This window comes from Neorhizobium galegae (genome assembly GCF_021391675.1).
GTDB classification, from domain to species: Bacteria; Pseudomonadota; Alphaproteobacteria; order Rhizobiales; family Rhizobiaceae; genus Neorhizobium; species Neorhizobium galegae_B.
The window spans coordinates 2,928,924-2,984,153 of the sequence record NZ_CP090095.1 but is presented as its reverse complement, the minus strand read 5'-3'; the positions used below and the strand labels follow the sequence as shown (position 1 = coordinate 2,984,153).

Below are 55,230 nucleotides of genomic sequence, written 5' to 3'. Positions count from 1 at the left end.
TTCGACCGGGAGAAGGTGAAGGCGCTGGAGCTCGAAGATCCCATGATCGGCATCGTGCTCTACGGCCATAAGGAAATCTGGCTCGGCGACCGGACGCATGTCTTCCCGCCTGGCTCCGTCTTCGTCCTTCCGGGCAAGGTGCCGATGGATGTCGTCAACATTCCCGACGAGACGACCGGGTTCTACGTCGCGTTGCGCCTCGACGTTCCCTCGCTGCCGGAGGGGATTGCTCCGCTTTCGGCAACGGAGCGATTGGAAGGCGGCGAGGCGGGTTCGTTCGGCATCCCGCTCGGCGAAGATCTCGTGGAAGCGCTCTGCCATGCGGCGGCGGCGGTAACCGACGGTGCCGTTAGCGAAACGATCAAGCGCCTGAGGCTGACCGAGGTCCTGGCGCTGCTCAGGCCTCTGCCGGAGGCGCGGGCGCTGTTTCGCCAGAGCCTTTCGGAAGAGGTCGCATGGCTGATCGCCACCGCACCCTCCGAGCCCTGGAGCGTCGCCGACATGGCGGGAGAGCTCGGTATCGGCGCCTCGACGCTGCGCCGTCATCTCACGGCTGAGGGCACGTCCTTTCGCGCCATTCTGCGCCGCGAGCGCCTGAAGGCGGCCCACAGTGCAATTGCCTCAGGCGCGTCCAGCATCGCGGCGGCGGAGGCGGCGGGTTACGCCTCGCGGTCGCATTTCTCCCGCCGTTTCCGCGAAACGTTCGGCACCAGCCCGACCGGCCGGCGCTGATCCATCAAAAAATTGCTGCGCCCTGTCGGGACCCGCGCTAATCCTTCGTCTTCATTAGGAGAAGGAGCTACGCATGCTTTACGCCATCCTTTGCTACGCCCATGAGGAAACCGTCTTCGCCTGGTCCAAGGAGGAAGAGGATGCCGTCATGGCACGGCTCATCGAGGTGCAGACGCCCTATGCGCAGGCCGGCAAGCTCGGCCCGGTCGGACGGCTGATGCCGACGACCGCTGCCACCACCGTGCGAAAAGGCAAGGAAGAACCGCTGGTGTTCGACGGGCCGTTTGCGGAAACCAAGGAAGTGCTGCTCGGTTTCTACACGCTCGACGTCGAGACGCTGGAAGAAGCGGTCGCCTTTTCAAAGGCGCTGTCGGCGGTCAATCCCGGCTCCAGTTCCTATGAAATCCGGCCCTTCCTCGTCTTCCATCCCGGCGAGATCAAACATGGCGAGACCAAGACATGACAGATATTGCCTGGATCGAGCTTGCCCTGACGGCCGCCCGGCCGCAGGCGCTCGGTGCGCTCCTTCGTTATTTCCGCGATCTCGATACCGCGGAAGAGGCCTTTCAGGAGGCGTGCCTGCGCGCCATCCGGACCTGGCCGGACAAGGGGCCGCCGCGCGATCCGGCCGCCTGGCTGATCTTCGTCGGCCGCAACAGCGGCATCGACGTGGTCCGCAAGCGCTCCAAGAACGATCCATTGCCGGAGGAGGAAGCCTTCTCCGATCTGTCCGATGCCGAAGGCGACATGGCAGACCGGCTCGACAATTCCCACTACCGCGACGACATCCTGCGGCTGATGTTCATCTGCTGCCATCCGGACCTGCCGGCGACCCAGCAGATCGCGCTGGCGCTCAGGATCGTCTCGGGCCTCAGCGTCGCCCAGATCGCCCGGGCCTTCCTGGTCGGCGACAGCGCCATGGAACAGCGCATCACCCGCGCCAAGGCGCGCGTCGCCAAGGCCGGCGTGCCCTTCGAGGCGCCGGGACCTTCGGAACGGGCAGAACGCCTCGGCATCGTCTCGTCGATGATCTATCTCGTCTTCAACGAGGGGTATTCCGCCGGCATCACCAATCCCGACAGCGCCGCCTTCTGCGACGAGGCGATCCGGCTCGCTCGCCTCCTGCTGCGGATCTTCCCGGCCGAGCCGGAGATCATGGGCCTTTTGGCGCTGATGCTGCTGCAGCATTCGCGTGCCAGGACCCGTATCGACAAGGACGGCCAGATCGTGTTGCTTGAGGATCAGGACCGCAGCCGCTGGGACAGCAAGCTGATCAACGAGGCCCTGGCGCTGCTGGACAAGGCGATCCGCCACCGCAAGCCCGGCCCCTATCAGGTGCAGGCGGCGATCTCGGCGCTGCATGCCCGCGCCCCGACACCGAAGGATACGGACTGGAAGGAGATCACCATGCTCTACGGTCTCCTGGAGCGCATCCAGCCGTCGCCGGTGGTGACGCTCAACAAGGCCGTCGCGGTCTCCAAGCTCGAAGGGCCGGAGGCGGCGCTCGACATGATCGCGCCGCTTGCCGACAAGCTCGACGGTTATTTCTATTTCCACGGGGTCAAGGGCGGGCTGATGATGCAGGCTGGCCGCAGAGCCGAAGCCCGCGAAGCCTTCGACCGGGCGATCGCGCTTGCCAACTCGCCGGCCGAATGCGCCCATATCCGCCAGCAGATCGACAAGCTCGGCGCGGTGACGCCGCCGGCGGTGTAGGGGCTAGGTTGCTCGCATATGGGGCTGCCCCTCATCCGGCTGCCGCCACCTTCTCCCCGCTTGCGGGGAGAAGGACGCAAGCCGCGCCGTCTCCATGCCCTCAACGGCCTCGCGAGGCACGTCCCCTCTCCCCGCAAGCGGGGAGAGGGTTAGGGTGAGGGGCAGCCTCGCACGCGAAGCCCCTGTTACCGCCGCGGGGGCCGAAGCGTCATCTCGACCGCGATCGTGTCGCCCGCCGTGATGCCGGTCTTTTTCCGCACTGCGTCCTTCAGCGGCAGCAGATAGGTCTCGTCCTTCGGGAAGAGCGAGGTGTAGAACGAAACGCCGCCGATCGTCGCGTCGACCGGGATCACGCCCCAGCCATAGGTGAGAAGCTTTGACAGCCGTCTGATTTCCTCGGCATGGCTCAAAGGGAGCGGCGCGAAGAAGAAGGGCGAGGGACCTCGCCAGTGGATGACTTCGGCCTCGAATCTGAACTGGGTCACGGTTCCCCTCCCGATGCCTGCCATCCCATTCCCGAGGATATTTGGCCCATGAGCCGAAAAAAATTCCATGGCACTTGTCGGATATCGTGCTCGCCACACGTCCTAGGTTCAACATCGGATGAGATGTTTTGTGAAACCTCGAGGGAGACCGACAATGACCGCCAATACCGCCAAGCACGCATTGCAGATCGTCCGCGAAATGAACGTGCCGGCCGAAAAGCTCTACAAGGCCTGGACCACGCCGGAACGGATGGGCGAATGGTTCTGCCCGCAGCCGTGGAAAGTGACGGAGGCCCGGATGGACCTGCGGGCCGGCGGGTCGAGCTTCATCCTGATGGAAGGACCGAACGGCGAGAAGATCCCCAATTACGGGATCTATCTGGAAGTCGTGCCGAACAAGAAGCTGGTCTTCACCGACGCCTATACGAGCGCCTGGGTGCCGTCGGAAAAGCCGTTCATGACCGCGGTCGTCGAATTCGAGGACCTCGGCAACAGCCGCACGAAATACATCGCGACGGCCTATCACTGGACCGAGGAAGACAAGCAGGCCCACGAACAGATGGGTTTCACGGTCGGCTGGGGCATCGTCGCCGACCAGCTGGAACAGGTCGCCAAGACCTTCTGAAGAATGGGCAGCCGCCCGGGCCAAGCTCGGGCGGCTCACCCGCCTCGATGCGCTTTCGGGATTGATTCAGAAGGCTGCCGGAAGTCTTTGAAAACGGATTCGAAACTTCGTTTGGCAAGTCACCGGGTGCCGGGGCGCCGGGTCACTCGGGTACGGGGTTCCTGCGGTTCCTGCGGCTGGGGGATCAGCGCTTCCGGTATCGTCAGGCTCGAATAGACGCGGTTGCGGCCGTTCTTTTTGGCCATGTAGAGAAGCTGATCGGCGGCGTTGAGCTGGTTGCCGAAGGTCTCGCGCTCCTCCATTTCCATGACGCCGATGGAGATGGTCACCGATATGTCCTTGTCCTGCAGCGGGATGCTGGTGGTCTGGACGCGGCTGCGTACCTGCTCGCAGAAGGAGTGGGCCTGGAAGGCATTGGTATCCTTCATGTAGATTGCGAACTCTTCGCCGCCGAGGCGGGCGGCGAGGTATCGCTTGTCGATGGTCATCTCCCTGAGGGTACTGGCAAGACGCTTCAGCACCTGGTCGCCGGCCTCGTGGCCGTAGGTGTCGTTGACCGACTTGAAATGGTCGATGTCGAGGATGGCAACCGCGTCGTTTGCCGGTGCAGGCTCCAGGGGCGGGTTCTTCTCGAAGAAGAAGCGGCGGTTTGCGAGGCCCGTCAGATGATCTCGTTCCGCCAGGTAACGCAGCCGCTTCAGCTGGGTCAGCGTTTCGACATTGTTGTCGATGCGGCATTGCAGCTCTTCCGGGACGAAGGGACGGTAGATGAAATCCGACGCGCCGGCCTTCAGGAAGCTTGCGGAAAGGCCGCGGTCGGACGAAGACGAAACCCCGATGATGCGCAGTTCGTCCGAAGGCCGGGTTGCGCGAATGCGCCTCGTCAGTTCGTGTCCGTTCATGTCGGGCATGTTGTAGTCGGTGATGACCAATTCGATTGATGGGTTCTCGGCAAGCATGTCCAGGGCCTCCTTGCCCGAAAGGGCTTCGAGGACACGGAAGTTCTGCCGCTGCATGATCTCGACCAGACCGGAGCGGGCCCATCTCGCGTCATCGACGACGAGAACGGAAAAGGCGCTGTTGGTCAGGATGCGGTTCACCGTCCTGACGACCGTATCCACCGTCGTGTTGTCGCTCTTGACGATGTAGTCGATGATCTTCCGCTCCGTGTAGCGGATCGTGGCGTCCGTCTCAGAGGTTGCCGTGAAGACGATTGTCGGAACCGCGTATTCGGCAAGCAGGGCAAGGATCTCGCCGTTGGGCGCGTCAGGCAGGTTGAGGCCGGTCAGGGCCAGGGTGAATTTCTGCCCTGCCAGCAGCGTGCGAGCCTGCTCCAGGCTCGCACAGCAAAAGGTCCTGCCGGCAGTCTCCCGCTCGAGCCGCTGTCGCAGCAAGGCCGAAAGAGCGGCGGAATCCTCGACAATAAGGATGTCGTTCGATGATTGCAGGTTCGGAAAGTCCGAGTCAGGCCGATTTCCGGTGCCGTCATTCATTCGATTGCCTAAAACGCTGTTCCTGTTGGCCGGGAAGAATACGCCCGATGGATTACCATTCTCTTAGAATCTAAACCTATGTTTGCGCCCAAAATCTCATAGTCTCGTGCCGGTTGCCAAGTCACGGGGCCGGCGGCGCCCGTCGCCCCCGCACCCATCCATTCCATCGAACGTTCCCTTCGAAAGAATAGCATTTGCGCCAAACGCGCCCGATAACTATCTGACGGGTATCAACGAATGGATTTTTGCAAGATGGAACTCGGGCTTCATACTTTTGGCGATGTCGATGCCGCGGCACTGGACAAGGGCGCAGAAGGCGCAAGGCGGATCAGGAATCTGCTGGAGGAGATCGCCCTTGCCGATCAGGTGGGGCTCGACGTGTTCGGGCTCGGCGAACACCACCGCCCCGACTATGTGGTCTCGTCGCCCTCCACCGTGCTTGCCGCGGCAGCCGCGATCACCAAAAACATCCGGCTGACCAGTGCCGTCTCGGTGCTCTCGTCCGACGATCCGGTGCGGGTTTTCCAGCAGTTTTCGACCGTCGATCTTATTTCGAATGGGAGAGCGGAGATCATGGCGGGCCGCGGTTCGTTCATCGAATCCTATCCGCTGTTCGGCTACGACCTCGGCGACTACGACGAGCTGTTCACCGAAAAGCTCGACCTGCTGCTCGCCATCCGCGACGAGGAAATCGTCACCTGGCAGGGTGAGAAGCGCGCGCCGATCAACGGCCGCGGCGTCTATCCGCGCCCGCTGCAGAGGCAACTGCCGATCTGGATCGCCGTCGGCGGCACGCCGCAATCGGTGGCGCGGGCAGGGGCCATGGGCCTGCCGCTCGCGGTTGCCATCATCGGCGGCGAATATCCGCGCTTCGCACCCTTCTTCAACCTCTACCGCGAGGCCGCCCGCCGCGCCGGCCAGGATCCGGCTGGGCTGAAGACCAGCATCAACGTGCACGGCTTCATCGCCGACAGCACGCAGGCCGCCGCCGACCAGTTCTACGGCCCCCAGGCGGAGGTGATGAACCGCATCGGTCGCGAACGCGGCTGGGGTCCGACCAACCGGGCGCATTTCGACGAGGCGCGCTCGGCGCTCGGCAATCTCTTCCTCGGCGAGCCGGAACTGGTGGCCGAAAAGATCATCGCCGCACACAAGGTGTTCGGCATGGACCGGTTCCTGCTGCAGATGGCGATCGGTCCAATGCCGCATGACCAGGTGATGCGCGGCATCGAGCTCTACGGCACGAAAGTGGCGCCGCTTGTCAGAAAAGAATTGACGGGCTCGGCCGATGGCGCGAAACCGGCCGCCTGATCGAGTTAGGACGCGTTAGGACGTAAAGCAGACCATGGTTATCTCCACCGAAGACGAACTGGCCAAGCTGAAGGATATCGGCAGGCTTTGCGCGCAGGCGATGGAAACGATGGCGAAGGCACTGGAGCCGGGCATCACCACCCGGGAGCTCGACGCGATTGGCCGCAAGTTTCTCGAAGACAACGGCGCGCAATCGGCGCCGGAGACCTGCTACCAGTTTCCGGGCGCCACCTGCATCAGCGTCAACGAGGAAGTCGCCCACGGCATTCCGGGCGATCGGGTGATCCAGGCGGGCGACCTCGTCAATATCGACGTGTCGGCGGTCAAGGACGGTTTCTTCGGCGATACGGGCTCCTCCTACGCAGTGCCGCCGGTGAAGCGCGAGATCGAAAAACTCTGCCGCGACGGCCGCCGCGCACTCTGGACCGGGCTGCAGCAGGTCAAGGCCGGCAAGCCTCTTTCCGGCATCGGCAATGCGATCGGGACCTTCGCCAAGAAGAACCGCTATACGCTGATCACCAATCTTTCGAGCCACGGCATCGGGCTGACGCTGCATGACGAGCCGAAGGAAATCCCGACCTGGCCGGACCGCCATGAGACGCGCTCGATGGAAGACGGACTGGTGTTCACCATCGAGCCGTTCCTGTCGCTCGGTGCCAACTGGGCCGAGGACGGCGGCAATGGCGATCCCTGGACGCTCTACAGCGATCCCAAGGCACCTACCGTGCAATACGAGCACACGATCGTCGCGACCCGCAACGGGCCGCTGATCCTGACGCTTGCGGATTGAGCGAAGACTTCTGCCGTTACGGAAAAATGCTGCCGTTACGGCAGATCGGTCAGTTGTGTTTGTTGCCGCCCGACACGGCATCGACACGACGATAGAAGGCTTCGGTGCGCTCGGTCTGAAGGTTTCCAAGCATCTGGCGCGTATGGACGCGTGCCGCGCTCTGCAGCAATTGTGCAAAAGCGGCGTAACCGACGGCGTCGGCCTGGCGAAGCTGGGTGATCAACGGATCGACGAGTACTTCGGATAGGGTCAGGTCATGTTCCATGCGCATGCCTCCGCGCCCCGATGGCGATGGGTGAGAGATTGGCTGGCTTTCATGTCAGCAGCAAGACGATTTCCGTCATGCACTGCACCAAATCGTCGCGGCACATGCACGATTGCTTGTGTACCGATCCATCATTCCGGTGCATCGCTGCAATGAAAATTCCTCATTTGCCGCGACCGGGCGCGGCTGCGATAACCGTGCCATGCTGCAGATCAATACGAGTTATTCGCACCGCCCCCTGCTGATCGGCTTTGCCGGCTCGATCGCCATGGCGGCGGCGATGGGGTTCGGGCGCTTCTTCTACACGCCGATCCTGCCCGGGATGATGACGGGCATCCCGCTTTCGGCGGCGGATGCGGGTTATATCGCCGCGGGCAATTTCGCCGGCTACCTCGTCGGCGCCATCCTGTCGGCCTACGGCTGGGCGGCCGGGCGCGAGCGCAAGGTGGCCCTCGGCGGGCTTCTGGCGACTGCGATACTGCTCGCTGCCATGGCCGCGACCGATTCCGTCGTCGCCTTCATCGTCATCCGGTTTCTGGCAGGGCTTGCGAGCGCGCTTGCGATGATCTTCACCTCGTCGATCGTGCTGCCCTATGCGGTCGGCCGCGACAATGTGAACGTCCTGCATTTCGGCGGTGTCGGGCTCGGCATCGCACTGTCTTCGGCGCTGGTCTTCGTCGTCAACGCGATGGCCGGCGATGGCGCCCATGGATGGCGCATGAACTGGCTTGCCGGTGCGGGGATCGTGCTCGTCGTGCTCGCCGCAGTCGCCTGGATCCTGCCGAAGCAGGCGATCGGCACCGGTTCGACGGTCGAGCCGCCGCTTGAATGGCGCAGGCCGCTCGTGCTGCTCACCGCCTCCTATGGCCTGTTCGGCTTCGGCTACGTGATCACCGCGACCTTCCTCGTGACCATCGCCCGGATCGGCAATGCCGGTCCGATCGTCGAATTCCTCGCCTGGTTCCTGACCGGTTCGGCCGCCGCCGTCTCGCTGATCCTGTGGCGGCCGGTGGTCAATCGCTTCGGGCTCGCCAAGGCCTATACCGCAGCGCTCGGGCTGCAGATGGTCGGGGTGCTCGGTTCGGTCATGCTGCCGCCGACCGCCGGGGCGCTTGTCGGAGGGCTGCTGCTCGGCGTCACCTTCATGGTGATCACCGCCTACGGGCTGCAGATCGGCCGGAAACTCTCGCCGGAAAGCCCGCGCCGCGCGCTCGCCTCTGCCACCGCCGCCTTCGGCACCGGCCAGATCATCGGCCCGCTTGTGGCCGGCTGGATCGCTGAAGCAAGCGGCGGCAGTTTTGTCGCCCCGACGCTGATCGCGGCGGCGGCGCTTGTCGTCTGCGTTCTCCTCGCACTCCCGGTTGCGCGCAGCGCTTCCTAATAATCCCGCGGTTACAATTGCGTAACAAAGTGACGGGCCCATTGCCGCCCCCTTGGAACTGCCTTAGTTTCCGGCTCAACAGTCGTTTCCGACATCCCGCCGACTCGAACTCAGGAAAGCCAAAGCTCCGTGTTCCACTCCTTCTTTCCCCGGCCAAAACTGTTTTTCCTGTCCGCAGCGGTATGGACCCTCGTTTGTATCTTCGTATGGTACACCGTTGGACCAGAGGTTGGGTCCGCTATCGGCCTGCCGCCGCTTGCCGAGGGTCAGAAGGCGCCTGTCGGGCTTGCTTTTTTCTTCACCCCCGACAACCTCTGGTTCTATCTTTACTTCACGATATTCGTGGTCATATTCGGCGTTGCCTGGAGAATTATCGAGAGGGATCACCCCTGGGCGAACTGGTCCATCTGGGGCTCAGCTTTTATCATCTTTATCGCCTATTTCAGTGTGCAGATTTCTGTTGCCGTGAACAATTGGCGCGGCCCGTTTTTCGATCTCCTTCAACGGGCATTGGCCCGCGAGCCGGGGATCACGGCATGGCAGTTCTATGATCTTCAGTTGCGGTTTTTCGAGATCGGCGCGGTTGGCGTTGTCCTTAGCGTGACAACGGCTTTCTTCACCAACCACTACGTATTCCGCTGGCGCACGGCGATGAATGACTTTTACATGTCTAAGTGGGAAAAGCTGCGCCATATTGAAGGTGCCTCCCAGCGCGTGCAGGAAGACACGATGCGTTTTGCCAATATCCTCGAAGGACTTGGGGTGGCGCTGATCAATTCGGTTATGACGCTTGTGGTGTTCCTGCCCCTGCTTTTCGCCATGTCGGAGCATGTCAACGACCTGCCGATTATCGGTGCAATTCCGCACGCGCTATTCTGGTTGGCCATCGTATGGTCGTTGTTCGGCACCGCGCTTCTGGCGCTTGCCGGCATCAAGTTGCCCGGGCTGAACTTCCGTAACCAGCGTGTAGAGGCTGCCTATCGCAAGGAACTTGTCTACGGCGAGGACCATGCTGATCGGGCGGATCCGGTTACCGTACGTGAGCTGTTCACCAATGTGCGGCGAAACTATTTCCGCATGTACTGGCACTATCTCTATTTCAACGTGGCGCGTTACTCCTTTGGCCAGCTGGATGCGCTTTTCCTGCTGTTCATCCTTGTGCCGACCTTCGTCGCCGGTCGCATCACGCTCGGCATCTGGCAGCAAATTTCCACCGCCTTCGGTCAGGTTAGCGACAGTTTCCAGTATCTGGTCAGCTATTGGTCGACGATCATCGAACTGCTCTCCATCCATAAGCGTCTGAAGGCATTCGAGGCGGCGATCAATGATGAGCCGCTTCCGGCCATCGACCAGCATTACCTGGAGCGTGAAGCCGAAGGCGGCGAACTTGCGGCCGATAAGCCGTATTGATTTGGATAACAGGTCTTAGGACAGCAGTTTTGGCCGCGCCGGACGGCTTGTCCGGCGCGGTTTTGGTTTGGGAATGGGGCAGGCGGTGTCGAGTATATGGGAGGTAGGTGGTTTTGCCTGCCCCGACCGGTTCCTGCAGCTTTTGGGGAGTTGTCAGTTCCCGTTCCACCACGTTCGACAGCCATCACCGGAAACCGGGGTCCGAAAACCCTTGGAGGAGAATGCCGGTTCGCGAACCCGGTTTCCCATCCGATGACGGGGTGATTATGGAGCGGGTTTCGGGAGGCGGGGATGGACGGGGACGTGAATGCGGGTAAGGGGTTGATGAGGCTGGACGAGTTTTTCGCGGGTGGGTGAAATCGTCCCCGGCAAAGACCCCTCCCGCCCTGCCGGGCACCCTCCCCACAAGGGGGAGGGAGATATGCCGCGCGCTCACCATTCTCTATCATGGGCATGGATGTTTCCGAAGACGACGAGGTCATATCTTCGATCGCGAGAGTGCCCAGAGGCCGATGTTCGAGGTTGATAGTTTGGCGCCGGCATAGCGGCTTGGTCTCCCTCCCCCTTGTGGGGAGGGTGGCCGGCAGGCCGGGAGGGGTCTTTTACGCCCAAACTCTCAGGCCAATCGAAACCCTACAGCCCCGACGCCACCCGTGGCTTTTCCCGTTCGCGGATCAGCCTGATCGCCTCCGAATAACTCACGCAGGCGACGTCCTCTCTCCCGCAGACCTCGGTCACCAGCCGTTCCATTGCCCGCCAATAGGCGCCGCCGTTCATTTCGACGAAATGCAGGCCGATCTGGAGGGGGATGCGGTCGCCGTCATACTCCTTGTCGAAGGCGGCCTTGAAGGCGGAGTAGGCGCGTTCCTCGAATTCGGCGGAACTGCTCGGATTGTCGATGCCGCCGGAATGGCGGATGAAGAGGTTGTAGTCCATGGCGATGATCGGCCGACCCGCCGGACCTTCCGGGATAAGCGGCAGTCCGAAGCGGATCAGGCCGCCTTTTTCCTCCGGCATCATCGGCCCCTTGCTGACGAGGCTGGCGTCATAGCGGATGCCGGCCCGTCTTTCGGCTTCGACCAGGCCGGGACTGATGGAAAAATAGGGAGCGCGGAAACCGGTGATCCCGGTCGCGACGAAATTCCTCCAGCCTGGAGGTTCCTCCGATCCGGCGCCTGATGTCTTCCAGGCATCGGTCAACACGTCGTGGAAGGTGCTGAACTCGGCGGTCCAATCGGCCGCCGTCCAGTCCTTGCCGTCGAAATGACCGCAGGTGTGGCTGGAAATATCGTGGCCTTCGAGATGCGCCTGCCAGACGTGGCCAAGTCTTTCGCGGGCCTCGGCAGCCGTCTGGGCAAAGCCGATATTCGATTTGCCGGGCTTCTCGTTCGGCCCCTGATAGCTTTTGGCATTGGCGCGCTCGATAACCAGCGTGCAGGAGAGGAAATAGGTGAAATGGGCATTGGTGCGCAGGGCGAGATCGCGGCTGCGCTGCCAGAGATTGTTGGCGCCGGCGCCGTCGAAGGAGACCATCACCAGCTGTTTCGGCTTGCCAGCGGTATTGTCGGCGGCATTGGCTGCGAAGGGCGCGGCGAGAAGACAGAGGACGAGGGGAAGGGCAAGCGAACGCATCGGGCACCTGAATCATGGCGGAGGGCAGCCGGCTTTGTGGCCGCTGAATAAGGCAAAGCTTTGAGCGGTTGGGTTTAAGTGCGGATTCCTGCCGAAACGCCGCCAACGGGCGCTCCCGGGCGGGTGTTTTTCGCTTTGCGCTTGCCGCCTTTGCAAAACCGGCGGCCACTTTTGCGCGACAGGCGTTAAGGGGGGCCTTACATCTCCGGGAAAATAGGCTAGAAGGCGCTTTTCCGCATGATGGGCCGGTTGGGCCGGAGACTTTGATGGCGCAGGACGACGACAGTTTTATTCGCGAAGTGAACGAGGAACTTCGCTCCGATCAGTTCAGGGGTGCATGGCAGCGTTACGGCAGGGTCGTGATCGGTGTGGCCGTGCTGATCGTCGTCGGAACGGCCGGCTATCGCGGTTACGAATACTGGGACACGCATAATTCCTCGCAGTCCGGCGACCGTTTTCTCGCAGCCCTGAAGCTTGCCTCGGAAAACAAGAGCGACGAGGCGCTCTCCGCCTTCGCAGCGCTCGAAAAGGACGGCACCGGCGCCTATCCCGTGCTCGCCAAGCTGCGCGCCGGTTCGGTGCAGCAGTCGAAGGGCGACACGGCCGGGGCGATCGCCACCTTCTCGGCAGTCGGCAAGGACAACGCAGCGCCGCAGTCGATGCGCGACCTTGCCAGGATGCGCGCCGCATGGCTGCTGATCGACAACGGCACCTATGAACAGGTGGCCGCCGAAGTGCAGCCGATGGCGGTGCCCGCCAACCCGCTTGCCAATTCCGCCCGCGAGGCGCTTGGTCTTGCCGCCTACAAGGCCGGCAACTTCGCGCAAGCCAAGGAATGGTTCCAGCAGATTGCCAATGATGCCTCCGCGCCGCGCAACGTTGCCAACCGCGCGCAGATCATGCTCGACAACATCGCCTCCTCCGGCAAGGCGCCCTGACGGTTTTCGCTCAGGGCTTTAAGGATAAGAGAATGAGCTTCACCGTCGCCATCGTCGGACGCCCGAATGTCGGCAAGTCCACGCTTTTCAATCGCCTGGTTGGAAAGAAGCTGGCGCTTGTCGACGACACGCCGGGCGTCACCCGCGACCGCCGTCCGGGCGACGCGAAGCTCATCGACCTGAAATTCACGATCATCGATACCGCCGGCCTCGAAGAGGCCGGGCCGGAGACGCTCGAAGGCCGCATGCGCGCCCAGACCGAGGCCGCGGTCGATGACGCCGACCTGACGCTGTTCGTGGTCGACGCCAAGTTCGGCCTGACGCCGCTCGACAAGACGTTCGGCGAGCTCTTGCGCCGCAGCGGCAAGCCGGTCGTGCTGGTCGCCAACAAGTCGGAAGCGCGCGGCTCCGATGCCGGTTTCTACGACGCCTATACGCTGGGCTTGGGCGAACCGGTGCCGATCTCGGCCGAGCACGGCCAGGGCATGATCGACCTGCGCGATGCGATCGTCGAGGCGCTCGGCGAGGAACGGGCGTTTCCGGAGGCCGACGACGAGGCGGAGACCAATATCGACGTCCGCGATTCCGATTTTGCCGGTGACGCCGACGAAGAGGTCGAACCGGAATACGACGAGACCAAGCCGCTGCGCGTCGCCATCATCGGCCGACCGAATGCCGGAAAGTCGACGCTGATCAACCGGTTTCTCGGCGAAGATCGGCTGCTGACCGGCCCGGAAGCGGGCATTACCCGCGACAGTATCTCTGTCGAATGGGAATGGCGCGGCCGCACCATCAAGATGTTCGACACCGCCGGCATGCGCAAGAAGGCGCGCGTCCAGGAGAAGCTCGAAAAGCTCTCGGTCGCGGATGCGCTGCGCTCGATCCGGTTCGCCGAGACGGTGGTGATCGTCTTCGACGCGACCATTCCGTTCGAGAAGCAGGACCTGCAGCTCGTCGACCTGGTGCTGCGTGAAGGCCGGGCCGCGGTGCTCGCCTTCAACAAGTGGGATCTCGTCGAGGACACGCAGGCGGTGCTCGCGGACCTGCGCGAAAAGACCGAGCGGCTGCTGCCGCAGGCGCGGGGCTTGCGCGCCGTGCCGATTTCCGGCCAGACGGGCTACGGGCTCGACAAGCTGATGCAGAGCATCATCGACACCGACAAGGTGTGGAACAAGCGCATCTCGACCGCCAGGCTCAACCGCTGGCTCGACGGCGTGCAGACCCAGCATCCGCCACCGGCCGTCTCCGGACGCCGCCTGAAGCTCAAGTACATGACCCAGGTGAAGGCCCGCCCGCCGGCCTTCATGGTGTCCTGCACCAGGCCCGACGCGCTGCCGGAAAGTTATGTGCGCTACCTGATCAATGGTTTGCGCGCCGATTTCGATATTCCGGGCGTGCCGATCCGCATGCATTTCAAGGCGGGTGAAAATCCGTTCGAGGGGCGCAAGAAGAAGCGGTAGGGTTTCTGGGGACTGGGTTTCATTTAGCTCCCGTCTCGGGTCTGCCCCTCATCCGGCTGCCGCCACCTTCTCCCCGTTTTGACGGGGAGAAGGACGCAAGCCGCAAGCGCTCACTTCAAATCGCTCCATCGGAGTGCGGCCACCTTTTGCAGCGATGAGGTTGGCGGAAACGGTGCGGCATCGTTTCCTTCTCCCCGTCATAACGGGGAGAAGGTGCCCGGCAGGGCGGATGAGGGGTTGATATCATACCGTCGAAGGCCGAATTCCACCCCGTGGCGCGGCCAGCTTCGGCCGCCCTTGCGCGATCATCACATTGTTCAAAAACTGCTTCGACGCGGCTTCCCACGTGAAGTTACGGGCAAGCGTCCGGGCATCTTCGCGCGAGCAGTTCAGCGCGGCAAGGCAGGCCACGCGAAGATCCTCGTTGAGTGCGCCGGCGCCGGAACCCTCCTCGATGATGTCGATCGGACCGGTGACGGGGTAGGCGGCGACCGGGACGCCGCTTGCCAGCGCCTCGAGGATCGTGTTGCCGAACGTGTCGGTCTTCGACGGGAAAACGAAGACGTCGGCCTGGGCATAGGCGCGGGCAAGATCCTCGCCGGTCTTCATGCCGGTGAAGAGCACGTTCGGATACCGCTTCTGCAGGTCGGCGCGCGCCGGGCCGTCGCCGACCACGACCTTGGAGCCGGGCAGGTCGAGATCGAGGAAGGCGGGCAGGTTCTTTTCCACCGCGACGCGGCCGACGGTCATGAAGATCGGGCGCGGCAGATCGAAGGGCCGCTCGTCGAGATCCATCGGGTGGAACATGGTCTGGTCGATGCCGCGGCTCCAGCGCAGCAGGTTTTTGAGGCCGAGCTTGGACAGTTCGCGCTCGAGACTGGCGGTCGCGACCATGCAGCCGTTGCCGGCATTGTGGAACCAGCGCACGAAGCCATGCAGCCAGCGGACCGGGATGGGGAAGCGCGCCGACACATATTCCGGAAAACGGGTGTGATAGCTGGTCGAGAAGGGGATGTTGTTCTTGAGGCACCAGCGGCGGGCAAGCAGCCCAAGCGGACCTTCGGTTGCGATATGCACGGCGGTCGGCATCGACGCCTGGATGGCGCTGGCGATCTGCCAGTAGGTGGCGACCGAGAGACGGATTTCCGGATAGGTGGGGCAGGGAACGCTGGTGAAATCCTGCGGCGTCACCATCGTCACGTCGACGCCCATCTGGGCAAGTTCCCGATTGGTATTCTCGATCGAACGGACGACGCCGTTCACCTGAGGGTACCAGGCATCCGTCACGATGGTTATTCTTGTCATGGAAGGTCGAACCCGGTTGCCGATCCGTCCACGACTCGCGCGTGACGGAGCGTTGTCGGCCCTCTATCGGAAAAGTTTGTTACAGGCTGATGAAGGGGGCGTGTCGAGGGCTTCAGGGTTGAATTGCCGCGAGCTCCGGAAAGTGATATCTAATTCCCGCAAGGGAGATATCTCAAATGCCGCTTTTCGTTCGTGACGAGGAAATCGCCGATATGACCGTCGAGCTGCAGGGGCTTTTGAAAGTCCCCACCAAGACCGAAGCGTTGCGCCAGGCCTTGCGCCACGAGCTGGAGCGGGTCAGGGCGACGGTGCCGGTCAAGGAGCGGCTGGCGAAGGCGCGGGCCATGGCCGATGCGCTGGGACCGCCCAATCCGGGCTTCGACCAGAAGGCATTCGCTGACGATCTCTGGGACGATCTTTGATGTTTATCGACGCCTCGGTCATCGTTGCCATTCTGAAACCGGAAGAGGATGCCGACGAGCAGATGCGGCGCCTCGATGATGCGGGAGGGCCGTTTTACGTGTCTCCGCTCGTCAGGATGGAAGCCAGCCTGTCGTTGGCTCGGGCCAAGGCAGAGGCTTTGGGCAAGGATAGAAGGCCGACGACGGAGATGGTCAAGGGCGCCGGCGATGCTGTCGATGAGTTCATAAGCGCGCTTGCGGCAGAAGACATCGCGATCTCATCCGAGATCGGCATCGCGTCGCGCGACGTTGCCGTCCGTTACGGGAAGATCGTCGGCCACAAGGCCAAGCTCAATCTCGGCGACTGTTTCACTTATGCCTGCGCTTCGAGCATAGGGCAGAAAATCGCCTACAAGGGCGAGGATTTCATTCACACCGACATGGCGTGAAAGCGGAGGACTGCCCATGATTTCGTCGACCGTCGAGCTTCGCAACGTGGCCGGTACCGAGGCGGCGCTGGGCTGGGCCGGCAGCCATACGATCGTCGTCGACCGGCCGGAGGGCAAGGCCGGCGGGCGCAATCTCGGGTTCAATGGCGGGCAGCTGCTGGCGCTGGCGATCGGCGGGTGTTTCTGCAACGATCTGAGATACGCGGCGCACGAAATGAACATCGATATCGAGGATATCGCGGTCAGCGTCACCCTTCAGCTCGATGGCACGCCGCTGGTTGCCGTGGGTGCGGAGCTCGACATCATCTGCACCTCGGGCGATGGTGCCGACACGAGGGACCTGATCGAACGTGCCAAAAGCGTCTGCACGGTCGCCAATTCGGTAATGCGCGGGTTTCCGGTATCGTTCCGGGTCGCCGGCTGACGCTCGAGCGAGGGCAACCGGCGCCGGGGCCGCTATTCCGCGGCGATGGTGAACTCCTGATCGAAGGTCGAGGTCTGGTCGCCGCTCATGTCGTGGATCGTATAGGTCAGGGTATATTTGCCAGCCGGCGCACCCGTCAGCGTCAGGGTGAAATCCATGGAGAATTCCATGTTGGCGTTGTGGCTCTGCAGAACATTGGTGGAGAAGGCCTTCTTGTCGAGCATGACGTCGCCGTTCGCCGCCTTGATCTTCAGGTCCGATACGAAGTTGAGTTCGTACATGTCGTGGGGAAGCTCTTTCCACCCAAATCCGATCGGTTCGACATAGGTGATGACCTTTTCACCCGGCTTGAAAATGCTGGACTGCTTCTCCTGATAGATGCCGTAGCCGGTGGATGGCGCGGTGACGAAGGTTACCAGACGCTCCGTCAGGCCGAGCTTTCCCCATGCCTCATAGGTCTTTGTTTCGGCCTTGGTCAGGGCATCGATCGGAGCGGAGTGTGCGGCCGGGGAGAGGGCCAGGACGGTCAGGAAGGCAAGCGCGATACGCATTTTCTGTTCCTCGTTGGGTGCAATCATCAATCGCGCCCACTCTTTCAGATAATGACTGAGAATTGATTTATGACGCGCCGCTGAAACAAACGGACAACGGGCATCGATCCGGCGCCCTTATCCGTTGTGTCCAGATACGTTCGGTGGCGTTTTACCCCGGCAGCAGCGCCGGGCTGATCAGCGCACCGTGGTGGCCGATGACGACCGAGGCGACCGAGGCACCATAGGCCGCTGCCTGCGCCGGCGGGGTGCCGCGGACGAGGCGTGAGAGGAAGGCCCCGTTAAAGCTGTCGCCGGCGCTGGTGGTGTCGACGAGCTGGTCTGCCCTGACGGAGGGGACGTGGACGGTGGCGGTGCCGGCGAAGCTCAGCGTCGCGCCATCCGCGCCGTTCTTGACCACGACGTTTTCGACGCCGAGCGCGTGGTAGCGGGCGATGGTGTCGGCCACCGTCGCATCGCCGAAATGGGTGGTTTCGTCGTCGAAGCTCGGCAGGACGAGGGAGGCAGCGCGGGCGCCGGCCTCGATCGTTTTGAGCATATAATCCCTGTTCGGCCAGAGGCGGGGGCGGATGTTCGGGTCGAAGGCGACCGTCTTGCCGGAAGCCTTGGCGCGGCGCAGTTCCGACAGCAGCGTTTCGACCGCTTCGGGTGCCAGGATGCCGAGAGTGATGCCGGAGAAATAGAGGATGTCGGCGGCTTCGATTGCCGCGCGCAGATGGTCGGCATCGTCGGCGAGTTTTTTGGCGGCGGCGGTGTCGCGCCAGTAGCTGAAAGTGCGTTCGCCGTTCTTCAGCGTGATCAGGTAGAGGCCCGGCGTCCTGCCTTCGATGCGGCGGATGAAGCTCGTGCCGATGCCGGCATCCCGCATCATCGACAGCATTTCGCTCGACAGGGGATCGTCGCCGACGGCGGTGAAATAATCCACCGACCATTCGGCCGGCAGGCAGGCGCGCGCATACCAGGCGGTGTTGAACGTATCGCCGGCAAAGCCCTTGCGCAGCAGGCCTTCGCCCGCCTGCGACAGCTCCACCATGCACTCGCCGATCGAAAGAAGCCGTCCGCCCAATTGCATCCCTCCCGTATTTTGAAACTCGCATAGGCCGAAGTTTCAGCCGTGGCAAGAGAGTGGTTCGGGAACTTCGCAGAGCCCTGCTTATGCGTTGTCTTTTGAACGGGGGGCACTAGGTTGGGCTGGAACATTTGAGGAAGGAGAGTCGGACGATGGCGACACAGGCGGTGAAGGCAGTCGATGCGAACTGGTGGCGCGGCGCGGTGATCTACCAGATCTATCCGCGCTCCTTTCAGGACACGAACGGCGACGGGATCGGAGACATCAAGGGCATTACCGCACGCCTGCCGCATGTCGCCTCGCTCGGTGTCGATGCGATCTGGCTCTCGCCTTTCTTCACCTCGCCGATGGCCGACATGGGCTACGACGTCTCCGACTACTGCAATGTCGACCCGATGTTCGGCACGCTCACCGACTTCGACGAGATGATGGCCGAGGCCGAGCGCCTGGGGCTGAAGGTGATCATCGACCAGGTGATTTCCCACACGTCCGACCGGCATCCGTGGTTCGTCGAAAGCCGATCCAGCCGCACCAATCCCAAGGCCGACTGGTATGTCTGGGCCGACCCGAAACCGGACGGCACGGCGCCCACCAACTGGCTGTCGATCTTCGGCGGGCCGGGCTGGGAGTGGGACGGGGTGCGCAAGCAATATTACATGCATAACTTCCTGATCGCCCAGCCGGACCTCAACTTCCACAATCCCGAGGTCCAGAACGCCATGCTGGACACGGTGCGCTTCTGGCTCGACCGCGGCGTGCACGGGTTCCGGCTCGATACGGTCAACTACTATTTCCACGACAAGCAACTGCGCAACAATCCGCCGATGGTCTACGACACCGACGGCGCGGGCATGGAGACGGATACCAATCCCTATTCCATGCAGAACCACCTTTATGACAAGACGCAGCCTGAAAATATCGACTTCCTGAAGCGGCTGAGAGCGCTGCTCGACAGCTACGAGGGGCGCGCGACGGTGGGCGAGGTGGGAGACGGGCCGCGTTCACTTTCGACGCTGGCGCTCTACACGACCGGCAACGACAAGCTGCACATGTGCTACACCTTCGATTTCCTAGGCCCTGCCTTCGATGCGGCCTATATCCGCACGGTGATGACGACGGTTGCCGATACCGTCAGCAATGGCTGGGTTTGCTGGGCCTTTTCCAACCATGACGTGGTGCGCCATGTGACCCGCTTCACCAAGTCTGCGGAGGAACAGGATAGGGTCGCAAAACTGTCGGCCATCCTGATTTCCACGCTGCGCGGCTCGATCTGCCTTTATCAGGGCGAGGAACTGGGACTGACCGAGGCGGAGCTTTCCTACGAAGATTTGCGCGACCCCTACGGCATCCGCTTCTGGCCGGCCTTCAAGGGGCGCGACGGATGCCGCACGCCGATGGTGTGGGAGGCAAGCGAACCACATGCGGGCTTCACCACGGGTTCGAAGACCTGGCTGCCGGTTCCGGGCGAACATGCGCGCCGTGCCGTCGATGCGCAGGAGGCGCTCCCGGATTCTGTGCTGCACCATTACCGGGCGGCACTCGCCTTCCGCAAGGCGCATCCGCCGCTCATCGACGGCGACATGACCTTCCTCGACACCAACCAGGACCTGCTCGCCTTCGTGCGCGAGAAGGGCGGGGAGACGCTGCTGTTCGTCTTCAACCTGACCCGCGAGCCGCAGAACTTCACCTTGCCGAAACGGTTCGGCGAAAGCCTGCCGGTTAACCTGCCCGGCTTCGTGTCGCGGCTCGAAAAGGGCGTGGTGAAGCTCGATGCTCTCGACGTGTTCTGCGCCCGGGTGTGAAGGTTCTTCAAGCCGGTGGCATATTCTCGAATTTCGGCAGGGCCGGATCGAGATGGTCCCAGGCGTGGCCGGCGGCGTGCCAGGTCACGAATTGCGGCTTGTACAGGCTTGGATCGTCAAGGCTACCGGCGCGGATGACGAAGTAATCCGGCATAGCTGGGAACGTCATGTAGACCGGCGAACCGCAGGTGGGGCAGAAGGCCCGCCTTTTGACGGTCCCGCCGTCGCCGGTCGCCTCCCAATGGGTCGCATTGCCCTCGACCTTGACGGCAGCGCTTGGGAAGGTGAGGTGGGAGGCGTGGCCGGTGCCGCTTTCGCGCTGGCACTGGCGGCACTGGCAATCGACCATGACCGCCGGTTCGGCGGAGATTTCATAACGAAGTGCGCCGCAGGCGCATCCGCCCGTAAAAAGGGTGCTCATATCGCATCTCCATAGGTACGGCCCCGTCGCGGACCTTTGGTTGAAGCCTCCGCCCCGGCTCTCCGGAGCGTCTCTGGACCATGGGGCGGAGGCGACAACGGTGCTTCAGGCCGGGATGCGGCGGTCGTATTCTTCCTTGAGGCGGCTCCAGCCTTCCCAGAACGGTTCAGGCTTGGCGCCCGTCGCCCGGGCGACCAGGATGTCGAGGTGCATGTGCCAGCCGGCGCCGACCATGACCATATTGCGGCGATCGGAAATCCGCCGATGCGTGACGGTGAGCAGGATTTCGCTGCCGGCCGGCTGGAGCTCAAAGCTCACCTCGCCGCGCGGCGGCCAGGAGAAGACGAGGCGATGTGGAGGCTCGAACGCGATCACCTCGCTCTGAATGCTGTGTTCGGCGGGAAAGCCTTCCGGCCTGCCTTCGGCCGAGCCGGCCAGTTCGTCGTTTCGCCAGGTGAGTTCGAAGGAACTGCCCGCCTGTGCCGGTATGATGCCCGATGCAAGCCACTGGCGGCGAAGATCGCTGTCGGTGAGGTAGGCCCAGATTCTCTCGATGGGACCTGGCAGCCGGCGCTGGATGGTGAAGGCGAAAGGTTCGGCTACAGCGCCGTATTTATTCAACGATGTCATGTCGTTCATTGGTCTTCTCCCGTTTCAGGTTCAGTTTCAGATTTCCGTGGGGCAGGGGATTTCAACGGATTATTCCGGGTCTCGTCCCGGGCGCTCTTTTGAGCGTCCTCCTCCCTGAGAAGGCGTTCCAGGATATCGAGCCTGTTGGTCCAGAAGCGCTCATAGAAGGTGAGCCACTCATGGGCGGTCGCGAGCGGGCCGGGTTCGAGGCGGCAGAAATGGGTGCGGCCGTGAATTTCGCGGCGGATCAACCCGGCACCTTCCAGCACCTTGATGTGTTTCGAGGCCGCCGCGAGCGACATCTCGTGCGGCTCGGCCAATTGGCTGACGGTGCGCTCGCCCTGCGCCAGTTCGCGGAGCATGCGGCGGCGCGTGCCGTCACTGAGGGCGTGGAAAACCGTATCGATCGGATGTGCTTGTAATTCAACCATGTGGTTGAATATGCGCGCATGCCATTTTATTGTCAACCGATCGGTTGAATATTTTCTGGAAGAGGGAATTGGGCGGTTCAGGCCTCGGCGTAACGGGAGGGTTCGCTTCTGAGCCGGGTGATGTCCTGGATCGGCGGGGCGCCGAACAGGCGGCGATATTCGCGGCTGAACTGCGAGGGGCTGTCATAGCCGACCTGATGGGCGGCGGTGGCGGCATCCATGGCATTGCCGAGGATGAGGCGTCGGGCTTCCTGCAGGCGCAACTGCTTCTGGTATTGCAGCGGGCTCATCGCCGTCACTTCGCGAAAATGCTGGTGGAGCGAGGACGTGCTCATGCGCGCTTCGACCGCGACCTGCTCGATCGAGAAGGGCGAGGAGAAATTCTGGCGGATCCAGGAAATCGCCCGATTGACCTGCTGCAGCCGGTTTTCAGGGGCGAGGATCTGGCGGATCATCTCGGCCTGATCGCCGCGCAGCAGCCGGAACATCAGTTCGCGCTCGATCAGCGGTGCGAGATAGGCGATCTCGTCGGGCTTGTCGAGAAGTTGGGCGAGGCGGAGTGCGGCGTCCAGGAATTCCGGCGTGGTGTGACTGAGGCCGATGCATTTCTTGCGCATGGTCGGGACAGCTGGCGCAGCCGGCATGTCCACCAGCATCTCGCTCAGCAGCTTCAGGTCGAGATCGAGGCGCAGGCAGAGATAGGGCTCTTCCTGCGTCGCCTCGATGACCTGTCCGGTGACGGGCATGTCGACCGAGACGACCAGATACTGACCGGGGCTGTAGCGAAAGATCTCGTCGGCCAGCATGACCTGTTTCGCCCCTTGCGCGATGATGCACACCGCCGGCTGGTGGATGGCGTGCAGCGGTTCGGTCGGCTTCGACATGCGGATCACCGACAGGCGCGGGATCGCGGTTTCGAATACGCCATCGTCATCGGTGCTTTGTGCAATCAGCCGGGCGAGTTGGTCGAGTTTTTCCATCCTGGATCCCGTTCGAAGGTGTGAATGCCTTGAAGTGCGGCATTCCTGCGGTTTGGTGTGAACATCATATGGTGGCGTTGCCGGTCATTTCAAATGACCTTCGGAGGATTGTGCAATCATGCTGGAGGACTGGTCTACCGCCCGCCCGCTGTTTTCCACCATATTCGGCTCGTCCGATCGAACCAGCCCGGACGAAAATGGAGACGGTGATGAGCAACTTCCAGCGCTTACTTGAAAGCCCCTTCCATTGGGCCGCCGATTTTGCCGGCGACTTCCTCAAACGTTCCCGTGGCACGGAAAGACGCCGCCGCGAACGGATGCTCAGGAGGGAATATCTCAATGGCTGAACGACTTTTTCGCACCCCTTCGGGTTTCCGAGCCCCGCTCGCGTTTGCCGCCTTTGCCGTGGCTTTCGCCTTCATCGCGACGTTTACGGCGCTTGCACACGACATCAAGGAAGAGGAGAAAACCATGGCTGAACATCCCTATGCGGGCATGTGGGTAACCGAAGACAATCACATCCGCCACGAGCTTTTGTCGAACGGCCGCTACGTGGAAGCGCGCGGCACGCGCGAAAAGGCCTATGAGGGCCGCTACTGGGTGACCGGCGATCATGTCGACTACAAGGACGACACCGGGTTCACCGCGGACGGGGATTTCCGCGACGGGGTGCTCTATCATGCGGGGATGGTGTTGAGGAGGCGGTGAGGGGAGGCCATCGGTCTGATCTTGAAACATCCCATGGGATGTATTAGTGTCGTGATATGAAGCGTGTCGTGCTCGATACCAATGTCTTGGCTGCAGGCTACCGAAGCCATAACGGTGCATCTTTCGCCATTTTACAGGCAATAGGTTTTCTCCAGATCAGGCCGCTTGTCACTGTGGCTTTGTTTCTCGAATACGAAGCGGTTCTCAAAAGAACGGAACACATGGACGCCCATGGGATGGCGTTGACAGACATCGATAGAGCCCTTGCGGGTTTCCTGACCCTCGCAGAGCCCGTCGACGTCCACTATCAGTGGCGACCGCAGCTTTCGGACGCAAAAGATGAGATGGTGCTCGAAGCGGCAGTCAATGGCCATGCTGACGCATTGATCACGCACAACGTTCGAGATTTCGTCCAAGCGAAGAAGCCATTTGGGCTTCGAATATTAAAGCCTGGCGAATTGTTGAAGGAACTAAGGACATGAGCACCAACACATATCCGTTGAAACTTCCTGCTTCGATCAAGGCGGCTGCTGCACGGCTGGCCAAAGAGGATGGCGTATCCCTGAACCAGTGGATCGCGTCAGCAGTCGCTCAGAAAATCGGAGCGGTTGAGACAGCTGCGGAGTTTCTAAAGAAACGCGCTGGCAATGCGACGCGAGAGGATTTTCTTAAGTCGCTCGAAAATGTCCCAGACAATCCACCCATGGAAGGTGATGAACTTCCCGAAGGCTGGATGAAGGCCAAGGGTTACCAGAAATAGGCGTGCTTCACCCGATCAGCGCAAACTTGTCGACATCCACCATGCCCTTGTCCGAGATCTTCAGGTGGGGGATGACGGGCAACGGCAGGAAGGCGACCTGGAGGAAGGGTTCCTGGAGCGTCGTGCCGAGCGCGTAGGCGGCCTGGCGGAGGTGGTGGAGGGTGTCGCGCACCACTTCGTAGGGTTCGAGGCTCATCAGGCCGGCGACGGGCAGGGCGATTTCGCCGGTGACTTTTCCGTCTTCCACGACGACGAAGCCGCCGTGGATTTCGCCGAGGCGGTTGGCGGCGAGCGCCATGTCGTCCTCGCTGACGCCGACGACGCAGATATTGTGGCTGTCATGGCCGACGGTCGAGGCGATCGCGCCCTTCTTCAATCCGAACCCCTGAACGAAACCATTGGCATGGTTGCCGTTCTTGCCGTGGCGCTCGATGACGGCGACCTTGATGATGTCGCGTGACAGATCGAGGGCGGTCTGGTTGCCGATTGCGGGCAGGCGGTAGCGGCGGTGTTCGGTGATGATCTTTCCGGGCATCACGCCGATCACCGGTGTCTCGCCCTCGCTCACCGGCACGCCGAAATGCATCGCCTGAACGGGGCGCGCCTTGACGCTGTCGAGGCCGACCGGGGCGACGGGTTTGCGGGTGGCGAAGAGTTCATCCGTGACCTTGCGGCCGGCGGAGAAGACCATCTCGGCCTTGCAGTTTTCGAGGCTGTCGACGACGACGAGATCGGCGCGCCAGCCGGGGGCGACGAGGCCCCGGTCGCGCAGGGCGAAGGCTTTGGCGGCGGAGATCGAGGCGGCGCGGTAGACGGCGATCGGTTCGACGCCGTGAGCGATGGCGGTGCGGATCATGTAGTCGAGATGGCCCTGTTCGGCGATGTCGAGCGGGTTGCGGTCGTCGGTGCAGAGCGCGAGATAGGGCGACAGCCGCTCGGTGAGGAGGGGCATCAGGGCGTGCAGGTCCTTGGAGACCGAACCTTCGCGCACCAGGATGTGCATGCCCTTGCGGATCTTTTCGAGCGCCTCCTCGGCGGTGGTGCATTCGTGCTCGGTGCGGATGCCGGCGGAGAGGTAACCGTTCAGGTCGAGCCCACGCAGCAGCGGCGCGTGGCCGTCGATATGGTCGCCGTAGAAGGCGTCGAGCTTGGCGAGGCAGATCGGGTCCTTGTGGATGACGCCCGGGAAGTTCATGAATTCGGCAAGGCCGATGACCTTCGGGTGGTCGCGGAAGGGCAGCAGCTTTTCGATCGGCAGATCGGCGCCGGAGGTCTCCAGATGGGTGGCGGGCACGCAGGAGGAGAGCTGGACGCGGATATCCATGATCGTTTCGAGCGAGGAATCCAGGAAGAACTGGATGCCCTCGCTGCCGAGCACGTTGGCGATCTCGTGCGGATCGCAGATCGCGGTCGTGACGCCGTAGGGCAGGACGCAGCGGTCGAACTCGTGCGGGGTGACCAGCGACGATTCGATGTGGAGATGGGTGTCGATGAAGCCGGGGACGACGATTTTTCCGGAAATATCGATCTCGGTCTTGCCCACGTAAGCGCCGCAGGTGCCGACGATCCTGTCTCCGCAGATGGCGATGTCGGAGGCGACGAGCTCGCCGGTGACGAGATCGAAGAAGCGCCCGCCCTTCAGCGCGATATCGGCGGGCTCGCGGCCGGTGCCCTGGTCGATGAGGGTTTCGAGGCGGGTGGTCATGGCGGCTCCTCGCGCTGAATCGGTTGCCCAACCTAACCGTTCCATGAGGAAACGGGGAGAGGCGATCGATGCAGGCGAGACGTCATGTAATATCCGTGCGGACATTGCCGCCGCAGAGGATGGTGGCGACGGTTCGGCCTTTGAGGTTCGTGCCGTTTTCCATAAGACCTGCAATGCCGGCGGCGCCGGCTTCCTCGACAACGAGGCCGTAATGGATGCGGCAGAAATCCCGCGCCTGGCGGATTGCCGCCTCGCTGGCTTCCCAGACGTCGTCAGCGGTCGTCCTCATGCAGTCCAGTGCGTAAGGAATACATTCTCGAACCGCGATGCCATCGGCTGCGGTTGCTGCGGTTTGCGTGGAGGTGAGCCGGCCGGTTTCCCAGGATTGCTTCATGGCGGGCGCGTTGGCGGCGACCACACCGATGATCTTGCAGTTCGGTGCCCTGGCGCGGATCCAGGCGCCGATCCCGGTCAGAAGCGCACCATTGCCGAGCGGCACCAGGATGGCATCGAGTTCGATGGTTTGGCGGGAGAGCTGCTCGGTGATTTCCAGCGCGATCGTGCCAGCGCCTTCGGCAATGGTCCGCAATGCGCCGTCTTCAACAAAGGGGCAGCCGTTCGCTTCGGCGTAAGCACGCGCCGCGGCTTTGGCGGCGTCGAAATCACTGCCTTCCAGCCGCACTTCGGCGCCGAGCCGGTGCATGGCTTCGATCTTGCCGGGATTGGCCGTGGTGGCGGAAAAGATCACCACCTTGCGTCCGCGCGCCCGGCCGGCATAGGCGAGCCCTTGGCCGAAATTGCCGGCGGAGGCGGAGACGACGGGATGGTCGCCGACCGGTTCGTTCTGCATCCACCAGTCGGTGCCGCGTCCCTTGAAGGAGCGGATCGGATTGAGCGTCTCCACCTTCGCAAGGAGGCGAAGGCCGAGAGCCGCATTGGCCGTCTGCTGCTCGATCAGCGGGCTGTTGCTGAAGACGGGATCGATGCTTTTCGAAGCAGCAAGAATACCGTCGGCGGAAGGGTGTGGCTGGTTCTGTGTCATGGCGTTAAGATGCCAACGAAAAGCCGGTAGGATTCCTGAAGTTGTGCTGATGGTCAGGAATATTTCCCGGAATTTATTTTAAGGTCGGGAAATTCTCTCATGGCATTGACGAAAGCCGATCGTGAAATCCTCAAGCTCATGCAGCAGGATGCGACCATCACCCTGAACGAGCTTGCCGAACGTGTGGGCCTGTCGCCGTCCTCGGCACAGCGGCGGCTGCAGAAGCTTCGGGAGGACAGGGTGATCCTGCGGGACGTTTCGATCGTCGATCCGAAAAAGGTCGGCACGGCCGTTTCCATGCTGGTCGAAGTGGAGCTGGAGCGCGACCGGCCGGAGCTCATGCCGCCTCTCCTGCGCTGGCTGGCGGATACGCCGGAGGTGCAGGAGGCCTGGGGCACGTCCGGCCGGGGCGATTTCACGCTGGTGATCCTCGTCCAGTCCGTCGAGCATTTCGATGTGCTGGCGGACCGGATGATGGAGATGAACCCGAATATCCGCAAATTCACCACAAGCGTCGTGCTGAAGACGTTGAAGCGGACGCTGGCGGTGCATGTCGAGTGAGCCGGCCGGTCTCGCGCCTGGCGGCTCAAAACAAACGGGCGCCCGAAGGCGCCCGCTGATCATGCGATTTGAAAGACTTCACTCGGCGGCGACGATCTTGCCGTCTTCCCACTTGAAGAGCGAAAAACTCTGCGAGGTGAGGTCGCCGGTTTCGCCATAGGTGAGCTTGCCGATGGCGGTGGCGATCGGTTCGCCGGACTTGAGGGCGGCTGCGACCGCTTCGGTATCCTCGGTGCTCTTTGCCCTTTCGATGCCGGCCTTGATGACTTCGACGGCGGCATAGGCGTTCAGCGTGAAGGCTTCGGCGGGGATGTTGCGGGCGGCGAGCGCGTCGGCGGCGGCCTTGGAATCCGGGCTCTTGGTGGCGTCGGAGGCATTGGTGAAGACCGTGCCGGCCGCAGCCTTGGTGCCGATGTTCCAGAATTCGCTGTTCGACAGGCCATCGCCGCCGACGATCGTCGCCTTGACGCCGAGATCGGCGAGCTGGCGGGCGAGCAGGCCGCCTTCCGGATGGTAACCGCCGAAATAGATCACATCGACATTCTGCGACTTCAGGCGGGTCGTTAGAGCGCTGAAATCCTTGTCGCCCGGGGTGACGGCGTCATCGAGCACTTCCTTGACGCCGCCGGCATTCAGCGCCGCCTTGAAGGCGTCGGCGAGGCCTTTGCCATAGGCGCCCTTGTCGTTGATGATCGCGACTTTCTTGTCCTTGAAGGCCTTCAGGACGTAATTGGCGGCGACCACCGCCTGCTGGTCGTCGCGGCCGCAGGTGCGGAACACGTTGGTGAGGCCGCGCGTGGTGAGAGCCGGGGTGGTAGCGGTCGGGGTGACCATCAGCACGCCGTTTTCGGCAAGCGCGTCAGAGGCCGGCATGGCGACGCCTGACGTCACGGGGCCGACCACGAAGCGGATGCCTTCGCCGACCAGCTGGTTGGCGGCCGAAACGCCCTGCTTGGGTTCCGCGGCGTCGTCGGCGGTCTTGAGGATCACCTTTTCGCCGAGAATGCCGCCCTTCTTGTTGATTTCGGCGATGGCGGTCTCGGCGCCGTTCTTCACCTGGTCGCCATAGGCCGCGACGGGGCCGGTGAGCGGGGCGATCAGGCCGATGACGATATCGGCATGGGCGAGCGGTGCGAAAACGAGCGAGGCGAGGGCAGTTGCCCCCAGAAGCGTCTTGAGGTTCATCTTGGTCTCCTTGGGTGGGGGCTTCAGCCCCGCGGTGAACGCCGCATCCCCTGTCTTTCGTCTTCGATGTCGCGCCGGGCGCGGTCGTGCCAAGGACGGAGAGGCGATGCGGTCGATACCGTGCCGAGCCATGTTTGGCTTTCGGCGACCGGCCGCCAATTCTGTATGAATTCCGCCGAGATTGCGCAAGAAGATAACAAAACGGGATGGTTTTTTGTGATTTTCACCAAGGAATGCGCCAAAATGCCGGAGTTTGCCCAGATTCAGCGATGTTTGCGAAACTAGGCCTTGCGCTCCAGAGCGCCGAGGAAGGTGCGGACCTGACGATTGAAAGCCTGGAATTCCTTCTGGCGGCATGCCGGATCGTTCGATCAGCGTTTCGCCGAGGCATGTGCTCTTCGCGATCAGGGCGCGGCCGGCGTCGGTCAACCAGACATGTACCTGGCGCTCGTCGGTCTTGCTGCGGCGGCGCTCCAGCAGTCCCGCCTGTTCGAGCCGCTTTACGGGTGGGGTGATGGTGCTCGATTCCAGGCCCAGCCTTTCAGCGATCGTGCCGATCGTCGAGCCGTCCTGTTCGCCGAGCACGCTCAGGACGAGGTATTGCGGATACGTGATGCCCATGTCGTCGAGCATCGGCTTATAGACGCGATTGATGGCGATATGGGCCGTATAGAGCGAAAAGCATAGCTGCTCGTCGAGCGGCGGAAGGGGGGAGGCGGGCATGCGTGCTCCGGTGCTGTTCCAGGTTCTTCGGGACAATAGCATAATTTGATATCGCGATAAATATTTTTGTAGACAGGATCGCAGGATGCCGCTAATCATGTGTTTATCGCGATAACAAATATCGAGGTACGAAGATCGCGATAATCCGAAGAGTGCGGTTCAAAGGAACGACACGCAACGGTACTATGAATGTCTGGTCGGCCATTTTTATTGCCGCGCCCGCCATTCGCAGTCATTGAAAAATCAGTTTGGAAAGGACACGAGAACCATGACCAGCAATTTCATCACCACCAAGGACGGCACGCAGATATTTTACAAGGACTGGGGTTCGAAGGAAGCCCAGCCGGTCGTCTTCCATCATGGCTGGCCGCTTTCGGCCGACGATTGGGACGCCCAGATGCTGTTCTTCCTGCATCAGGGTTTTCGGGTCATCGCCCATGACCGCCGTGGCCATGGCCGTTCGAGCCAGACCGAGACCGGCAACGAAATGAACACCTACGCTGCCGACGTGGCGGAACTTGCTGCCCATCTCGACCTGAAAAACGCCATCCATGTCGGCCATTCGACCGGCGGCGGCGAAGTGGCCCGCTACGTTGCCCAGTATGGCGGCGGCGGCCGGGTGGCCAAGGCCGTGCTGATGGGCGCCGTGCCGCCGATCATGCTGAAGACGGAAAATAATCCGGGCGGCCTGCCTATCGAAGTCTTCGACGGTTTTCGCGCTGCACTTGCGGCCAACCGCGCCCAGTTCTTCCGCGACGTGCCGGCCGGCCCGTTCTACGGCTTCAACCGGGAAGGCGCGACCGTTTCGGAAGGGGTCATCGCCAATTGGTGGCGGCAGGGCATGATGGGCGGCACCAAGGCCCATTACGATTGCATCAAGGCGTTTTCGGAAACCGACTTCACCGAAGACCTGAAGGCGATCGACGTGCCGGTGCTCGTTTTGCATGGCGACGACGACCAGATCGTCCCGATCGCCGACTCGGCCCTGCTTGCGGTCAAGCTTCTCAAGAACGGTACGCTGAAGGTCTACGAAGGTTTTCCGCACGGCATGGCGACCACGCATGCCGACGTCATCAATGCGGATCTTCTGGCTTTCTTCAAGGGCTGAGGCCGTAGGCCGGATGATCTGCCGGCATGCAACCTAGAAGGCGGCCCTCGGGCCGCCTTTCCCGCATATGGGCAGCGGGCAATAGTTTCGGATGGCGGACTTGCGAGGGTTGAAGCGATACGTCACGACCCTAGCTCTTGGACTGTCTTCGGCGGCCAGGCGTGCCTGCGGCCGGCCATGGGATGGGGGTGGTTCGTGCGTCTTTTTCTTGCTTGTCTGCTTTGGGTACTGTCTGCGGCAGCTGGCGCTTACGCGGCCCAGCCGGCTCCCGATGAGGAACTGCCTTTCGAGGCGCAGATCCAACGCTGCTGGTCCACGCCGACGGGTGCCGACACGCCGGCGACTATTGCTTTCAAACTGAAGCCAGACGGCAGCCTCGATGGGGACGCGGTGATCAAAAGCCGGGGTGAGGGGCCTCTCAACGAGGCCTTCGCTCAATCGGCTCTCAGGGCGGTGCGGAGATGCAGTCCCTACAAGGTCGATGGCGAGCTGGAATTCGAGACGACGTTCCATCCCGATCCGACCAGAGCCCTACCGGATGCAAATGCAAAACGGCTGAGGGGCGAACAGGCAGCCAAGGACTTCGAGAAGGGCGATCCGCGCGTGCGGGTCTTCGATTTCGGCCCCGTGAAGGTCGGCATGAGGGTGCCGGAAGGGTTTTGCGCGATTGATCCGAAGCGCGGCGGCTATCATGAAAAAGTTTGGAAGTCATTGACCCCGCCGCCGAAACGGGCTGCTGAACTGCAGTCGCTGGATATCGATTGCGAGTCGCTGAAGACGTCCGAGGCCGGCCGGGAGACCCGACCCAAGCATGTCTTCTCGGTCATGCGATTCTATAGCGGCAAGGAGCCTCTTCCCGAAAACCTGGCCTCTTACCTTGACTTCCTCCAAAAGCGCTACGAGAAAAGCGGGCCACTCACGCCACGGTTCTGGCAGGATCCGCCGGTGGAGGGAACGCCATTTTTCGGACGCGACAAGCGTGCCGTCTATCTGGGACAGCGGGCATTGCGGGAACGGGGAAAGATCGCCGTTTCAGGCGTCAGTGCCTATACGATGGTGGAAAAGATGCCGATGCTGATCAACTACTTCGCGGCCGACGGCTCCGACCTTGCCGCCGAGCGCCAATCGGCGATAGCCGGAATCATCGCGGACATGCGGGTCGTGTGGGCTGATTGAGGCCCATGTCTGGCACGGTAATGACAAAAGAAAAAGGCGGCGTCCCGGCCGCCTTTTCCGTGTCGAGATGAAAGGCTCAGATATTGCTCGTCAGGATCTCGCGCAGCTTTCCAAAGATCTCGTCGATATGGTGCTTTTCGACGATCAGCGGCGGGGACATGGCGATGGTGTCGCCGGTGGTACGGATCAGCAGGCCGTTTTCGTAGGCCTTCAGGAAGGCCGTGAAGGCGCGCTTGGTGGGTTCGCCGGCGATCGGGTCGAGTTCGATGGCGCCGATCAGGCCGAGGTTGCGGATGTCGATGACGTTCGGCAGATCCCTCAGCGAATGCAGGCCGGCTTCCCAATAGGGCGCGATGTCGCGGGCGCGGTCGAACAGGCCTTCTTCCTTATAGGTTTCCAGCGTCGCCAGGCCGGCGGCAGAGGCGATCGGGTTGCCGGAATAGGTATAGCCGTGCATGAACTCGATCATGTGCTCGGGGCCGGTCATGAAGGCGTCGTGGATTTCGGAGGTGACGAAGACGGCGCCCATCGGGATCACGCCGTTGGTGAGGCCCTTGGCGGTGGTGATGATGTCCGGTTTGACGTCGAAATACTGTGCCGCGAACGGCGCGCCCAGGCGGCCGAAACCGGTGATGACTTCGTCGAAGATCAAAAGGATGCCGTGCTTGGTGCAGATCTCGCGCAGCTTCTGGAGGTAGCCCTTCGGCGGGATCAGCACGCCGGTGGAGCCGGCGACCGGTTCGACGATGACGGCGGCGATGGTCGAGGCGTCATGCAGGGTGACGATGCGCTCAAGCTCGGTGGCAAGATCGCCGCCATGCTCCGGCTCGCCCTTGGTGAAGGCGTTCTTGCCCGGCAGGTGGGTGTGCGGCAGATGATCGACGCCGGTCAAAAGCGTGCCGAACATCTTTCGGTTGGAGACGATGCCGCCGACCGAGATGCCGCCGAAATTGACGCCGTGATAACCGCGCTCGCGGCCGATCAGGCGGAAGCGCGAGCCGTTGCCCTTCACGCGGTGATAGGCAAGCGCCACCTTCAGCGCCGTTTCAACCGATTCCGAGCCGGAATTGGTGTAGAGAACGTGGTTCATGCCTTCTGGCGCGATATCGACCAGACGGTTGGCGAGTTCGAAGGCCTTCGGATGGCCCAGCTGGAAGGCGGGCGCGTAATCCAGTTCGCCGGCCTGTTCGCGGATCGCCTCGGTGATCTTCGGACGGCAGTGGCCGGCATTGACGCACCAGAGGCCTGCGGTGGCGTCGAGCACCTGGCGGCCGTCATGGGTCGTGTAATGCATATCCTTGGCAGCGACAAAAAGGCGGGGTTCCTGCTTGAACTGGCGGTTTGCCGTAAACGGCATCCAGAACGCCCGCAGGTCGTTGGGCGTGGTATTCAGGCGATTGGACATGTCATTCTCCATGGCCATTCGGTTTCTTCGGGTGGCCATTTCCCGGTCGGCGTCATTGCACCAAGTTTTGACTGCATGGTCAAATTATCAGCGGGATCAGGGGCGTCAACCGCCTTCGGAGCGAGGGCTGTCTCGAATTCCCGCGTCCGGGCGAAAACGGTCCGGACCAGCCCTGCCGGTCGAGGTGATCGCGCCGCAGCCGGCGGTTCAGGCCTTCGGATTTTCAGCAAAGGCTCAATATTTCAGCGCGGTTTCCACCGACGTGAAATTTGATTGCGCCTCTCTGGTCTTTTGGAGAAAGCTGCCAATATCGCGTTAAACTTCAATTCCGAGACCCCTCATTGACTGATCCCGACCCCAACGAAGACATGCATATCGAGCGGCTGGAAGCGCTCGATGCCTACAATATCTTGGACACCGAGCCGGAGCCTGAGTTCGACGATATCGTGCTTGTCGCTTCCACGCTCTGCGGCACGCCCGTGGCGCTCGTCAGCCTTGTCGAGAGGGACCGGCAGTGGTTCAAGGCGCGTGTCGGTTTCGAGGCATGCGATACGCCGATCGAGCAGTCTGTCTGCGCCCATGCGCTCGGCAGTTCCGACGTGCTGGTCATCCCCGACCTGCAGCTCGACCCGCGCACCCGCGCCAATACGCTCGTCACCGGCGAACCGCATATCCGCTTCTACGCCGGCGCGCCGCTGATCACGCCGGACGAGGTGGTGATCGGCACGCTCTGCGTCATCGACGTTCAGCCTCGGTCGCAGGGGCTCGACGAGGGGCAGAAGGCAGCGCTGCAGGCGCTTGCGCGGCAGGTCGTGGCGCTTCTCGAAATGCGCCGCATCTCGCAGCGCAAGGACGACCTGTTCCGGCGCCAGAAGACCATCAGCGCCAATATCCGCTCCAGCGTCAATGCGAGCCTGGCGGCCCAGGAGGCGGGAAGGATCGGTACATTCGAAATCGATATCGCCACCTCGATGACGCGGGTCTCGCGGGAGTTCTGCCGGATCTTCCACGTGCCCATCGCCGAGACCTATCCGACGCGGGTCTTCGAGGACATGGTGCTGCCACAGGACAAGGGCCTGCAGTCCGACGATACGTCCCGGCAGCAGGGGGATGCGGTGCTCGACGTCGAATATCGCATTCGCGTGCCGGGATACGGCGTGCGCTGGATCGCCCGCAATGCCAGCTTCCGCCATGACGAGGCGGGCCGGCCGGTCAAGATGATCGGCACGGTCAGGGACGTGACCGCCGCCAAACGGGAGGCCTCCCGGGTGCAGGCCCTGCTCGATATCGGTGACAGGCTGCGCGACCTCAGCGACATGGAATCGATGGCGATCATTGCCGGCGATCTGATGGCCAAGGCGCTCGATGCGACGCGTGCCGGTTTCGGCATCGTCAACGCAGCGGACGAGACGGTGTCGGTGCCGCCCGAATGGTGCGCGCCCGGCGTCAGGAGCCTTGCCGGGCTGCACCATTTCCGGGACTACGGGTCGTTCATCGACGACCTGAAGCGCGGCGAGGCCGTTGTCATCGCCGACGTCGCCACCGACCCGCGCACCCGCGACCACGCGCCGGCGCTTCTTGCGCTTGGCATCCGCGTGCTCGTCAACGTGCCGATCTTCGAACTCGGGCGCTTCAGGCTCGTCGCCTTCATCCATCACGACCAGCCTTATCCCTGGGTCGAGGAGGAAATTTCCTTCGTCCGCAGCTTCGGCAATCGCATCCAGATCGCGATGTCGCGGGTTCAGGCCGAGCTGGAGCAGCAGATGCTCAACAGGGAAATGAGCCATCGGCTGAAGAACACGCTGTCGATGGTGCAGGCGATCGCCACCCAGACGCTCCGGCCGGTGGCGGAGCGGGGCCTCGTGGAGGCCTTCGAAAAGCGCCTTCATGCGCTCAGCACCGCCCACGACATCCTGTTCGAGCAGAACTGGACGAGCGCCTCGGTCTACGCGGTCGTCGACCGGACGATGAACGGGATCGGCATGCGTGACCGGATCGACGCACAGGGTCCCAACGTGCGGTTCGGGCCGAAAGGCTCGCTTTCGCTTTCCCTGCTGCTGCACGAGTTGACGACGAATGCGGTGAAATACGGAGCGCTCTCCAGCGATACGGGGCGGGTGGCGATCGACTGGCGCATCGAAGGCACCGGCGACGGCGCGATCTTCTACCTTTCCTGGCGGGAAACCGGCGGGCCGCCTCCGCGCGAGCCGGAGCGCAAGGGGTTCGGCTCCAAGCTTATTCGGATGGGGTTGATCGGAACCGGCGGTGTCCTCGTTAGTTATGATCATCCGGGGTTCAGCGCTGAGATGACAGCCGTACTCCTTCAGCTAGAACAGGCAGATTGACCGTATGGGACAATCCACACCGTCGAAAAAGCAGATCGTGCTTGTTGTCGAAGACGAGCCGCTCCTGCGGATGATGGCAATTGACCTCGTGGAGGACGCGGGCTTCGAGGCGGTCGAAGCAGCCGATGCCGACGAAGCGGTCAAAATCCTCGAAGCGCGCGCCGATATCCGGATCGTCTTTACCGATATCGACATGCCCGGTAGCATGAACGGCATGAAGCTGGCGGCTGCCGTGCGCGACCGCTGGCCGCCGATCGAGATCATCATCGTTTCGGGACATGTCCGTCTCAGCGATGTCGATCTGCCCGAGCGCAGCGTGTTTTTTTCCAAACCCTACGACTGGCAGACAGTGACCGCCACGCTGCACCGCATGGCCAGGCACTAACACGCGAATGCCCGGACCTTGCGCTTGCAGGCGCGATATCCAGTCGGTCGGCCCGGCATGGAAATGCCCCAGCCCCCGACCGTCATGGCGGGGGCTGGGGCAGGGCAGCGCGACGTCATGTCAGCGCTGTCATTCTCACGCGGCTGCTGACTTCTTCTGCACCGGAGCACAGTAGATTTCTTCCAAGGTTTCGAGGACCTTGATCACCGATTCCGACGAGCTGGAGTAATAGATGGTCTGCGCATCGCGGCGGGTCTTCACCAGCTTCTGGGCCCGCAGCTTGGAAAGGTGCTGGGACAGCGCTGATTGGCTGAGGCCCACCTGCGATGCAAGCGCACCCACGGCGACTTCGCCCTTCACCAGGCAGCACAGGATCATCAACCGTTTCGGGTTGGCCATGGCAGACAGCAGGCCTGCGGCTGCGTTGGAATGCTCAGAAAGTGCCATCGTATCCATATGTCTTAAATTCCCCTCGTATTCCAAAGCGGTCCCCCCGCTCCAAAATTCGGCCCATCGTCTTATGGGTGAAAATTAACAAGGAGCAAAAGGGATTGTATATCCCTAAATTTCAGGTAACCAGTTATCGTATGTTAGCGATATCAAAAACATAATCAAGAACGGCTTGGGGAGACTCCGCAAGAATGTCGAATTCGTGCCTGAGTTGAAAATCTCCTGCAATAAGGTCGATTCCAGCCCGGTCCACCCCTCCGAAGCGCCAGTTTTTCCCGTTTTCCGTGCCGAGACGAGCGGCAATTTTTTGCGCTTGCTCCGGCATATTTTTTAACTTTTCTTGCAGGTCCATCCATTCCGCTGTCGTCCCCGGCTCGGGAATCACCAGGTCCGATCCAGTCAGCAAGTATGCACGGCCGAATCCTCCGTTCAAGGACGCTGCCTGCGGAGTGATTCGGAAAAAACGGAAATCACCGAAATCTGCATACAATGCGGCCTTGGGATGACGATCCAGAAAACGCTGGCGCACGCGCGCATGTTCGGGCGTATCGCGCACGACGCCCTCGGCAAGGCACTGGACGGTGATCCGGGGATGGGCGAGCGGATCGCCCTTGCCGGGCTCGCCGGCCAGAAGCGAGCAGCGCGGATCGGCGACCAGGCCTTTCGTATGCCCGGAGAGGCTTGAGACGAGGATGACCGGCACACCGTCAACATCGGTGCCGGTGAGCGCGCGGCTGGCGGAGGGGAAGCCGGTCTCCGGATCGAGGACCGCCAGCGCCATGTAACGCGCGCCGCGCACCAGCGCGCGGGCAAGCCGGCGGGCGTCGTCATCCGTATCGCGCAGCACCTGCGGCTTGTCGGTCTGCTGTTCGTCGGCCAATTCGTCGATCTCCTGTTCGTCCGCCGCGAGGCGGCCGCATTCGGCGTCGACATAGCATCCGGCGCGGCGAAACGAAAGGTGACTTTGCGGCTCCGCTTATGGGGCGTCGCGGCGGCGATGGCGGGTCAGGCCGGCAATCACGTCGTCGGAGGAGATGCTGCCGATGATCGTGCCGTTGTCGACCACCCCGATGGCGCCCGGCTGACGCGACAGCGCATCCAGGATGTCGATGAGCGGCGTCGTCGGCAGCGCGGTGGCGGAGACGGTCGTGGCGCCTGCCGCAGGGCTTACCCCGGTCCGCATCACGTCGCCGGCGGTCAGCATGCTGATCGGGTTGAGGTGCTGCACAAAATCCGCGACGTACTGGTCGGCAGGCGCACGGACGATCTCCTGCGGCGTGCCGCACTGGATGATGTGCCCGCCCTCCATGATGGCGATTCGGTTGCCGATCCGGAAGGCTTCGTCGAGATCGTGGCTGACAAAGAGGATGGTCTTCTTCAGCCGGCGCTGGAATTCGAGAAGCTCGTCCTGCAGCCGGGTTCTGATCAACGGATCGAGTGCCGAGAAGGGCTCGTCCATCAACAGGATCGGCGCGCCGGTGGCAAAGGCACGGGCAAGGCCGACGCGCTGCTGCATGCCGCCGGAGAGCTCGCCGACCTTGCGGCCGGCCCATTTGGTCAGGTTGACCAGTTCGAGCTGTTCGTTGACCCGCTTGGTTCGCTCCGCATCCGGAACGCCGGCGAGCTCGAGCCCGAAGCCGACATTTTCCGAGACTGTGCGCCAGGGCAGAAGACCGAACTGCTGGAAGACCATCGAGACGGTGTGCATGCGCAGGTCGCGCAGCACTTTCGGGTTCGACTTGTAGGGATCGACCGGACCTGAGGGGGTTGCGACGCTGACATTGCCGCGCACGACCGGGGCAAGCCCGTTGACGGCCCGCAGCAGCGTCGATTTGCCCGAACCGGACAGGCCCATCAGCACCAGGATCTCGCCCTCGTGGATGGTGAGCGACGCATTGGCGACGCCCAGGACGATGCCGGTCGCGGCACTGATCTCGTCGCGGGTCTTGCCCTGGTCGACCATGGCCAGCGCCCGTTCCGGCTTGTCGCCGAAGACGATATCGACATTGTCGAAAACTACGCAGTCCGTCATTGGCCGTCTCCCGTCGATGTGCGGAACATGCGGTCGAGGATGATCGCCAGGATGACGATGCAGAGGCCTGAATCGAAGCCGCGGGCGACATTCACGGTATTCAGCGCCCGGAGCACCGGCACGCCGAGGCCGTTGGCGCCGACCAGCGCCGCGATGACGACCATCGACAGCGACAGCATGATCGTCTGGGTGAGGCCAGCCATGATCTGCGGCATGGCATAGGGCAGTTCCACCTTGCGCAGGATCTGCGACGGGGTGGCACCGAAGGCGACGGCCGCTTCCCGAAGCGAGCTCGGGGTCGAGACGATCCCGAGGCGGGTCAGACGGATCGGCGCCGGGATCGCGAAGATGACGGTGGCGATCAGGCCCGGAACCATGCCGAGGCCGAAGAGGATCAGCGCCGGGATGAGATAGACGAAGCTCGGCAGCGTCTGCATCAGGTCGAGGACCGGCCGCATGGCTTCGTAAAACCATTGGCGGCGGGCAGCGGCGATGCCAAGCGGCACGCCGACCACCATGCTGACCGCCGTCGAGGCGAGCACCAGCGCCAGGGTTTCGGTGGTTTCCTTCCAGTAGCCCTGGTTGAAGATCAGGAGCAGGCCGAAGAAGGTGAAGGCCGCGAGCACAAGGGAACGGCGCAGCCACCAGGAAAGCCCGGTCATGGCGGCCATGACGATCAGCGGATGCGGGGTCGCCAGACACCACAAAAGGCCGTTGATCACTCCAAGGAGTACGGAAGAAAGCCAGTCGAAGAACCAGTCGGCATTCGCCGTCAACCAGTCAACGACCGCCTTCGCCCAGGAACCTATAGGTATTCGATGATCTGCGATCCAATCCACGAGAAAACTGCCGTCCATAGGGAGAGAAAGGGCGGGCTCCGGGGCAGGCGATCCGCCGCCCCGGAAACATTTTCAGGACTGTTAGAGACCGAGTGCCTTCTTGACGGCGGCGAGGCCGTCCTTGCCGTCATAGGTGGTGACGCCGGCAACCCAGGGCTCGATGACCTTCGGATTGGCCTTCAGCCAAACCTTGGCAGCGTCGTCGGCGTCCTCGCCGTCGTTGAGGATCTTGCCCATGATGGTGTTTTCCATGTCGAGCGAGAACTTCACGTTCTTGAGGAGCTTGCCGACGTTCGGGCACTGGGCGGCGTAACCGCCGCGCGCCACGGTGTAGACCGTCGCGCCGCCGTAGTTCGGACCGAAGACGGTGGCGTCGCCGCCGGCGAGATAGGTGATCTCATGGGCGACGTTCATCGGGTGCGGCGCCCAGGCGAGGAAGACGACCGGCTTGCCTTCCTTGTCCGCGCGGGTGACCTGGGTCAGCATGCCCTGCTCGGAGGATTCGACGACCTCGAAACCCTTGAGGCCGAAGGTATTGGCTTCGATCAGCGACACGATCATGCCGTTGCCTTCGTTGCCGGGCTCGATGCCGTAAACCTTGCCGTCGAGTTCCTTCTTATGGGTGGCGATGTCCTTGAAGTCCTTGATGCCGAGCTTGGCGCCGGCGGCATTGGTGCCGAGCGTGTACTTGGCGCCTTCGAGGTTGACGGCGATGCTCTCGATCGACTTGTCGTCGAGATAGGGCTGGATGGCGCCCTGCTGAGCCGGCATCCAGTTGCCGAGGAAGAGGTCGATATCCTTGTTCTTCATGGAAGAATAGGTGACCGGAACACCGAGGGTCTTGACGTCGGCCTTGTAGCCGAGCGCTTCGAGAACCTGGATGAACGAGGCGTTGGTCGAGGCGAGGTCCGTCCAGCCCACGTCCGAAATCCGGACGGTCTTGCAGGCTTCCGGTTCGGCGGCGGATGCGGTGCCGACGATCGCGAGGATCGACGCGGCAGCGGCGAGAGTGGTCTTCAGTGAGGTAGTCATGCGCATGGGCTGCTCCCGTTTTTTTTGGTTCCCGCCATTATCAATATATGCTGCGCCGAGGCAAGCGCGCGCATTCGCGGCGGAGAAGGGGGTGCATTTGCGACATTTGTGACTTTCTCGCGCAGCGTTGCGCAGTCTACAGTTTCCTGTGGTTTTCGGCAAAGACGGCTTTTCCCGAATCCCGATCGCGATCAGAAGGCAGATATGGCCAAGCTCTATTTCCACTACGCCACCATGAACGCCGGCAAGTCGACCATGCTTCTGCAGGCATCCTATAACTACCGCGAGCGCGGCATGCGCACCGCGATCTTCACCGCATCGCTGGACGACCGGGCCGGCCAGGGCCGGGTCGCCTCGCGGATCGGACTCTCCTCAGACGCCATTCCCTTCGGGCCGTCCGACGACCTCTTTTCGGACATCGAGGCGATGCATGGGGAGGAACCGGTCGCCTGCGTGTTCGTCGACGAGGCGCAGTTCCTGTCGCCCGAACAGGTCTGGCAGCTGGCGCGGATTTCCGACAGGGTCGGCATCCCGGTGATGACCTATGGCCTCAGGACCGATTTCCAGGGCAAGCTGTTTCCCGGCTCGCTGGAGCTGCTGGCGATCGCCGACGAGCTGCGCGAGGTGCGCACCATCTGTCATTGCGGGCGCAAGGCGACGATGGTGGTGAGGCTCGACGAGGACGGCAAACTGGTGCGCGAAGGCGCCCAGGTGGATGTCGGCGGCAACGAGAAATATGTCTCGCTCTGCCGGCGGCACTGGGAAGATCAGATGCGTTGCGAGTGATGCTCGGAATTTAAAGCTCCGTTCACCGTGTGAGACGGAATGCCGCGGCGATGAGGCGAAAATTGACGCTGGTCAAAGTTTGCGGCCGGCAACATATTTAGATGCCACATCCGAAACGCCTCGGCCCGATGGGCGGTGGTTCCCAGCAGGAGTTGCCTCGCATGCGCAAGACCGCAAAAACCTTTACGCTTGCCACCAGCCTCGCCCTGTTCGCCCTGCCGGCCTTCAGCGCCGAGATCGAGGTGAAGATGCTCAACAAGGGCAGCGACGGCGAGGTCATGGTGTTCGAGCCGGCAGCCGTGAAGGCGCAGCCGGGCGATACGATCAAGTTCGTGCCGGTCGACAAGGGGCATGACGTCGTTTCGATGCCCGGCCTGGTGCCGGAAGGCGTCGCTGAAATCAAAGGCAAGATCAGCCAGGAGGTTTCCTTCACACCCGACAAGCCGGGCGTCTACGTCTTCAAATGCACGCCGCATTTCGGCATGGGCATGGTCGCGGTGATCGTCGTCGGCGACGCCCCGGCCAATCTCGACGCGGTGAAAGGCGCCAAGATGCCGAAAAAGGCGAAGGACCGTCTTGATGCGGAAATCGCCAAGCTCGGGCTTTGACTTTCCGGACTGTCCCAATTTTTCCCGGCAATCGAGGCGGGACGGCGTGGCATAATTTTTCGGGGGCGTTATCTTCTCTTCCGACGGCGGGGAGTATGCGCGTGGCGGCTTTTAAGAATTTCGACGGCGAGATCGAGCGGATCAGCGGCCTTTTGGCGGTGATGCGCGACGCGCTCGGTACGGTCTCGTCCCTGCTTGCCGAAGCCGCGCGGAATCTCTCCCTGCCGGACGAGGAGAAGCTGGCCGCGGAAGCCGAGCGGCTGACGGCCGAGATGCCCGAGCGGCAGGCGGTCGAAGCGGCAACCGCCAGGTTGGTCGCCAAGCTGGCAGCCGAGATCGGTATCTGCGCCCAGGAGTTCGACGATCGGGAGGTGCCGACCCGCTTCGAAACACTGATCGGCTACGTTTCCCGGGCCGCCAAACATCGCCGCCAGCAGGCGCGCTGGCGCAGCCCCATGCCGCTCAACCGGCTGGCGGAGCTTCTGCGGCGTGCCGATCTGCTGGCCGGTCTGGTGCGGCAGGAGCGCGACTTCCTGATCGGGCAGCGGAAGGAGAGGGAGGGCGATCTGGTGACGCTCATCGACCACCGACCGGAGATCATCGAAAAGCTGCGCGGCGAGTACGGCGCCACGATGACCGGCCTGGACGTGGTCGGCCGCACCGAACCCGCGATCAAGGTCTTTCAGGATTTCGTCGCCGGGCTCAACGCCCGGGTGGGCGCCTGCAACATTCTTCTGCACAAGCTGGTCACCGATACGGAAAACCTCCTCATCCTCTACCGGATGGTTGCCGATGCCAGCGGGCATGGCGACGCCGGCCTGAAGCCCGAACTCTTTCCGCATCTGACCCCCGAGGTCGCGCGCTTCGCAAGCGGGCTGCTGACATTGCACGGCCTCGACCGCCGGCGGCATCGCGCCGATCAGGCATTTGCCGAACGCTTTCCCACGGAGGCGGCGGGGGAGGCGGCCGACGGCGGAACGACCGGCTTTCGGCTGCCGACCGTTTTCGGCTTCAAGCTCGCCCGGTCCCAATAGGACTGCCGAGGATCGGCGAGGCGGCCGTTTCCAGCGGTTGCGGCGAAACGTTGCGCCCCCGTTGTGCTTGTGACGCCGAGCACATATGTGTGAGCCAAGCCAAATCGGATGCACACCGCCTCACGAGGAGACAGCGATGCTCGACCGGATTACCGCCTTCTTTCAAGGGATCGGCCAGGCCGTCGGGCGAGGCATAGGGCTGTTGATCGCCTGGATCGTCTGGCCGTTCATGGCAGCACATGGCTGGTACCGCCAGCGCCACTGGATGGTGAAGGGCCCCATCCTCGCCTTCCTGGTGCTGATGTTCGGGCTCTACGGCTATTTCTTCTGGCAGACGCAGGTCTGGACCAATTTCAATCCGAATTTCGTCGACAGCTATCGCTGGTCGGAACGCAACGTGCCGGCCGGCCAGGAATTGCCGGCAACGGCTCCTGCAAGCGCCAATGCGACCGCTCCGGCGACCGGCGCGAAACAATGCCAGTCGTCGGCGATCGTCGATGTGGCCGCCGATCTCACCGACATGAACGTCAACCAGAATGCCTGGATCTCCTCGATGCTCCTCTATCGGCTGGGGTTCTTCGGTATCGACTGGGATCACACCCCCTTCCTCGACAACAAGGCCTCGTTCCAGCGCGGCGTCAATCAGGCGGTTCGGCGTACATCGACGGAACTCGTCGATTCGCTTGGGCGCGTGCGCGGCACCTCGAGCATCAACAACAATCTACAGGATGCCCGCGGCAACCTCCAGTTCGACGAATCTTCCTGGTATTTCGGGCTCAGCCCCTTTGGGCCGAAGACCCCGACCCCGAGCTATTATCGCGCGGCGATCGGCAAGCTGAGGGCCTTCAATACCGATCTGACCACCTGCAACGCGACCTTCGACAGCCGCGCCGACAACCTGATCCAGTTCATCGACCGGATCGCCAACGATCTCGGCGGCACGTCGGCAATCCTGCGCGAGCGTTCGGAGAACTACAATGCCGGCTGGTTCGATACGCGTGCTGACGACCGCTTCTGGTTCGCCTATGGCCAGCTCTACGGCTATTATGCCGTGCTTTCGGCGGCAGGCGCGGATTTCTCCCAGGTGATCCGCGAGCGCAATATCGGGCCGCTCTGGACCGATACGCTGTCGCAGTTCAAGTCGGCGCTGCGCATCCAGCCGGCGATCATCTCCAACGGCCGCGAGGACGGCTGGATCATGCCGAGTCATCTGGCGGTGATGGGCTTCTATACTCTCCGGGTCCGCTCGAACCTGGTGGAATTGCGCTCGGTGCTGGACCGGTAAGCCGGCCGGAGCCGGTCAGGTTTTCGGCGGATTTTGATCGTCGAGAAAAAACGTCACGCCGGGGCGTTCGGCAAAGAACTCGTAGGTGATGCCGACGACCTCGCCGCTCGTGCCCGGTTTGTCGCGGAATTTACCGACGCTGCGGACGTATTTGTAGTCCTGCGCATCGGCTTTGATGCGATAGATGTTGTGGTAGGTCAGGCGCTCGCCGCTGGCGCGCTCGAAGGTTTCCATCAGTTGCGGCATGTCGTCGGGATGGATGCGCGCGGTGAGGGCGACCATGTTCATCGGGCCGTTCTTCGGCTCCAGTCCGAATATGCGGCAGACATCTTCGGTCACGAAGAAGTGGCCGCTGTCCAGATCGATCCGCCAATAACCGTAGAAACGGAAGGCCGAGGCAAGTTCAACCACCTCGTCTGTCGAGAGTCCCACTTCCAGGTATTGAGTATTGACGCGTTTTTCGGTGTGTTCGACCCAAAACGTCAATCTTTTTCTCCCATAGGCCGGGAGAAACGCCCCAACCTCACACTATGAGTCTCAATCTCAATGCCTTAGCTACCAACTGGGTGCGGTTGACGCAATCCAGTTTCTTTATGGCATTGGTCATATATGCGTTAACGGTGTGATCCGAGAGGGAAAGAATCCGCCCGATCTCGGAGGATGTCTTGCCCTGCGCCGTCCAGCGGACGACCTCCAGCTCGCGGGTGGTAAGAGGCCCAGCGGAACCGGTCCTGGCACTGCGGCGGAGCTTGTCGAAGACATCGAACGCATGCAGCACGATCATGCCGATCTCGTTGAGCTCCACCTGGCTCAACCGATGCCGCACGCCGTCGAAGCGCAGCATGAAGCGGCCGCCATCGATCGAATGCACCGCCATCGCGACGCTGGTGATAATGTCGTAGCGGCGCTGCAATTCGTCCATCTCTGCCGGAACCGGGAAACCGCGTACGCTTTCAGGATCGCCGATCGACCAACAGCAGGGAAGAGCGGATTTCGAGATGATCGACGCAACCGGACAGAGCTTCAGAAGCCGGCGGCGGTCAAATTCCTGGACATAGGTTGCGGGCAGCGTCGTCTCGACGATCATCCGCGACAACAGCGTCTCATCCGCTCTGGTGGCTGCGAAAAGCGTGATGTGCCGAAACCCGAATTCGTGGGCAACGCGCTTCATGGCAGCAAATATTTCCACCCGCGAGTCCGCGGCGGAAATCTCGCTGTTCAGAATCGATTGCCGTTCCAAAGTGATCATGCGGGCGAGCAGACAGGTGATTTATGTGATCGTTAACAAATATACCAATCGGTTTGAATAGCCAGCGAAATTTCCTGCGCTGCAGCAGAAACCGGCGCAGTTTCCGATATAAGCTCACTTTATTTCCATGAATTCATGGAGTTACGCGGTCAAGATTTATACGGGGATATATCCGGTCCCTTTGATTTCCTCCATGACGGCATAGGTATGGGTTTCCCTGACGCCCGGAAGCGGGAGAATCACCTCCGAGAGGAACTGCCGGTAGGCCTCCATTCCTGCGACGCGAGCCTTCACCAAGTAGTCGAAGCCGCCTGCCACCATGTGGCATTCCATCACGTCGTCACTGCGTTTCACCGCGGCGGCGAACGCGTCGAAAACGTCGGGCGTGGTGCGGTCGAGCTTGACCTGCACGAAGACGAGCAGATTGCGCCCGAGCTTTTCCGGCGACAGCAAAGCGCTATAACCGGTGATGTATCCTTCGCGGGTCAATCGCTTGACGCGTTCGGCGGTCGCCGTGGGTGAAAGCGCAACGCGATCGGCGAGTTCGAGATTGCTCAGGCGCCCCTCTTTCTGGAGCGCCCGGAGGATTTTTCGGTCGAGACGGTCGATGTTCTTCATATCTCGCTACGTTTTTCTTGAATTGCCGTGATATATCTCGTTGATGCCATAAAAATCCGCTGAAATCACCACGAAATTCCAGCTATGGGGAGAATGAAACGGAGATGCATATGAGCCAGATTCTGACCGAGCCCTTCATTCCCTTCAATGCGCCCTATGCCGGTGACGACGACCGGCTGATCCGGCAGTTCGCCGCCCGCACCAGCTTCACCTCGGCGCAGGACGCGGCGATCGACCAGCGCGCGCGGCGGATGGTCAATGCCATCCGCGATGGGGCCGGCAAGGTCGGCGGCGTCGAGGACTTTTTGCGCGAATACGGGCTTTCGACGCGGGAAGGGCTGGCGCTGATGGTGCTTGCCGAGGCGCTGCTGCGCGTGCCCGATGCCTTGACCCAGGACCGGCTGATCGAGGACAAGCTGCGCGAAGGCGGCTGGAGCACCCATGAGGCCTCCGGCGAAAGCTGGTTCGTGTCGGCATCCGCCTGGGCGCTTGCGGTTTCGGCGCGCGTCATCGGCCCCGGCGAGACGCCAGAGGGAATCCTGCGCGGCCTCGTCAAGCGCGTCGGCCTGCCGACCGTGCGCACCGCCACCAAGCAGGCGATGCGTTTCCTCGGCCACCATTTCGTGCTCGGCGAGACGATGAAGGATGCGCTTGTCCGTGCCGCCAAGAGCGAGGAGAAGGGGTACCGCCATTCCTTCGACATGCTCGGCGAGGGCGCCCGCACCGCCGAAGACGCCAAGCGCTATTTCCGCTCCTATGCGGATGCGATCCAGTCGATCGGTGCGCATATGAAGAAACACGGCAAGGGCAGGCAGCTTCCCGACCGGATGGGCATTTCGGTCAAGCTTTCGGCGCTGCATCCGCGCTATCTCGCCACGCACCATGACCGGGTGATGGCCGAACTGGTGCCCGACCTTCTCGACCTCGCCCGGATGGCGAAGGAGCATCAGCTCAATTTCACCGTCGACGCGGAGGAGGCCGACCGGCTGGAACTGTCGCTCGATGTGATCGCCGCCGTGTTCTCCGATCCGTCGCTTGCCGGCTGGGACGGCTTTGGCCTGGCGATCCAGGCCTATCAGAAGCGGGCGCCTCAAGTGATCGACTATATCGACCAGCTCTGCACCACCCATGGCCGGCGGATGATGGTGCGGCTCGTCAAGGGCGCCTATTGGGACACCGAGGTGAAGCGGGCGCAGGAGCGGGGAATCGAGGACTATCCGGTTTGGACCCGCAAGCCGGCGACGGATCTTGCGTATCTTGCCTGCGCCCAGCAGCTTCTTGCCAAGCGGGCGCGGATCTTTCCGCAATTTGCCACCCATAACGCGCTGACCGTCTCGACCATCCTGGAGCTCGCCGGCCCCGACCGCACCGGCTTCGAATTCCAGCGGCTGCACGGAATGGGCGAGGCGCTTTACGACGACCTGCTGGAAAGCAACGACCGGATCGCCTGCCGCATCTATGCGCCGGTCGGCGGCTATCGCGACCTGCTCGCCTATCTCGTCCGCCGGCTTCTCGAAAACGGTGCCAACTCCTCCTTCGTGGCGGTTGCCGGCGACAAACAGGTGCCGGTCGAAAAGCTGCTGGAGCGGCCGGCTGCACGGCTCGGCCTCGATGACGGCATCAGCGCGCGGCACAAGCAGATCCCGCTGCCCTCCGACATCTACGGCCGCCGCAAGAACAGCGCCGGTTTCGAGTTCGGCCACCGGGTCGAACTCGAGCGGCTGATGGCGAGCGTTTCCAGATCGTGGGGCGAGGTAAAGGCGGGGCCGCTGGTGGCGGGCGCCATTTCCAAGGCCGCGGAAAAGCCGGTTCGGTCTCCCTCCGACCGGTCGAAGGTTGTCGGCACCGTGCGTGACGCGACACCGGCCGATGTGGATGCCGCCTTTGCGGCTGCGGCCAAGGCGTTCCGGGCCTGGTCGCGCCAGCCGGTGGAAATCCGCGCCGCATGCCTCGAACGGGCCGCCGGGCTGATGGAGGAAAACCGCGACCGGCTGCTGGCGCTGCTCGCCGCCGAGGCCGGCAAGACGCTGGACGACGGGATCGCCGAGATCCGCGAGGCGGTGGATTTCTGCCGCTACTATGCCGACAAGGGCCGCGAGCTGTTCGCCATGCCGAGCGTGATGCCGGGACCGACCGGAGAGGACAACCGCCACTTTTGGCGCGGACGTGGGGTGTTCGGCTGCATTTCGCCGTGGAATTTCCCGCTGGCGATCTTCCTCGGGCAGATTTCCGCCGCGCTGGTGGCCGGCAATACGGTCGTCGCAAAACCGGCGCCGCAGACGCCGCTGATCGCCTATGAGGCGATCAAGCTGTTCCACCAGGCGGGGGTTCCGGCCGAAGTGCTGGCGCTGGTGCCGGGCGGCCCGGATGTAGGCTCGGCGATCACGGCGCATCCGAAGCTCGCCGGAGTCGCCTTCACCGGTTCCACGAAGACGGCGCATGCGATCAACCGGGCGCTGGCCGCCAAGGACGGGCCGATCGTGCCCTTTATCGCCGAGACCGGCGGCATCAACGCGATGATTGTCGATGCGACAGCACTTTCGGAGCAGGTGGCCGACGATGTGGTCGTTTCTGCCTTCCGTTCGGCCGGCCAGCGCTGCTCGGCGCTGCGCATCCTCTTCCTGCAGGAGGATGTCGCCGACGGTATGCTGAAGATGATCGAAGGGGCGGCGGCTGAACTCAATCTCGGCGATCCGGCAAAACAGAATACCGATGTCGGGCCGATCATCGACGAGAACCAGAAAAAAACGCTGGCCGACCACATCTCGGACATGCGGGCCCAAAAACAGAAGATACGTTATGCCGGAGGTGCGCCGGCGACCGGCAATTTCTTCGCCCCCCACATCATCGAACTCGACAGCGCCGCGGTGCTGACCAGGGAAGTGTTCGGGCCGGTCCTGCACGTGGTGCGCTGGAAGGCAAAGGAGTTCGACAAGGTGCTTTCGGCGATCGACGCCACCGGCTACGGCCTGACGCTCGGCATCCACAGCCGCATCGAGGCGACGATCCGCAAGGTGACGGAGGCGCTCGACACCGGCAATGTCTATGTCAACCGCAACATGATCGGCGCGGTCGTCGGCACCCAGCCTTTCGGTGGCTCCGGCCTTTCCGGCACCGGCTTCAAGGCGGGCGGGCCTGCCTATCTGATGCGGTTTGCCGAAGAACAGGTGATCTCCGTCAACACGGCTGCCGCCGGCGGCAACGCCAGCCTGATCGCGATCGGGGAAGGGTGAGACGCGACGGCCTAGCCGTCAAAACGCTCCAGTGGAGCGTTTTGAGCGTCGAACGCGCCGAGCCCAAGCGAGGCGCCGGGAGGCGACTGCTTTTCAGGCGGGACGCAGCGTCTAGCGCCGGGAGACGGTGCGACCATCCCAGAACCAAAAGGCTCGGAGCGATCCGGGCCTTCTGCATTCCGCCTGTTGCATTTTTGCCATGGAACCATGCTCGCGTAAATATGATCATTCGAGTCATGTTTTAATAATTGACAATAATACTCATGTTTTCTAATGGCATGAATAAGGCATTTTTTGCCTCCCGCCACATTCTTGCCAGAATTGAAAAAGGGCCGCCGCCTTTCCGGTGCGTTTGCGCGCGCCGACGGTTTCGCGTGCCCTGTTTGAAAGGACAGTCATGGTCACCCGACGTCTGCGATCGACCCTTGCCACCTGCACTGCGCTCGCGGTGTTTTCCCTCGCCTACGGCGCGGCCGCCCAGCAGGCTACCCAGCCACAGGCGGACACGACGCTGAAGCCGATCGTGCTCAAGGGGAAACGGGTGAAGGCGGGGGATCCTGCAGGTAATACGCCGCTTGCGAGCACGACGACAGCGGATGAGATTGCCAAGAAGGATATCAGTAACGTCAAGGACCTCGGAAACACCACCGAGCCCGGCGTTGATTTTGTTGAAAGTCGTCCGGGGGTCGCCGGAGGAATGTTCATTCGTGGTCTCGGCGGACCTCGCGTTACGACGCTCATCGATAATATTCCGATTCCTTTTATGAGCAATGATGCTCGCACGGGCTCGATGTCGCCGACGACGGGCATCAGCGATGGTAACGATAGCTACGACTTTTCGTCGCTCTCCTCCGTCGACGTCGTGCGTGGTGCGGATTCCAGTCGTATCGGTAATGGCGCGCTCGGCGGTGCCCTTGTTCTTCGAACGCTGGAGCCCGAAGACTTGATCGAAGAGGGCCGGGATTGGGGCGGTGTAGCCAAGCTCACCTATGACGGAAATAACGATAGCTTTGGTGGCTCGGTCGCCGTCGCAAAGAAAATTGAAAACACCTCCATCCTCTTTCAAGGCGGCCTGAAGAAGGGACACGAACGAAAGAACAATGGTGATGTCGGCGGAATAGGCTATACCCGCAGCGAGCCCAACCCGACTGATTTTGACCAGAACAATCTGTTGTTCAAGGTACGCCAGGATATCGAGGGCGGCCACCGGATCGGAGTTACGGCTGAGCGCTTCGACATCCAAAACGACACCGACCTGAAGACTATCCAAGGCACAGGAACGCCAGCATATACTCCAGGCGACTATGATGGTTTCGACAATACGCGGCGCGAACGCGTGTCCATCGACTACCTTTTCGAAGCTCCCGACGCCGATAGCCTGATCGACTCGGCATCGCTGACGCTTTACTGGCAGCGTCTCACCAAGGAATCCGGTTCTGACGGAACGCGCAACAGTGGCGCGACAATTTATCAGCGCTCCAACGAGATGGAGGAAGGTTCCTTCGGTATCACCGGTGGTCTCATCTCCCGTTTCGACACCGGTTATCTCGATCACGAACTTCGCTTTGGTGGTCTTGCCTCCATTTCGAATACAAAGGGTCTTGTGAGCGTGAATCCAGCCAGCGCGGTTACCATCTCGCAGGCGGATATGCCTGATGTCGATGGAAGCAAGGTCGGGCTCTATATTGAAGATGAGATGAAGTTCGGCGACACCGGATTCGCCCTGACACCCGGCGCGCGGTTTGACTGGTACAAGTATGACCCGCAGGAGTCTTCGGCGTTCAGCAATAATACGGGTATCCCGAAGTTCGGTATCCCGTCCGGTCAGGATGGCATGCGACTGTCACCTAAACTGCTGGCAACCTATGAGCTGACGCCGGAAATCCAGCTCTTCGCGCAGTGGGCTATGGGTTTTCGTGCGCCGACAATCAACGAACTCTACGTCAACTTCACGAACACCGGCCCAGCCAATTACGCCCATATCGGTAACCCCGATCTCAAGCCGGAAACATCTCATGGCTTCGAAATGGGGGCGGCTTACAATACCAATGATCTGGAAGCCAAGCTGACATTATTCCATAACCGCTACAAGAACTTCATCGACGTGGAGACAATCGTCCCAGGGTTGGCGGGAACAAATTTCACCGAACGGTTCCGCAATCGTGCGAATGTTCGGATATCTGGTGTTGAAGTCAGCGCGCGTAAGGAACTGGCAAACGGGTTCCATGTCAGCGGTTCACTTGCCTATGCTTACGGCGAGGACAGCGACACCAAGGAGCTGATCCGCACCGTAGCGCCGTTCAAGGCCATAGTCGGTGTCGGGTATGCGCAAGAAACATGGGGCGCCGATTTGACCGGCATTTTCGCGACGGGCATGTACGATGACGGAAACACGAGCACGTTTGACGCACCCGGCTACGGCATAGCCAATCTCACCGGTTGGTGGGAGCCGGAACAGGTCAAGGGTCTGCGTATCCAGGCAGGCGTCTACAATATCCTCGATCAGACCTACTACAACGCGCTCAGCGTCCGAAGCGTCAATCTAACGAGCGCAACGACGCAGCCGCGCGACTACTACTCCGAACCCGGCCGGACGTTCAAAGTCTCGCTCACCCAGCGGTTCTGATCCCAAACAGCGGCGGGGGCGCCTGGGGAGGGTGGTGCGAGAAATCGCGCCGCCCTTCTTTGTCTGGGGGAAGTTGTGGCTGCCGCTCCTCCCGCTATTCACACATTGCCTTTCCCTCGCTAATCATAACCAAACGGGCATATTTGGGTTCGATGGAAAGAACGGGGAGCGGGGAACGCATGGCAGAGGTCAAGTCCGACATCGAAATCGCCCGGGCGGCGAAAAAGAAGCCGATCGTCGAGATCGGCGCGAAGCTCGGGATTCCCGTCGAGGCGCTTGCTCCCTACGGGCACGACAAGGCGAAGGTCGGTGCCGAGTTCATCGCATCGCTTTCCGACCGGAAGGACGGCAAGCTGATCCTCGTCACCGCGATCAACCCGACGCCGGCGGGCGAGGGGAAGACGACGACCACCGTCGGCCTCGGCGACGGGCTGAACCGGATCGGCAAGAAGGCGGTGATCTGCGTGCGTGAGCCGTCGCTCGGCCCCTGTTTCGGCGTCAAGGGCGGGGCGGCCGGCGGGGGTTATGCGCAGGTCATTCCGATGGAAGACATCAACCTGCATTTCACCGGCGATTTCCACGCCATCACGTCTGCCCACAACCTGCTGTCGACGATGATCGACAACCATATCTACTGGGGCAATGCCGAGAATATGGATACCCGGCGGATCAGCTGGCGGCGGGTGATGGACATGAACGACCGGGCGCTGCGCCAGACGGTCGTGTCGCTCGGCGGCGTCGCCAACGGTTTTCCGCGCGAGAGCGGCTTCGATATCACCGTCGCCTCGGAAGTGATGGCGATCCTGTGTCTTGCGGCCGACCTCAAGGACCTCGAAAGGCGGCTCGGCGACATCGTCATCGGCTACCGGTTCGACCGCTCGCCGGTGTTTGCCCGTGACCTCAAGGCCGACAAGGCGATGACGGTGCTGCTGAAGGACGCCATGCAGCCGAACCTGGTACAGACGCTCGAAAACAATCCGGCCTTCGTGCATGGCGGGCCGTTCGCCAATATCGCGCATGGCTGCAATTCGGTGATCGCCACCCGCACGGCGCTGAAGCTCGGCGACTACGTGGTGACGGAAGCGGGTTTCGGGGCGGATCTCGGCGCCGAAAAATTCTTCGACATCAAGTGCCGCAAGGCGGGGCTGAAGCCGGATGCAGCCGTCATCGTCGCCACCGTCCGGGCGCTGAAGATGAACGGTGGGGTGAGAAAAGAGGATCTGGGCCAGGAGAATGTCGAGGCGCTCAAGCGCGGCGCGTCCAATCTCGGCCGCCACATCGCCAATGTGCGGAAGTTCGGCGTGCCGGTCGTGGTCGCCATCAACCATTTCACCTCGGATACGGAGGACGAGATCGCCGCCGTCAAGGACTACGCGGCGCGGCACGGTGCGGACGGCATCGTCTGCCGGCATTGGGCTGACGGGTCTGCCGGCATCGAGGAGCTTGCTCTCAAGGTGGTCGAGCTTGCCGAGGGCGGCCAGGCGAAATTCCAGCCGCTCTATCCCGATCACCTGCCGCTTCTCGAAAAGATCGAGATCATCGCCTCGAAGATCTATCACGCCGGCGAAGTCACCACCGACCGGGGCGTGCGCGACCAGCTGAAGGCCTGGGAGGAGCAAGGTTACGGCGACCTGCCGATCTGCATCGCCAAGACGCAATATTCCTTCTCGACGGATCCCGCAGTGCGCGGCGCGCCGGAGGGCCACATCGTGCATGTGCGCGAAGTCAGGCTTTCCGCCGGTGCCGGTTTTGTCGTTGCGATCACCGGCGAGATCATGACCATGCCCGGCCTGCCACGCGTGCCGTCTGCGGAGCGGATCTTCCTGAACGAGGAGGGTTTCGTGGAAGGGCTGTTCTGAGGGCTTGAGCGCCCGAACCGCCTTGTGTTAAAGCTCCGTCCGTCGAAAAAGGCAGGGCCGGATATGGTAAGCACGGCCCCTTCCGCAAGGAAGCTCTGATCCTTCGGTCCACCGTTGAGAACCCGCGACGAGAAACGGCACATCCCGTGCCGCTCTCGGCGGATTCTCGTGGGCTTTTTCCGCGTCGCGTTCCGCCGGGGTAACCTTGCGAGAAAAACGATGCGTATGAACCATATCGATATCCACGTGTCTGACGTTGCGGCAACCAGCGCCTTCCTCATCCGTCATTTCGGCCTGACTCTGCGTGAGATGCGCGGCGCGAACGGCCTGGCCATCCTGGCAGACGATGCGGGCCTGGAAATCGTCGTCAGCCGGCCGGTCGAAAAATTCGGCGGCGCTGAGCAGCAGGCGCTCGGCGTCGTCACCTATCACCTCGGTTTCATCCAGCCGGAGAGGGGCGAAGTCGACAGGCTCTACCGGGAACTCAAGGCGGGCGATGCTGAGCTGGTGGGCGAGCCGCGCGAGATGCGCGGCGGATACCTGTTCTATTGCCTGGCGCCCGGCCGCGTGATGATCGAGGTGGGGTGGCGGGGTTAGAGCTAGGTTGGCCCTCAGACGCGCCCTGAGGGGTATAGGAGAAGCGGAGACGGTGCGGCGTATTTCCTTCTCCCCGCTTGCGGGGAGAAGGTGCCGGCAGGCGGATGAGGGGCTGCTATCCCTCGTCTGCCGGCATGAATTTCAAATCCGGCGCATCCTCGGGCTCATTCAACCTACCCTCCAGGATCGCGACGATGGTCTCGAATACCGACTCCATTTCTGTGAGCACCGCCACGTTCCAGAACCGGGCGACCGACCATCCTTCGGCATTCATGAATCGATCCCGCTGCCTGTCGTAATCGCTGTTGGCGTGCTGGCTTCCGTCGATCTCGATGACCAGCCTCCGATCCCGGCAGGCAAAATCCGCAAAGTAGCGACCGATTGGAAGTTGTCGGACGAACTTGAATCCGTTCAGCCGCCGGGCGCGCAACTCCTCCCAAAGCTTTGCCTCTGAAACATTGTCGGAACGGCGCAGCGAGCGGGCACGGGTAGTCGTGTTTGTTTTTGGACCCCGCATCGCAGCCCCTCATCCGCCTGCCGGCACCTTCTCCCCGTTTTGACGGGGAGAAGGAAATATGCCGCGCCGTCGGCTCAATCTCAAGGTCTGCATTTGTAGCCCACCCAATGCACGCATACCGGCCACGCATGCCTAGCGGCAATACCGATACCCGTCCTTCCGCTCCAGCACATCCAGATGTAGGTGGTTCTGGTGGGCGGCGTCGCTGCCTGGTGACAGGACGGTGGTGAAGTGGAGACAGGCGCCGGCTGTCGCCGTGCGCTGGAAGGCGCCTTCCATGGTGGAGTCCTCGGTCCGCGGCTTCATCTCCATCTTCTCGCCGTTGTCGAGCTTGAAGGCGGCGACGTCGAAGGCGTTGCCGCGGGCGTGTTCGGAAATCTTGCCGGTCGAAGCGCTGTTGCGCAGCCGGCAGGCATAGGTGGAGCCGGGCACGATGCCGGTGATCCGGCGGCCCGGCATGGCGATGTTGAGCGCCGGCTGCACCGTGTCCTTCAGCCAGTGCGCCATCGAGACCGCCGTCTTGCAGCGCATCGTGGCGCTGCCCAGCGAGACGCCGGGCAGGACCTCGGCAACGTCGATCGGGCTTTCGATGCCGCAGCCATTGCCCTCGTCGATCGGATCGGTCGGCTCGAACTTGGTGCCGAGCGAGGTGAGTTCGGCAAGG

The 55,230-nt window shown here is 62.2% G+C and carries 56 protein-coding genes and 1 pseudogene (2 of these 57 running past the window's edge); 31 read left to right on the top strand and 26 right to left on the bottom strand.

Going from position 1 to position 55,230, the window contains the following annotated elements; all coding sequences use genetic code 11:
• From LZK81_RS14810 to LZK81_RS14800, 3 genes are all read left to right on the top strand, one after another.
• On the top strand, positions 1-732 hold the 3' portion of the coding sequence (locus tag LZK81_RS14810; protein WP_233953753.1) for a helix-turn-helix domain-containing protein. It extends 132 nt beyond the left edge of the window; the window shows 732 of its 864 coding nt (coding positions 133-864); its start codon lies beyond the left edge, outside the window; its stop codon occupies positions 730-732.
• A 73-nt stretch (positions 733-805) separates the two neighbouring features.
• Positions 806-1,195: a YciI family protein gene (locus LZK81_RS14805; protein WP_233953752.1), complete on the top strand. Its 390-nt coding sequence runs from the start codon at positions 806-808 to the stop codon at positions 1,193-1,195.
• Positions 1,192-2,445 carry an RNA polymerase sigma factor gene (locus LZK81_RS14800; protein ID WP_233953751.1) on the top strand — a complete coding sequence of 418 codons (1,254 nt, stop codon included), beginning with the start codon at positions 1,192-1,194 and terminating at the stop codon, positions 2,443-2,445. Before LZK81_RS14805 ends, LZK81_RS14800 begins: the two co-directional genes overlap by 4 nt.
• A gap of 185 nt (positions 2,446-2,630) precedes the next feature.
• Here LZK81_RS14800 and LZK81_RS14795 read toward each other — a convergent pair whose 3' ends face one another.
• Positions 2,631-2,930 (bottom strand): DUF1905 domain-containing protein, encoded by a 300-nt coding sequence (locus LZK81_RS14795; RefSeq protein WP_233953750.1) that lies wholly within the window; start codon positions 2,928-2,930, stop codon positions 2,631-2,633.
• A 154-nt stretch (positions 2,931-3,084) separates the two neighbouring features.
• Between LZK81_RS14795 and LZK81_RS14790 the strand changes: the two genes are divergently transcribed.
• A complete protein-coding gene (locus LZK81_RS14790; protein ID WP_046603765.1) occupies positions 3,085-3,555 on the top strand; it encodes an SRPBCC family protein in 471 nt (156 codons plus the stop codon).
• Positions 3,556-3,674: 119 nt separating this feature from the next.
• Here LZK81_RS14790 and LZK81_RS14785 read toward each other — a convergent pair whose 3' ends face one another.
• Positions 3,675-5,048 carry a diguanylate cyclase gene (locus LZK81_RS14785; RefSeq protein WP_046603766.1) on the bottom strand — a complete coding sequence of 458 codons (1,374 nt, stop codon included), beginning with the start codon at positions 5,046-5,048 and terminating at the stop codon, positions 3,675-3,677.
• Positions 5,049-5,300: 252 nt separating this feature from the next.
• Here LZK81_RS14785 and LZK81_RS14780 point away from each other — a divergent pair, with 252 nt between their 5' ends.
• Entirely contained in the window at positions 5,301-6,359 is a 1,059-nt protein-coding gene (locus tag LZK81_RS14780; RefSeq protein ID WP_046604109.1) for an LLM class flavin-dependent oxidoreductase, read from the top strand.
• A 34-nt stretch (positions 6,360-6,393) separates the two neighbouring features.
• Positions 6,394-7,149, top strand: coding sequence for a type I methionyl aminopeptidase (map, locus tag LZK81_RS14775; RefSeq protein ID WP_046603767.1), 756 nt, complete (start codon positions 6,394-6,396; stop codon positions 7,147-7,149).
• A 49-nt stretch (positions 7,150-7,198) separates the two neighbouring features.
• On the opposite strand, the gene LZK81_RS14770 is transcribed toward map, so the two are convergent.
• Positions 7,199-7,414: a hypothetical protein gene (locus LZK81_RS14770; protein ID WP_046603768.1), complete on the bottom strand. Its 216-nt coding sequence runs from the start codon at positions 7,412-7,414 to the stop codon at positions 7,199-7,201.
• Between the two features lie 202 nt (positions 7,415-7,616).
• Between LZK81_RS14770 and LZK81_RS14765 the strand changes: the two genes are divergently transcribed.
• Positions 7,617-8,795, top strand: coding sequence for a YbfB/YjiJ family MFS transporter (locus LZK81_RS14765; RefSeq protein WP_233953749.1), 1,179 nt, complete (start codon positions 7,617-7,619; stop codon positions 8,793-8,795).
• Positions 8,796-8,924: 129 nt separating this feature from the next.
• Positions 8,925-10,205 carry a peptide antibiotic transporter SbmA gene (sbmA, locus tag LZK81_RS14760; RefSeq protein ID WP_046609199.1) on the top strand — a complete coding sequence of 427 codons (1,281 nt, stop codon included), beginning with the start codon at positions 8,925-8,927 and terminating at the stop codon, positions 10,203-10,205.
• A 633-nt stretch (positions 10,206-10,838) separates the two neighbouring features.
• Here the strand turns inward: sbmA and LZK81_RS14755 are convergent.
• Complete coding sequence (locus LZK81_RS14755) at positions 10,839-11,837, bottom strand: polysaccharide deacetylase (protein ID WP_233953748.1); 999 nt, start codon at positions 11,835-11,837, stop codon at positions 10,839-10,841.
• A gap of 266 nt (positions 11,838-12,103) precedes the next feature.
• On the opposite strand from LZK81_RS14755, the gene LZK81_RS14750 reads away from it, so the two are divergent.
• Both LZK81_RS14750 and der read left to right on the top strand, forming a co-directional pair.
• Complete coding sequence (locus LZK81_RS14750; protein WP_233953747.1) at positions 12,104-12,775, top strand: tetratricopeptide repeat protein; 672 nt, start codon at positions 12,104-12,106, stop codon at positions 12,773-12,775.
• Positions 12,776-12,807: 32 nt separating this feature from the next.
• Positions 12,808-14,235, top strand: coding sequence for a ribosome biogenesis GTPase Der (gene der, locus LZK81_RS14745; protein ID WP_046603772.1), 1,428 nt, complete (start codon positions 12,808-12,810; stop codon positions 14,233-14,235).
• Between the two features lie 243 nt (positions 14,236-14,478).
• On the opposite strand, the gene LZK81_RS14740 is transcribed toward der, so the two are convergent.
• On the bottom strand, positions 14,479-15,540 hold the full coding sequence (locus LZK81_RS14740) for a glycosyltransferase family 4 protein (protein WP_233953746.1): 1,062 nt from the start codon (positions 15,538-15,540) through the stop codon (positions 14,479-14,481).
• Positions 15,541-15,716: 176 nt separating this feature from the next.
• On the opposite strand from LZK81_RS14740, the gene LZK81_RS14735 reads away from it, so the two are divergent.
• The 3 genes from LZK81_RS14735 to LZK81_RS14725 are packed head-to-tail and all read left to right on the top strand — an operon-like array spanning position 15,717 to position 16,814.
• The gene (locus tag LZK81_RS14735; RefSeq protein ID WP_046625296.1) at positions 15,717-15,962 is read left to right on the top strand and encodes a type II toxin-antitoxin system VapB family antitoxin; all 246 of its coding nucleotides are present in this window, start codon (positions 15,717-15,719) and stop codon (positions 15,960-15,962) included.
• On the top strand, positions 15,959-16,390 hold the full coding sequence (locus tag LZK81_RS14730) for a type II toxin-antitoxin system VapC family toxin (RefSeq protein WP_233953745.1): 432 nt from the start codon (positions 15,959-15,961) through the stop codon (positions 16,388-16,390). Before LZK81_RS14735 ends, LZK81_RS14730 begins: the two co-directional genes overlap by 4 nt.
• A 16-nt stretch (positions 16,391-16,406) precedes the next feature.
• Positions 16,407-16,814 carry an OsmC family protein gene (locus LZK81_RS14725; RefSeq protein ID WP_046609203.1) on the top strand — a complete coding sequence of 136 codons (408 nt, stop codon included), beginning with the start codon at positions 16,407-16,409 and terminating at the stop codon, positions 16,812-16,814.
• A gap of 32 nt (positions 16,815-16,846) precedes the next feature.
• Here the strand turns inward: LZK81_RS14725 and LZK81_RS14720 are convergent, their stop codons facing one another.
• Together LZK81_RS14720 and LZK81_RS14715 are read right to left on the bottom strand one after the other, a co-directional pair.
• On the bottom strand, positions 16,847-17,365 hold the full coding sequence (locus LZK81_RS14720; protein WP_046604111.1) for a hypothetical protein: 519 nt from the start codon (positions 17,363-17,365) through the stop codon (positions 16,847-16,849).
• Between the two features lie 151 nt (positions 17,366-17,516).
• Positions 17,517-18,431, bottom strand: a complete 915-nt coding sequence (locus tag LZK81_RS14715; RefSeq protein WP_046603777.1) for a sugar kinase — start codon at positions 18,429-18,431, stop codon at positions 17,517-17,519.
• Between the two features lie 155 nt (positions 18,432-18,586).
• Between LZK81_RS14715 and LZK81_RS14710 the strand changes: the two genes are divergently transcribed.
• Positions 18,587-20,236, top strand: coding sequence for an alpha-glucosidase family protein (locus tag LZK81_RS14710; RefSeq protein WP_233953744.1), 1,650 nt, complete (start codon positions 18,587-18,589; stop codon positions 20,234-20,236).
• Between the two features lie 7 nt (positions 20,237-20,243).
• Here LZK81_RS14710 and LZK81_RS14705 read toward each other — a convergent pair whose 3' ends face one another.
• From LZK81_RS14705 to LZK81_RS14690, 4 genes are all read right to left on the bottom strand, one after another.
• Positions 20,244-20,657 (bottom strand): GFA family protein, encoded by a 414-nt coding sequence (locus LZK81_RS14705; RefSeq protein ID WP_037076485.1) that lies wholly within the window; start codon positions 20,655-20,657, stop codon positions 20,244-20,246.
• A 105-nt stretch (positions 20,658-20,762) separates the two neighbouring features.
• Entirely contained in the window at positions 20,763-21,296 is a 534-nt protein-coding gene (locus LZK81_RS14700; protein WP_233953743.1) for an SRPBCC family protein, read from the bottom strand.
• Positions 21,293-21,718, bottom strand: coding sequence for an ArsR/SmtB family transcription factor (locus tag LZK81_RS14695; RefSeq protein ID WP_233953742.1), 426 nt, complete (start codon positions 21,716-21,718; stop codon positions 21,293-21,295). The genes LZK81_RS14700 and LZK81_RS14695 overlap by 4 nt, the downstream gene beginning before the upstream one ends.
• Positions 21,719-21,795: 77 nt before the next feature.
• Complete coding sequence (locus tag LZK81_RS14690; RefSeq protein WP_233953741.1) at positions 21,796-22,698, bottom strand: AraC family transcriptional regulator; 903 nt, start codon at positions 22,696-22,698, stop codon at positions 21,796-21,798.
• A gap of 209 nt (positions 22,699-22,907) precedes the next feature.
• Between LZK81_RS14690 and LZK81_RS14685 the strand changes: the two genes are divergently transcribed.
• From LZK81_RS14685 to LZK81_RS14670, 4 genes are read left to right on the top strand one after another with little or no spacing between them, the layout of a single operon-like run.
• Positions 22,908-23,045 carry a hypothetical protein gene (locus tag LZK81_RS14685; protein ID WP_233953740.1) on the top strand — a complete coding sequence of 46 codons (138 nt, stop codon included), beginning with the start codon at positions 22,908-22,910 and terminating at the stop codon, positions 23,043-23,045.
• Positions 23,038-23,406 carry an Atu4866 domain-containing protein gene (locus LZK81_RS14680; protein WP_233953739.1) on the top strand — a complete coding sequence of 123 codons (369 nt, stop codon included), beginning with the start codon at positions 23,038-23,040 and terminating at the stop codon, positions 23,404-23,406. The genes LZK81_RS14685 and LZK81_RS14680 overlap by 8 nt, the downstream gene beginning before the upstream one ends.
• Before the next feature lie 56 nt (positions 23,407-23,462).
• The gene (locus LZK81_RS14675) at positions 23,463-23,888 is read left to right on the top strand and encodes a putative toxin-antitoxin system toxin component, PIN family (RefSeq protein ID WP_233953738.1); all 426 of its coding nucleotides are present in this window, start codon (positions 23,463-23,465) and stop codon (positions 23,886-23,888) included.
• Positions 23,885-24,166 (top strand): toxin-antitoxin system HicB family antitoxin, encoded by a 282-nt coding sequence (locus LZK81_RS14670; RefSeq protein ID WP_046603783.1) that lies wholly within the window; start codon positions 23,885-23,887, stop codon positions 24,164-24,166. Before LZK81_RS14675 ends, LZK81_RS14670 begins: the two co-directional genes overlap by 4 nt.
• 7 nt (positions 24,167-24,173) lie before the next feature.
• Here the strand turns inward: LZK81_RS14670 and ade are convergent, their stop codons facing one another.
• Positions 24,174-25,871 carry an adenine deaminase gene (ade, locus tag LZK81_RS14665; protein ID WP_233953737.1) on the bottom strand — a complete coding sequence of 566 codons (1,698 nt, stop codon included), beginning with the start codon at positions 25,869-25,871 and terminating at the stop codon, positions 24,174-24,176.
• An 82-nt stretch (positions 25,872-25,953) separates the two neighbouring features.
• A complete protein-coding gene (locus tag LZK81_RS14660) occupies positions 25,954-26,913 on the bottom strand; it encodes a threonine ammonia-lyase (RefSeq protein WP_233953736.1) in 960 nt (319 codons plus the stop codon).
• Between the two features lie 99 nt (positions 26,914-27,012).
• Between LZK81_RS14660 and LZK81_RS14655 the strand changes: the two genes are divergently transcribed.
• A complete protein-coding gene (locus tag LZK81_RS14655) occupies positions 27,013-27,474 on the top strand; it encodes an Lrp/AsnC family transcriptional regulator (RefSeq protein WP_233953735.1) in 462 nt (153 codons plus the stop codon).
• A gap of 78 nt (positions 27,475-27,552) precedes the next feature.
• Here the strand turns inward: LZK81_RS14655 and LZK81_RS14650 are convergent, their stop codons facing one another.
• Positions 27,553-28,659, bottom strand: coding sequence for a branched-chain amino acid ABC transporter substrate-binding protein (locus LZK81_RS14650; protein ID WP_233956568.1), 1,107 nt, complete (start codon positions 28,657-28,659; stop codon positions 27,553-27,555).
• Positions 28,660-29,118: 459 nt separating this feature from the next.
• Positions 29,119-29,280 (bottom strand): annotated as a pseudogene (locus tag LZK81_RS14645) (MarR family transcriptional regulator); the annotation flags it as partial.
• Between the two features lie 370 nt (positions 29,281-29,650).
• Here LZK81_RS14645 and LZK81_RS14640 point away from each other — a divergent pair.
• Together LZK81_RS14640 and LZK81_RS14635 are read left to right on the top strand one after the other, a co-directional pair.
• Entirely contained in the window at positions 29,651-30,490 is an 840-nt protein-coding gene (locus LZK81_RS14640) for an alpha/beta fold hydrolase (RefSeq protein ID WP_046604113.1), read from the top strand.
• A 195-nt stretch (positions 30,491-30,685) separates the two neighbouring features.
• Positions 30,686-31,666 carry an energy transducer TonB gene (locus LZK81_RS14635; protein ID WP_233953734.1) on the top strand — a complete coding sequence of 327 codons (981 nt, stop codon included), beginning with the start codon at positions 30,686-30,688 and terminating at the stop codon, positions 31,664-31,666.
• 76 nt (positions 31,667-31,742) lie between these two features.
• Here the strand turns inward: LZK81_RS14635 and LZK81_RS14630 are convergent, their stop codons facing one another.
• Positions 31,743-33,071, bottom strand: coding sequence for an aspartate aminotransferase family protein (locus LZK81_RS14630; RefSeq protein WP_046609365.1), 1,329 nt, complete (start codon positions 33,069-33,071; stop codon positions 31,743-31,745).
• A gap of 341 nt (positions 33,072-33,412) precedes the next feature.
• Between LZK81_RS14630 and LZK81_RS14625 the strand changes: the two genes are divergently transcribed.
• Together LZK81_RS14625 and LZK81_RS14620 are read left to right on the top strand one after the other, a co-directional pair.
• On the top strand, positions 33,413-35,416 hold the full coding sequence (locus LZK81_RS14625) for a GAF domain-containing protein (RefSeq protein WP_233953733.1): 2,004 nt from the start codon (positions 33,413-33,415) through the stop codon (positions 35,414-35,416).
• 4 nt (positions 35,417-35,420) lie between these two features.
• On the top strand, positions 35,421-35,801 hold the full coding sequence (locus LZK81_RS14620; protein WP_046603793.1) for a response regulator: 381 nt from the start codon (positions 35,421-35,423) through the stop codon (positions 35,799-35,801).
• Positions 35,802-35,936: 135 nt separating this feature from the next.
• Here the strand turns inward: LZK81_RS14620 and LZK81_RS14615 are convergent, their stop codons facing one another.
• The 5 genes from LZK81_RS14615 to LZK81_RS14595 all read right to left on the bottom strand — a co-directional run bounded on the left by LZK81_RS14615 (position 35,937) and on the right by LZK81_RS14595 (position 40,160).
• Positions 35,937-36,257, bottom strand: coding sequence for an ArsR/SmtB family transcription factor (locus LZK81_RS14615; protein ID WP_037076453.1), 321 nt, complete (start codon positions 36,255-36,257; stop codon positions 35,937-35,939).
• Between the two features lie 124 nt (positions 36,258-36,381).
• Positions 36,382-37,131: a HugZ family protein gene (locus tag LZK81_RS14610; protein WP_233953732.1), complete on the bottom strand. Its 750-nt coding sequence runs from the start codon at positions 37,129-37,131 to the stop codon at positions 36,382-36,384.
• 96 nt (positions 37,132-37,227) lie between these two features.
• A complete protein-coding gene (gene choV, locus LZK81_RS14605) occupies positions 37,228-38,283 on the bottom strand; it encodes a choline ABC transporter ATP-binding protein (RefSeq protein ID WP_046603795.1) in 1,056 nt (351 codons plus the stop codon).
• Positions 38,280-39,122: a choline ABC transporter permease subunit gene (choW, locus tag LZK81_RS14600; RefSeq protein WP_046609366.1), complete on the bottom strand. Its 843-nt coding sequence runs from the start codon at positions 39,120-39,122 to the stop codon at positions 38,280-38,282. The genes choV and choW overlap by 4 nt, the downstream gene beginning before the upstream one ends.
• Before the next feature lie 81 nt (positions 39,123-39,203).
• Entirely contained in the window at positions 39,204-40,160 is a 957-nt protein-coding gene (locus tag LZK81_RS14595; protein ID WP_046603796.1) for a choline ABC transporter substrate-binding protein, read from the bottom strand.
• A 198-nt stretch (positions 40,161-40,358) separates the two neighbouring features.
• Here LZK81_RS14595 and LZK81_RS14590 point away from each other — a divergent pair, with 198 nt between their 5' ends.
• The 4 genes from LZK81_RS14590 to LZK81_RS14575 all read left to right on the top strand — a co-directional run bounded on the left by LZK81_RS14590 (position 40,359) and on the right by LZK81_RS14575 (position 43,867).
• A complete protein-coding gene (locus LZK81_RS14590; protein ID WP_046609216.1) occupies positions 40,359-40,940 on the top strand; it encodes a thymidine kinase in 582 nt (193 codons plus the stop codon).
• 161 nt (positions 40,941-41,101) lie between these two features.
• Positions 41,102-41,548: a pseudoazurin gene (locus LZK81_RS14585; RefSeq protein WP_233953731.1), complete on the top strand. Its 447-nt coding sequence runs from the start codon at positions 41,102-41,104 to the stop codon at positions 41,546-41,548.
• Between the two features lie 101 nt (positions 41,549-41,649).
• On the top strand, positions 41,650-42,582 hold the full coding sequence (locus LZK81_RS14580; RefSeq protein WP_233953730.1) for a hypothetical protein: 933 nt from the start codon (positions 41,650-41,652) through the stop codon (positions 42,580-42,582).
• Positions 42,583-42,718: 136 nt separating this feature from the next.
• Positions 42,719-43,867, top strand: coding sequence for a DUF2333 family protein (locus LZK81_RS14575; RefSeq protein ID WP_233953729.1), 1,149 nt, complete (start codon positions 42,719-42,721; stop codon positions 43,865-43,867).
• Positions 43,868-43,882: 15 nt separating this feature from the next.
• Here the strand turns inward: LZK81_RS14575 and LZK81_RS14570 are convergent, their stop codons facing one another.
• From LZK81_RS14570 to LZK81_RS14560, 3 genes are all read right to left on the bottom strand, one after another.
• Positions 43,883-44,353, bottom strand: coding sequence for a PAS domain-containing protein (locus LZK81_RS14570; protein WP_046603801.1), 471 nt, complete (start codon positions 44,351-44,353; stop codon positions 43,883-43,885).
• A gap of 37 nt (positions 44,354-44,390) precedes the next feature.
• On the bottom strand, positions 44,391-45,038 hold the full coding sequence (locus LZK81_RS14565) for a helix-turn-helix transcriptional regulator (RefSeq protein WP_233953728.1): 648 nt from the start codon (positions 45,036-45,038) through the stop codon (positions 44,391-44,393).
• 234 nt (positions 45,039-45,272) lie between these two features.
• Complete coding sequence (locus LZK81_RS14560) at positions 45,273-45,734, bottom strand: Lrp/AsnC ligand binding domain-containing protein (RefSeq protein ID WP_046603803.1); 462 nt, start codon at positions 45,732-45,734, stop codon at positions 45,273-45,275.
• A gap of 110 nt (positions 45,735-45,844) precedes the next feature.
• On the opposite strand from LZK81_RS14560, the gene putA reads away from it, so the two are divergent.
• The 4 genes from putA (at position 45,845) to LZK81_RS14540 (ending at position 54,049) form a co-directional block, all read left to right on the top strand.
• Positions 45,845-48,967, top strand: coding sequence for a bifunctional proline dehydrogenase/L-glutamate gamma-semialdehyde dehydrogenase PutA (gene putA / locus LZK81_RS14555; protein WP_233953727.1), 3,123 nt, complete (start codon positions 45,845-45,847; stop codon positions 48,965-48,967).
• Between the two features lie 397 nt (positions 48,968-49,364).
• Positions 49,365-51,593 (top strand): TonB-dependent hemoglobin/transferrin/lactoferrin family receptor, encoded by a 2,229-nt coding sequence (locus tag LZK81_RS14550; RefSeq protein ID WP_233953726.1) that lies wholly within the window; start codon positions 49,365-49,367, stop codon positions 51,591-51,593.
• Between the two features lie 179 nt (positions 51,594-51,772).
• Positions 51,773-53,452: a formate--tetrahydrofolate ligase gene (locus LZK81_RS14545; RefSeq protein ID WP_233953725.1), complete on the top strand. Its 1,680-nt coding sequence runs from the start codon at positions 51,773-51,775 to the stop codon at positions 53,450-53,452.
• Between the two features lie 219 nt (positions 53,453-53,671).
• Complete coding sequence (locus LZK81_RS14540; RefSeq protein WP_233953724.1) at positions 53,672-54,049, top strand: VOC family protein; 378 nt, start codon at positions 53,672-53,674, stop codon at positions 54,047-54,049.
• A gap of 115 nt (positions 54,050-54,164) precedes the next feature.
• Here LZK81_RS14540 and LZK81_RS14535 read toward each other — a convergent pair whose 3' ends face one another.
• Positions 54,165-54,566, bottom strand: coding sequence for an endonuclease domain-containing protein (locus LZK81_RS14535; RefSeq protein ID WP_233953723.1), 402 nt, complete (start codon positions 54,564-54,566; stop codon positions 54,165-54,167).
• 132 nt (positions 54,567-54,698) lie between these two features.
• Positions 54,699-55,230 carry the final stretch of an extensin family protein gene (locus tag LZK81_RS14530; protein ID WP_233953722.1) on the bottom strand. Its footprint extends 719 nt past the window's final position, so 532 of the gene's 1,251 nt are visible here — the last part of the coding sequence; its start codon lies off the right edge, out of view; the stop codon is at positions 54,699-54,701.

What these genes read in the sequence shown, in the direction of transcription:
- LZK81_RS14765 (WP_233953749.1), top strand. Translation starts at nt 7,617, where the DNA reads ATGCTGCAGATCAATACGAGTTATTCGCACCGCCCCCTGCTGATCGGC.
- LZK81_RS14680 (WP_233953739.1), top strand. Translation starts at nt 23,038, where the DNA reads ATGGCTGAACGACTTTTTCGCACCCCTTCGGGTTTCCGAGCCCCGCTC.
- putA (WP_233953727.1), top strand. Translation starts at nt 45,845, where the DNA reads ATGAGCCAGATTCTGACCGAGCCCTTCATTCCCTTCAATGCGCCCTAT.
- LZK81_RS14800 (WP_233953751.1), top strand. Translation starts at nt 1,192, where the DNA reads ATGACAGATATTGCCTGGATCGAGCTTGCCCTGACGGCCGCCCGGCCG.
- LZK81_RS14655 (WP_233953735.1), top strand. Translation starts at nt 27,013, where the DNA reads ATGGCATTGACGAAAGCCGATCGTGAAATCCTCAAGCTCATGCAGCAG.
- LZK81_RS14560 (WP_046603803.1), bottom strand. Translation starts at nt 45,734, where the DNA reads ATGAAGAACATCGACCGTCTCGACCGAAAAATCCTCCGGGCGCTCCAG.
- LZK81_RS14710 (WP_233953744.1), top strand. Translation starts at nt 18,587, where the DNA reads ATGGCGACACAGGCGGTGAAGGCAGTCGATGCGAACTGGTGGCGCGGC.
- LZK81_RS14770 (WP_046603768.1), bottom strand. Translation starts at nt 7,414, where the DNA reads ATGGAACATGACCTGACCCTATCCGAAGTACTCGTCGATCCGTTGATC.
- der (WP_046603772.1), top strand. Translation starts at nt 12,808, where the DNA reads ATGAGCTTCACCGTCGCCATCGTCGGACGCCCGAATGTCGGCAAGTCC.
- LZK81_RS14595 (WP_046603796.1), bottom strand. Translation starts at nt 40,160, where the DNA reads ATGCGCATGACTACCTCACTGAAGACCACTCTCGCCGCTGCCGCGTCG.
- choV (WP_046603795.1), bottom strand. Translation starts at nt 38,283, where the DNA reads ATGACGGACTGCGTAGTTTTCGACAATGTCGATATCGTCTTCGGCGAC.
- LZK81_RS14725 (WP_046609203.1), top strand. Translation starts at nt 16,407, where the DNA reads ATGATTTCGTCGACCGTCGAGCTTCGCAACGTGGCCGGTACCGAGGCG.
- LZK81_RS14670 (WP_046603783.1), top strand. Translation starts at nt 23,885, where the DNA reads ATGAGCACCAACACATATCCGTTGAAACTTCCTGCTTCGATCAAGGCG.
- map (WP_046603767.1), top strand. Translation starts at nt 6,394, where the DNA reads ATGGTTATCTCCACCGAAGACGAACTGGCCAAGCTGAAGGATATCGGC.
- LZK81_RS14630 (WP_046609365.1), bottom strand. Translation starts at nt 33,071, where the DNA reads ATGTCCAATCGCCTGAATACCACGCCCAACGACCTGCGGGCGTTCTGG.
- LZK81_RS14620 (WP_046603793.1), top strand. Translation starts at nt 35,421, where the DNA reads ATGGGACAATCCACACCGTCGAAAAAGCAGATCGTGCTTGTTGTCGAA.
- LZK81_RS14690 (WP_233953741.1), bottom strand. Translation starts at nt 22,698, where the DNA reads ATGGAAAAACTCGACCAACTCGCCCGGCTGATTGCACAAAGCACCGAT.
- LZK81_RS14785 (WP_046603766.1), bottom strand. Translation starts at nt 5,048, where the DNA reads ATGAATGACGGCACCGGAAATCGGCCTGACTCGGACTTTCCGAACCTG.
- LZK81_RS14780 (WP_046604109.1), top strand. Translation starts at nt 5,301, where the DNA reads ATGGAACTCGGGCTTCATACTTTTGGCGATGTCGATGCCGCGGCACTG.
- LZK81_RS14750 (WP_233953747.1), top strand. Translation starts at nt 12,104, where the DNA reads ATGGCGCAGGACGACGACAGTTTTATTCGCGAAGTGAACGAGGAACTT.
- ade (WP_233953737.1), bottom strand. Translation starts at nt 25,871, where the DNA reads ATGACCACCCGCCTCGAAACCCTCATCGACCAGGGCACCGGCCGCGAG.
- LZK81_RS14540 (WP_233953724.1), top strand. Translation starts at nt 53,672, where the DNA reads ATGCGTATGAACCATATCGATATCCACGTGTCTGACGTTGCGGCAACC.
- LZK81_RS14585 (WP_233953731.1), top strand. Translation starts at nt 41,102, where the DNA reads ATGCGCAAGACCGCAAAAACCTTTACGCTTGCCACCAGCCTCGCCCTG.
- LZK81_RS14685 (WP_233953740.1), top strand. Translation starts at nt 22,908, where the DNA reads ATGAGCAACTTCCAGCGCTTACTTGAAAGCCCCTTCCATTGGGCCGCC.
- LZK81_RS14740 (WP_233953746.1), bottom strand. Translation starts at nt 15,540, where the DNA reads ATGACAAGAATAACCATCGTGACGGATGCCTGGTACCCTCAGGTGAAC.
- LZK81_RS14650 (WP_233956568.1), bottom strand. Translation starts at nt 28,659, where the DNA reads ATGAACCTCAAGACGCTTCTGGGGGCAACTGCCCTCGCCTCGCTCGTT.
- LZK81_RS14755 (WP_233953748.1), bottom strand. Translation starts at nt 11,837, where the DNA reads ATGCGTTCGCTTGCCCTTCCCCTCGTCCTCTGTCTTCTCGCCGCGCCC.
- LZK81_RS14700 (WP_233953743.1), bottom strand. Translation starts at nt 21,296, where the DNA reads ATGAACGACATGACATCGTTGAATAAATACGGCGCTGTAGCCGAACCT.
- LZK81_RS14705 (WP_037076485.1), bottom strand. Translation starts at nt 20,657, where the DNA reads ATGAGCACCCTTTTTACGGGCGGATGCGCCTGCGGCGCACTTCGTTAT.
- LZK81_RS14535 (WP_233953723.1), bottom strand. Translation starts at nt 54,566, where the DNA reads ATGCGGGGTCCAAAAACAAACACGACTACCCGTGCCCGCTCGCTGCGC.
- LZK81_RS14545 (WP_233953725.1), top strand. Translation starts at nt 51,773, where the DNA reads ATGGCAGAGGTCAAGTCCGACATCGAAATCGCCCGGGCGGCGAAAAAG.
- LZK81_RS14615 (WP_037076453.1), bottom strand. Translation starts at nt 36,257, where the DNA reads ATGGATACGATGGCACTTTCTGAGCATTCCAACGCAGCCGCAGGCCTG.
- LZK81_RS14695 (WP_233953742.1), bottom strand. Translation starts at nt 21,718, where the DNA reads ATGGTTGAATTACAAGCACATCCGATCGATACGGTTTTCCACGCCCTC.
- LZK81_RS14720 (WP_046604111.1), bottom strand. Translation starts at nt 17,365, where the DNA reads ATGCGTATCGCGCTTGCCTTCCTGACCGTCCTGGCCCTCTCCCCGGCC.
- LZK81_RS14565 (WP_233953728.1), bottom strand. Translation starts at nt 45,038, where the DNA reads ATGAAGCGCGTTGCCCACGAATTCGGGTTTCGGCACATCACGCTTTTC.
- LZK81_RS14660 (WP_233953736.1), bottom strand. Translation starts at nt 26,913, where the DNA reads ATGACACAGAACCAGCCACACCCTTCCGCCGACGGTATTCTTGCTGCT.
- LZK81_RS14805 (WP_233953752.1), top strand. Translation starts at nt 806, where the DNA reads ATGCTTTACGCCATCCTTTGCTACGCCCATGAGGAAACCGTCTTCGCC.
- LZK81_RS14575 (WP_233953729.1), top strand. Translation starts at nt 42,719, where the DNA reads ATGCTCGACCGGATTACCGCCTTCTTTCAAGGGATCGGCCAGGCCGTC.
- LZK81_RS14675 (WP_233953738.1), top strand. Translation starts at nt 23,463, where the DNA reads ATGAAGCGTGTCGTGCTCGATACCAATGTCTTGGCTGCAGGCTACCGA.
- LZK81_RS14790 (WP_046603765.1), top strand. Translation starts at nt 3,085, where the DNA reads ATGACCGCCAATACCGCCAAGCACGCATTGCAGATCGTCCGCGAAATG.
- LZK81_RS14550 (WP_233953726.1), top strand. Translation starts at nt 49,365, where the DNA reads ATGGTCACCCGACGTCTGCGATCGACCCTTGCCACCTGCACTGCGCTC.
- LZK81_RS14640 (WP_046604113.1), top strand. Translation starts at nt 29,651, where the DNA reads ATGACCAGCAATTTCATCACCACCAAGGACGGCACGCAGATATTTTAC.
- LZK81_RS14735 (WP_046625296.1), top strand. Translation starts at nt 15,717, where the DNA reads ATGCCGCTTTTCGTTCGTGACGAGGAAATCGCCGATATGACCGTCGAG.
- LZK81_RS14590 (WP_046609216.1), top strand. Translation starts at nt 40,359, where the DNA reads ATGGCCAAGCTCTATTTCCACTACGCCACCATGAACGCCGGCAAGTCG.